This is a genomic window from Flavobacterium qiangtangense (assembly GCF_042658345.1).
Taxonomy (GTDB): domain Bacteria; phylum Bacteroidota; class Bacteroidia; order Flavobacteriales; family Flavobacteriaceae; genus Flavobacterium; species Flavobacterium qiangtangense.
On record NZ_JBHSQB010000003.1, the window covers coordinates 114946 to 172616 of the forward strand.

Genomic DNA, 57671 nt, shown 5'->3' on the forward strand with positions numbered 1-57671 from the left:
TTCTCGCGCCAAAATTTCTTTGAACCAAATTAAAGATCAAGTCAAGGAACAAAACAATAAATTAGTCGCCTTGATGGGAGCTGAAATCAAGGATTTTGCGTTGGACAGTTCTTTTGTTAAGCAGGTTCCAAGAGCAATTTTCAATTTAGAGCAACAAGCAGACAGCTTAAATCCGGTACTTCAGTTTTATAAAAGCCGAATCGATTTCAGCAAACAGCAAGTGAAAGCGTTCCGAAAAGAGCAATATCCAAGTTTCAGTTTATTCGGAATTTACCAAACTCGTGCTTCCGGATTTAACTCAGATTATGCTTCAGACCAGACTTCTTTTTCCCAAAATTATTTAGACGGAATCAATCCTGATCGCCAGAATTATTTATTCGGAGTGGGAGTGACTTGGAATTTGACTTCGATCGCCAGAGTCAGCAAAAAAGTCAGTGCGCAAAAGCTGATTTCAGAAGGTTTGGAAGAAGAATATAACGTCATCGACCAGCAATTGAAAACGCAATCTGACGCGGCTGATGCCAAGATTAAATTTGCAATGGAAAACTACGCAGAAGCGCCAAAACAAGTCGCTGCCGCAAAACAAGCGTATCTTCAAAAAACAACTTTGTATAAAAATGGATTGACCAATTTGATTGACGTGACGCAAGCTTTTTACACGCTAAATCGTGCCGAAATCGACCGCGATATTATTTACACCAATGTTTGGCAATCGCTGTTGATGAAAGCAGCTGCGACTGGAGATTTCGACTTATTTATTAATGAATTTTAATTTTCGCCCCCAATGAATTTAATACGTTTCGCACTTCGCAAACCCATATCGATTTTGGTACTTGTCGCCGGACTTTTTTTCTTCGGAATTGGTTCTGTTCAGACAATCAAAGTAGATATTTTGCCAAAGATGAATCTTCCGGTAATTTATCTCGCGCATCCTTTTGGAGGTTACACGCCAAACCAGATGGAGTCGTATTTCGCAAAGAATTATGTCAATATTTTACTTTTTGCCAATGGCGTAAAATCCATTGAAACTAAGAATATTCAAGGCTTGACGCTGATGAAAGTGACTTATTATGAAGACACTAATATGGCGCAGGCAGCCGCTGAATTAAGTGCGCTTTCCAACAGGATTCAGGCTGGTTTTCCACCCGGATCGCAACCTCCGTTTATCATTCGTTTTGATGCTTCGTCTTTGCCAGTTGGTCAATTGGTTTTGAGTAGTAAAACCAAGACTAACAATGAATTGCAAGATTTGGCAAACGTTTATGTTAGAGCTTCTTTTACATCAATTCCGGGGTTGTTATCGCCACCACCTTTTGGCGGAAGCCCAAGAACTATTGAGGTTAACGTTGATCCAGATGCGCTTCGAGCACACAATTTGACACCAGACCAAATCGTGGAAGCTATCAAAATCAACAATCAAACAGCTCCTTCCGGAAATGTGAGAATTGGCGATAAAAATTACATCACGCCAACAAACAATACGATTAAAGAAGTCAAAGATTTTGAGAAAATTCCTTTGTTTAAAGGTGGCGTTCAAAATTTATATTTGGGCGATGTTGCCAAAGTAAAAGATGGCGCAGATATCACGGCGGGCTATGCTTTGGTCAACGGAAAACGCTCTGTCTATGTGAGTATTGCCAAAGCCGGAGATGCTTCGACGTGGGATGTAGTTCAGAAATTAAAGTCGGAATTGCCTAAGATTCAAAGCACTTTGCCAGAAGATGTGAAGCTTTCCTATGAATTTGACCAATCGGTTTATGTAATTAATTCGGTAAAAAGTTTGGTTACCGAAGGTGTCATCGGAGCGATTTTAACGGGTTTAATGGTTTTATTATTCTTAGGAGATAAAAGAGCAGCGTTTATCGTAATCTTGACCATCCCAATTTCGATTATTTCAGGGGTTTTGTTCTTAAAATTATTTGGACAAACCATTAATTTAATGTCATTGAGCGGTTTGGCTTTGGCCATCGGAATTTTGGTCGATGAAAGTACCGTGACTATCGAAAATATCCACCAGCATCTCGATATGGGAAAACCAAAAGCACTCGCTATTTGGGATGCTTGTAAGGAAATTGCCTTGCCAAAATTATTGATTCTGCTTTGTATTCTGGCCGTTTTTGCACCCGCTTTCACAATGACTGGAATTCCTGGAGCACTGTTTTTGCCATTGGCTTTGGCAATCGGATTTTCGATGATTATTTCGTTTTTATTGTCTCAGACATTCGTTCCGATTATGGCGAATTGGCTGATGAAAGACCACGTAAAAGTGCATCACGAAGAAACAATTACAGATGATGAGGCAGAATTTAATGCTTCGGGATTGAACGCAGATTCTGAAAAAGATACTTATTCTCAACGAAAAGTTTTAAACCGAGAAGATTTAGATAATAACGGAAAAATCGGGAAATTTGAGAAATTCAGAATGCGTTTCATGAAATTTATCGACCGACTTTTCGCTTTCAGAAAACCGGTTACGTTGTTTTATTTGATCGGAATTACAGGTTTGGCGGTATTATTTTTAAACGTAATTGGCCAGGATGTTTTTCCGAAAGTGAATTCAAGCCAATTCCAAATGCGACTTCGGGCGCCAGACGGAACCCGAATTGAAAGAACGGAAGACAAGGCAATTATCGCTTTGAAAGAATTGGAAAAAATGGTTGGAAAAGAACATATTTCGATTTCTTCGGTTTATGTGGGACAGCATCCGGCATTGTTTTCAGTTTCTCCGATTTATCTTTTTACGGCTGGACCGCACGAAGCTGTTTTTCAAATTGCTTTAAAAGATTACCACGCAGATATGGAAGTTTTTAAAGACGATTTCAGAAAACAATTGAAGAAAGTCTTACCCGATGTAAAGATTTCGTTCGAGCCAATTGAGCTGACTGACAAAGTGTTAAGTCAAGGTTCGCCAACGCCAATCGAAATCAGATTTGCTGGAAAAAATAAAAAAGCCAACGAGCAATATGCCAATAAGTTAATCGAAAAATTAAACAAAATCGATTATTTTAGAGATGTTCAGATTGCACAGCCTTTAAAATATCCTTCGTTAGATATTAATATTGACAGGACGCGCGCGGCACAGTTGGGCGTTGACATGAATGATATTTCTCGTTCTTTAATCGCATCAACTTCGTCATCAAGATATACGGAGAAAAATACTTGGATCGATGAAAAAGCCGGACTTTCTTACAACGTTCAAGTGCAAGTTCCGTTGGATAAAATGATGACGCAAAATGATATGGGCGAAATTCCGCTGTTGAAAAATACGTCAAGACCGGTTTTGAGTGATGTGGCGACGATTACGCCGTCATTTACTTACGGAGAAAACGATAATTTAGGTGCGATGCCATACATTTCGGTAACTGCAAATACTGACCACACCGACTTGGGAACGGCGTCAAAAGCTGTACAAAAAGCGATCGAAGAATTAGGAGAACTGCCAAGAGGAATGTTCGTGGAACCAATCGGTTTGACAAAAGTTTTGGTTGAAACCATGGGAAGTTTGCAGTCGGGATTATTGATCGCAGTTGTCGTTATCTTCTTGATGCTTTCGGCTAATTTTCAATCGTTTAAAATTTCATTGGTGATATTGACAACGGTTCCTGCAGTAGTTTTAGGTTCACTTTTGATGTTGTTAATTACCGGTTCTACGTTAAATTTACAATCGTATATGGGAATTATCATGTCAGTTGGAGTTTCGATTGCCAATGCTGTTCTTCTGGTCACGAATGCCGAACAATTACGACGCGTTAACGGAAACGCGATTGAATCTGCCAGAGAAGCGGCTTCGTTAAGATTGCGACCAATTATCATGACGAGTATCGCGATGATTGCGGGAATGTTGCCAATGGCAATTGGCCACGGCGAAGGTGGCGACCAAGTTTCTCCATTGGGAAGAGCGGTTATCGGTGGCTTATTATTTTCTACATTTACCGTCTTAATTATCTTGCCGATGATTTTTGCTTGGGCAATGGGAAAAGCCACCACACAATCAGTTTCATTAGATCCAGAAGACGAAGAAAGCAAACATTATATCTCATCATTACACCACAAAAATGAAAAATAATAGTATCAAAATAACAGCAGTAATGGCAGTTTTGTTTTTGGCAAGCTGTTCAGAAAAGAAAGAAGAAGTAAAGCCAGTTGAGGAAACTCCGGCGCTTGAAACTTTTACGGCAAAAAAAGAAAAATTGTCAACAGAGTTAAGAATGCCAGCGGAATTAGTCGGTTTTCAGCAAGTTGATATTTATGCCAAAGTCAGCAGTTTCGTTAAAGAATTAAAAGTTGACATTGGTTCAGAAGTTAAAAAAGGACAATTGTTATTGGTTCTAGAAGCGCCAGAAACCAGTTCACAATTGGCAGCAGCCGAATCAAGACTGCGTTCTCAGGAAGCGGTTTATATGTCAAGCAATAACACGTATAAAAGATTACTAGAAACCAGTAAAGTCGAAGGAACAATCTCAAAAAATGATTTGGAATTAGCCCAAGGAAGAAAAGACTCCGATTACGCACAATTGCAAGCGGCGAAAGCATCTTACAAAGAAGTGCAAAGTATGATTGGATATTTGCAAATTCGAGCGCCTTTTGACGGTGTTGTTGCGGCGAGAAATGTAAATTTAGGCGCTTATGTTGGGCCAGCAGGAAAAGGTTCTGACTTGCCTTTGTTTACAATTCAACAGCAAGATAAATTGCGTCTTTCCGTTTTTGTTCCAGAACTTTATACCGGATATTTAAGCAATGGCGATGAATTGGCTTTTACCGTAAAATCTTTATTGGGAGAAACTTTTAAAGCAAAAATCGCTAGGAAATCGGGAGCTTTAGATGCAAGATTACGTTCTGAACGAGTGGAAATGGACGTGACTAATTCTACCAAGAAATTATTACCAGGAATGGTTGCTGAAGTTCTACTTCCGTTAAATTCAAAAGACAGCACTTTTGTAGTTCCAAAATCTGCGGTGGTTTCTTCAAGCGAAGGAATTTATGTATTGAAAGTGGAAGATCACAAAACGCTTAGAACGAAAGTTCAAAAAGGAAGAGAATTTGAAGATAGAGTGGAGGTTTTTGGAGATATTGCTCCAAATACAACTTTGGTAAAAACGGCTTCCGAAGAAATAAAAGACGGAACTGAAGTCAAATAATATTCAATTTTTAAGCATAAAAAAACCGCAAATAAATCATTTGCGGTTTTTTTATTTTGATGTAAATCTTAGTGGAAAAACTTTCCGGCCATTGAACTTAAATAAATCAAAGTTCCTATGATTCCTAAGGTAAATACGAATTTGTCTTTATCGATTTCGGCATTTGCAAGGTCATCTCGCATCAAAACAACCTGCTTCAACATTTTTTTCAATTGGCTGAAATCAGAAGGTTTGCTTATGTAAATATTTGCACCACTTTCAAAAGTACTATTTTTATCATTTTCAGAAGATGAAGTCGAATAAATAGCCACTGGCATTTTATCTAAAGCGGTATTTGCACGAATAATTTTTAACGATTCAAGTCCCGAAAGTAAAGGCATATTTAAATCTAGGAACAAAAGATTCGGAATTTCTTCAGGATCGTTTAAATAATCTACAAGCTGTTTCCCGTTTTCAAATGTTTTTAAGTTGTAATCCAAACCAGATTCTTCAAGCGCTTCTGCAAAGAGTTCACGATCTTCATTATCGTCGTCTGCCAATAATATATTAATTTTATTTGTGCTAAAATTCATGTAAAAATATTTAAGTAACGGGGGAATTTGAAGCAAATATACTAAATGAACATTTGTTAAATGTTATAAAATTCCCACATCGACTTTATAAAATTCCCACACGGACGTTTTGCGATTCTTAAAATTTCCATAAATAACATACACTTTAACAAATGTTTTAAGTTAATATCACGTTCATACGCATATATTTACGTAACAAGTTTACCAAATTATGGCTCCTCCAAAAATAAATATAGCACTTATTGACGACGATCAAGACGAGAAATACATCTTCCAAATCGCTTTAGATGAGCTTGAAATCGATTATTCTTTCGAATATTTTTCAAGCGCAAATGATTTTCTTGATCACATAAATAATAGTTCGGTCTCGCTACCAAATATCGCTTTTTTAGATATGCACATGCCATTAACAAGCGGTCTTGAATTGTTGGAAATTATTCGAAAACAATCGCAATTTGACAGTATGCGAAGCGTAATTTATTCCAATAGTATGAGCGAAGTGACGATTTCTGCATTCAAATCTCTTGGAACCGTGGATTTTATCGTAAAACCGCCAGAACTTTCAGAAATGAAAAACGTTTTAAGACGACTAATTATCATGGATAGTTTAGTGTAATCTATTTTTTCTCTGAATCTTTTTCGTCTAAGAACTTTTCTAATTTTTTCTTCTCACGCCAATTTTTTCTGATTGTAAAAATCACAATTAATAGTGCGACCAGAATTACTATTCCCACAATAAACCAATTTGCTTCCATTTTTTGATGCATTTGCAAAATACTATTGCATTAGATCGCTCTAATTTAATAAAATAGTTCCAAAATTTTTATCGATTTATGATATTTATCAGTTTTTAACTTTGCGATGTTTTCAATATTTGCGGGATATAAAATTACCATGAAAAATATCCACAATTTCCACATTCCCGTGATGGGATTGGCCTTTACCATTGACAGCCCAATTCGCGTGGCACAATTTGGAATCGACTCTGTAATTTCAATTGTTGACGACGAATTAATGGAGAAAATGAACGCTTTTTACAGCGAGAAATTTAATTTTCCGTATAAAGAAATTACCACAAAACATTTTGATTTTCGTGCCGAAAGAACCAGATCATATTTAAATTTGGTCAGTAAAATCGTGGAAGAAAAGTTCACTTCATTTTGCAGTGAACTCGCTGAAAACAAGCAATCTTTGGTTCAGTTTTTACAAATGCTTCCCCAAAAATCGGATATTAAAAAAAGCTTTTCAGAATTTATTTCGAATCATTCAGAGTCAATCGATTCTTTGAAAAATTTTATTTTAAAGCAATTGCATCCAGGTTCAATCGACGTTAATATTATGACGAAAGTTGATAAAGCCAATTTCCATAAAAAGGAAGCACTTCCCGCAATTTTCAACGATGCGCACGCTTCTTTGCGAGGTTTTGCAGAAAGTAATTTGTCGTCTTCCTTGGTACTTTCTGCCGGAATGAATCCGTCGCTTTACAATTATATTTCAGAATTTAAAGACTTTTTTCCCGATGAAAACGGAAATCTAAAAAAGAAAATCATCTTAAAAGTAAGCGATTTTCGCTCGGCTATGATTCAAGGAAATTATCTGGCAAAAAAAGGAATTTGGGTTTCAGAATACAGAATTGAATCGGGATTAAATTGTGGAGGTCACGCCTTTGCCACCGACGGACTTTTGCTCGGACCAATCATGCAGGAATTTAAAGAAAAGAAGCAAGAATTGATTGAATCTGCACATAAATTGATGATTTCCGCCTTAAATCAGAAAGAATATTGCATTCCTGAAAAATCGTTGCCATTGAAAATTACCGTTCAAGGTGGCGTTGGAACTTCTGAAGAACACAATTTTTTAATCGAAAATTATGATGCAGATTCCATCGGATGGGGTTCGCCATTTTTGTTAGTTCCAGAAGCGACTTCCACAGATTTAGAAACCAGAAATCTATTAATAAACGCTAAAGAAAATGATTTCTACCGAAGTGGCATTTCACCATTGGGAGTTCCGTTTAACACGTTGAAAGGAACTACGAATGAAGAAATCCGCGAACACAGAATTGCCACTTTAAAAGCAGGAAGTTCTTGCCCAAAAAAACTTTTGGCCTTGAGCCGAGAATTTGGTGAAGAAGGAATTTGCACCGCTTCCAGAAAATTTCAGCAAATTAAATTGAATGATTTGGAAATAATAAAAGACAGTCTTTCCACAGAAAAATACAATTTTGAGAAGCAGAAAATTACAGAGAAATCGTGTCTTTGCGTAGGTTTGGCAAACACTGCTTATCTTGAAAATCATTTTGAAATAAAAGGCGAGAAGCAAGGTGTTGTGATTTGTCCCGGACCAAATTTAGCTTATTTTGACAAGGAAGTTTCACTTTACCAAATGCTTCGACATATTTATGGTTATGAATCGATTTTGAACAAAAATTACCGTCCGAATTTGTTTATAAAAGAATTGCAATTGTATGTCAATTACTTGAAAGAAGAAATTCTTACGACAGAAGAAATTTCAAAAAAAATTCTGAAAAAATGGAATCTTTTCAAGAAAAATCTTTTGGACGGAATTAAGTATTACGAGGAATTATTTGCTTCTACCGAATTTTTTAAATCGTCTAAAGGAATCATTTTCAGTGAGTTGGAAAAATATAAAGTACAGGTTTCAGAAATCGAAATTCCGTCTGAAATGATTCTGAATTAATTTGTTTGGTATGACAAATGTCATATTATAAGTTGCTGATTGCTATTACTTTTGAAATAAAAATTTACGATTATGTCAAAGTCATTGATTCAAAAATATAACGTTCCGGGACCGCGATACACGAGTTATCCAACGGTTCCTTACTGGGAAAATGAGGATTTTCATTACGATTTGTGGATTGAAAGTTTTAAGAAATCGTTTCGAGAAAGCAATGCTTCCGAAGGAATTTCAATTTACATTCACTTGCCTTTCTGCGAAAGTCTTTGCACGTTTTGTGGTTGTTCCAAAAGAATTACAAAAAATCACAGTGTCGAACAGCCTTATTTGCAGGCAATTTTAAAAGAATGGAATTTGTATTGCAATGAAATGGACGAAAAACCAATTATCAAAGAAATTCATCTTGGTGGCGGAACTCCCACGTTTTTCTCAGTTAATCATCTAGAAGATTTAATCAACGGAATTCTAAAAACCGGAAAAAAAGCCGATAATTTTGAGTTCAGTTTTGAAGGCCATCCAAATAATACGACTAAAGAACATCTACAGAAATTATATGATTTGGGTTTTCGAAGAGTGAGTTTTGGCGTTCAAGATTATTCAGAAACCGTGCAAAAAGCGATTCACAGAATCCAGCCTTTTCAGAATGTGGCGAAAGTGACATATTGGGCAAAAGAAATTGGCTATACTTCTGTTGGGCACGATTTAATTTTTGGCTTGCCGTTTCAAACTATCGAAAATATTGTCGACACCATTGAAAAAACAAAATCCTTAAAACCCGACCGACTGGCGTTTTACAGTTATGCGCACACGCCGTGGATAAAGGGAAATGGACAGCGTGGCTATAAAGAAGAAGACATTCCGAAAGATGATGAAAAGCGAAAATTATACGAAGTAGGGAAGGCGCTTTTGAGCTCAAACGGCTATCACGAAATTGGGATGGACCATTTTGCCATTGAAACCGATTCGCTTTTTAAAGCTTTAAAAGAGGAAAAACTCCACAGAAATTTCATGGGTTACAGTCATTCAAAAACGCAGATGATGATTGGCCTTGGCGTTTCTTCCATCAGCGATACTTGGTATGGTTTTGCCCAAAACGTAAAAGATTTAGACGATTATTACCAATTATTAGAATGGGAAAAAATTCCGGTTTTCAAGGGACATATTTTAAGCTCAGAAGACTTAAAAATCAGAAAACACATCTTGAATTTAATGTGCCAATTTGAAACCGCTTGGAACAATTCTGAAAAATACATCCCAGAAATTCTGGAGCAATTGCAGGAAATGGAGAACGATGGCCTGATAAAAATTCAAAAAAACACCTTAAAAGTAACTCAATCCGGGAAACCTTTTCTCAGAAATATCTGTATGGCTTTCGACTTGAGATTAAAAAGAAAAGCGCCGAAAACGCAGTTGTTTTCGATGACAGTTTAAATAGGTTCAGGGTTTTAGGGTTTTGGGTTCAGGGCAGAAAAAAATAAAAACGCCAAGTCATAAAGTTTAAAACCTTTGTGACTTGGCGTCTTTGCGAGAACAATAAAAAAGAAATTCAATGAAAATCTGTGTTCAAATAACCGCCCAAACTCACAAATCTAAAATCAGAAATCTAAAATCAGAAATTTCAAATGCAGTCTGGCATCGATTTCACGAACAAACTCACGCTTCCAGGAGAAATAAAATTGCTCAATCCTAATCCTCTCAAAATAAATAAAGTACCAATCAAAACACCGACAAACGGAATAATTTTCTGAAGCTTATTCCTGAAACTCAAGCTTAAAAATCCGCCGAAATATACCGCCAAACTCATCATGGGAATGGTGCCGAAGCCATACAAAACCATATACAATACCCCTAAAGAAATCCCTTGCATCGCCAAGGCACCAAATAAAGCCACATAAACCAACCCGCACGGCAAGAAGCCATTCAGCAATCCAATCGTGAATAAAGCCGAGTTTGTTTTCTTCTTAAATTGACTTCCCAACGCCGATTTTACCTTGGAAATTAATCTAAAAACCGGCTTCGAAAAATTATATTTCATAAAAATATTTTCTGGAATAATTACGATTAAAATCATAAAAACTCCCACAAAAATCGACAACTGCTGTTGCAATCCGGCCAAGTAAAAACTTTTCCCTAAAATCCCAAAAACCAGTCCCAGACTCGCATAAGCCGTGATTCTTCCCAAATGATACAGCAAAATCTGAAGCACTTTTTTCGCCTCATTTCTTCTGTCCACAGGCAACATCATCGCAATCGGGCCACACATTCCCACGCAGTGCAAGCTTGAAATCAGACCGAAAAAAAGCGCTGAAAATAACATATTATTCCGTATCAACCGTCAGCTTTTCCTTGTTCAAATAGCCAACATTGTTAAAATTCCATTCCACAATAATGTCCCAGCGACCGCCCGCCAACTGACTTTTAGGTATGAGCAAATCTTGAGAAGACAGTGAAATCGGAATCTCAAAGTCTAATTTCTGGTCAGACGGTCTGTAAAGGGACACTTTTCCCGTAATATTTTTATAGTCAAATTCTGCCGGAAACGAAATCTTAATTCCTTCAAAATCAGTCCAAATCGCTACTTTTTTATTTAATTTTTCGGCCAAATTTTCCTTGTCCAACTGCTTTTGCAATCCCGTTTCATACTTATAATAATTTTCAATAACCAGCTCATTATCATATTTTTGGTCGCTTTGCACCAAGAAAACAAAGAACAAAATAAACGCCATAAACGTCCCAAAAGCAATCACGATTCCCGTTCCCCAATTCATCTTTTTCATCCTGTTTTTATTTAGAAGCCAAACTTCAGGCTTATTTTTAAATCATTTTCCCGCTCCAGAAACTCGCTTTAAACCTGCTTCGCCGGCAGGTTTAAGAGCTCAAACAATTCCAGTATCGGGGCTAGAACTCAAACTCTTGGCATTTTTTAACTTTCAGTCCGCCAATCTTTGTCGCTATCCTAAAAGGTTTCAAAAACCTGTTAGGTATTTTTTCAACAAAAACCTTATTAGGAAATCCCACTCAATTAAAACTCCTTGGACCTAAAAAGTTCGTTCGTTCGGTTTCAATTAATTTTTCTCCGTTATAGACACCAATTTCAATTTCAGTTTTATCGCCGTCTAAAAGCAACGAATTAATCTCCACAAATAAAGTTCCTTGCGACATTCCGCCTTTTGTAATTGTAAAACTCTCTTTTCCCACCGTTTTAATTTCGCCCTTTGGGTTCAATAATTTGAAGTGGATATCGCTAAAATCTTCATTCGTTTTGTTCATAATTTTATAAGTAAAAACGTTGCTGATATTTTCGCCCTTATGTTCAAAAAGCTGACCCGGAAGCCTGAAAATAGTCGCTTGCACATCATTTCTCAAAAATAACAAACCAATAAAAATTCCGGTTAAAATGAACAAAACCGCCGTGTAACCTTTCATTCTCGGAGAAAATTCAAACTTCGCCTTTTCGGTAATTTCATCTTCAGAAGCATATCGAATCAAGCCTTTAGGAAGATTTACTTTTTCCATAATTGCATCACATTCATCGATGCAAGCTGTGCAATTGATACATTCCAGTTGCGTTCCGTTTCTGATGTCGATTCCCGTTGGGCAAACGCTCACGCACTGTTTGCAATCAATGCAATCGCCTTTTCCGGTCAGCGTGCGATTTTCTTTTTTGTCAAATTTGGCTCTGCCAATTTCCTTCTCACCCCGAACGTGGTCATACGCCACGATAATCGATTTGTTGTCAAGCAGAACGCCTTGCAATCGACCATACGGACACGCGATGATGCACACTTGCTCGCGAAACCACGCGTATATGAAGTAAAAAACTCCGGTAAAAATCAGCAACGCAATGAACGTGCTCCAGTTTTGGTGCAGCGGTTGCTCGATAAGTTGAACTAATTCATCACTTCCAATCAAATAAGCTAGAAAAACATTCGCAATCAAAAAGGAAACTATAAAGAAAACAATCCATTTTATAAGGCGTTTCCGTATTTTTTCGGCATCCCATTTTTGTTTTGCCAAACGAATTTGTGCACCTCGGTCGCCTTCAATCCAAAATTCAATTCTTCTGAAAACCATTTCCATAAAAATCGTCTGGGGACAAACCCATCCGCAAAAAATCCTTCCGAAAGCGACCGTAAAAAGTGCCACAAACACAACTCCAACCAACATAGAAATTACAAACAGATAAAAATCTTGAGGCCAAAAAGGGAATCCGAAAATGTTGAACTTTCGTTCCGTCACATTAAAAAGCAAGAACTGGTTGCCATTGATTTTAAAAAATGGCGCGCCAAACAAAAACAGCAATAAAAAATAACTGACTAATTTTCTGTTTTTATAAAATTTTCCTTTCGGAATTTTTGGAAAAACCCAGAGGCGTTTTCCTTTTTCATCCACAGTTCCAATCGCGTCACGAAAGGATTCATCTGGCAATTTTGACATACTTTTTATTTTGCGTCACGGCTTAATTTTGAGCCACAACTTTTGCTTCTTCCGTTTTTAGAGTTTCTGTTTTTGTTGCAGATTCATCAATCCACACTTCACCTTCAGCAGGTTTTGCATCCTTTGGATTTGTGCCTTGAAGTGATAAAACATAACTCGCAACTTGCTGAATTTCTGAAGGTTTTAAAGTTCCTTTCCAGGCAACCATTCCTTTGCCGTCGCGTCCGCCTTCGGTAATTGTATGGAAAACGTTTTTAATTCCTCCGCCCAAAATCCAGTGGTCATCCGTTAAATTTGGACCAATTGCGCCACCGGCATCAGGTCTGTGGCAAGCGATACAATTAGTTTCAAAAACTTTTTTTCCAGAAGAAATATCTCCAGCTTCAGTTAATAAAGTCACGGTTTCAAAGTCAATTAAATCTTTGGCCGTTTTTTTATATTCTTCGACAGCCAATTTGGCTTCAGCCATTTCAGTTTCAAATTCTTGCACTTGATTGGCATCACCAAAAAGGTGGTATTTTGCCAAATAAATGAATCCGAAAATAATGCAGGCGTAAAAAAGTTTCGTCCACCAAGGCGGTAAATCGTTGTCTAATTCCTTGATTCCGTCATAATCGTGTTCCAATAAAAGCTGTCCTTCTTCCTCAATTGGCCTTGATTTTACAAACCATTTCTTGATTTTCAAGAACGTTTCATTTTCAGTTATCGGAATGCTTTTTGCTTCTTCCAATTGTTTTCGTTGTTCGTCCGTAAGTAGATGATAGGTCACATTATCCACGGCGCTGACCACAATTTCAATGGCAATCAGCAGGAATAGAAACACGGCAAGAAAAACAGAAATCATTGGATATTTCAAAAAAGCAGGTCGGTCGCCAGAGTCGATGAAATATTCCATTGCTATGAAAACACTGAAGAATATCACGGGAACTCGCAGGTAAACAGGAAATATTTTGTTCATAATCTTACTTTTTTAAGTTGTCAATTTCGTTTTCATCTTCAAAAGGAAGGTGGCTCATTTCGGTAATTTTTTCTTTTTTGTACGTGTATGTCCAAGTGTAAAGTGCCACAAAAAACAAGAAGAAAATCAGCAATGATATAATTGGATAAATTTCAATTCCTGAGATGGTATCCATATTTTGTTTGATAAATTTTAGCATCGCAATTATTTTTTAGTTTGTGAATCTTTGACCTTGATATCTGCTCCCAATCGTTGCAAATAAGCAATCATCGGAATGATTTCGCGTTGATACATCGGCACAAATGTTTCGCCTTTTGCAACCGCAGATTTTTTGCTGTCTTCATAACTTTTCTTGAAATCAGGGTCGGTATAAAGATTTTTTTCGATGGAAAGCGCTTGGTTTCTAATAGATTCCTTCGCATTTGCAATTTCCTCTTTTGAATAAGGAACGCCCAATTTTGCCATCACTTCCATCTTCGTTTCAATTTCAGAATAATCCATCGGTTTGTTATTAAAAAGCCATTTGTAAGCCGGCATAATTGAGCCTGCCGAAGTACTTCTTGGGTCCCACATATGATTGAAATGCCAGTTATCAGAATATTTTTCACCAACTCTCATCAAATCGGGACCAGTTCTTTTGGAACCCCATAAAAATGGGTGGTCATAAACATATTCTCCTGATTTTGAATATTCTCCATAACGTTCCACTTCAGAACGGAAAGGGCGAATCATTTGGGTATGACAACCCACGCAACCTTCTCTAATATATAAATCGCGACCTTCAAGTTCAAGCGGAGTGTAAGGTTTTACAACTGCCAAAGTTGGAATGTTTGACTTTACGACAAGCGTTGGAATAATTTGAACCACGCCTCCGATAAGCACTGCGACAGTCGCCAAAATCGTGAGCTGAATTGGTCTTCTTTCCAACCAAGGATGAAATTTTTCCCCTTTAACTCTTTTGTTTGTAATTTTTTGCAAAGCCGGAGCTTCCGCTAATTCATCTTCCACCGCTTTTCCTTGTTTCACTGTTTTGAAAATGTTGTAAACCAAGACAATCAACCCGATTAGGTATAAAGTTCCGCCAATCGCTCGCATCCAATACATTGGCATAATGGAAGTTACGGTTTCTAAAAAGTTTCCGTAAACTAAAGTTCCATCCGGATTAAATTGTTTCCACATTGATGCCTGTAAAAACCCGGCCACATACATTGGAACGGTATATAATATGATTCCCAAGGTTCCAATCCAGAAGTGGAAATTAGCCAACTTTGTAGAATATAAAGTCGTTTTTGTCATTCGAGGAATCAGCCAATAAATCATCCCGAAAGTCAAAAATCCGTTCCAAGCCAACGCGCCAACGTGCACGTGCGCCACAATCCAGTCTGTAAAGTGCGCAATTGCATTTACGTTTTTTAACGAAAGCATTGGCCCTTCAAAAGTCGCCATTCCGTAACCTGTGATGGCTACGACAAAGAACTTTAAAACGGGTTCTGTTCTCACTTTGTCCCACACACCGCGCAAGGTTAGAAGCCCGTTAATCATACCTCCCCAAGATGGCGCAATCAGCATAATTGAAAATACAACCCCTAAATTTTGTGCCCATTCTGGCAAAGAAGAATATAATAAATGGTGTGGGCCTGCCCAGATGTAAATAAAAATCAACGACCAAAAGTGAATAATCGAAAGGCGATAAGAATACACCGGACGGTTCGCTGCTTTTGGTACAAAATAATACATCAAGCCTAAAAACGGCGTGGTCAGGAAAAAAGCAACCGCATTGTGGCCATACCACCATTGAACCAGCGCATCTTGAACGCCGGCATAAACAGAATAGCTTTTAAAAGCATTTACTGGCAAAGCCAAACTATTGAAAATGTGAAGAATGGCAACGGTAATAAATGTGGCGAGATAAAACCAAATGGCCACGTATAAATGACGCTCTCTTCTACGCAAAATGGTTCCAATCATATTGATACCAAAAACAACCCAAACCACTGCAATTGCAATATCAATTGGCCATTCAAGTTCGGCATATTCTTTTGAAGAAGTGAAACCCAATGGTAATGAAACCGCAGCGGCAACAATGATAAATTGCCAAGCCCAAAAGTTGATTTTGCTTAACAAGTCACTGAACATTCTGGCTTTTAAAAGTCGTTGTAATGAATAATAAATACCTGCAAAAATGGCGTTTCCGACAAAGGCAAAAATGACTGCGTTTGTGTGTAATGGGCGCAAACGGCCATAACTTAACCAAGAAATTCCGTCGGTTAAAGTTGGGAATAGATACATTGAAGCAACCACCAGCCCAACGAGCATTCCGATGGCTCCCCAAAAGATGGATGCGTAAAGAAAATTCTTTACAATCTTGTTATCATAATAAAATTGCTGTTTTTCCATAATTAAAAAATTGGATACTAATAAGAGATTGGATTATTGTTTTTGAGTTTCTGGTTCTTGCTCTTCTTCGGCTTTGACGCTGATTAATTCATCGTCAAAAAGCATCCTGACCGAAGGTGTGTAATCATCGTCATATTGTCCGCTTTTTACCGCTTTGACAAAGGCGAAAAAAAAACAAATTGCCACGATGATACTGATGGTTATTAATATGTAAATGACGCTCATACCCTTAATTTTATGTTAACAAAGTTACTTTGGTGCAAACTGAAATAATATGATATTTATCATACTTCGTGCTTTTTCGGAAGTATTTTTTTAGCAAAATAATTGCTTGCCAACGTCACAAAACTGATGATGGTTACAGTACTCAAAGGCATAATAATCGCAGCAACCAACGGCGATAACTTTCCGCTTACTGCAAAACTCAAACCCACGATGTTGTACAAAAGCGAGAGCGTAAAACTCATCTTGACAGTCGAAATTGCTTTTTCGGAAAGTTTCATAAAAGAATGAATTTTTGTAAATTGACTTGCGTCTAAAATTCCGTCGCAGGCGGGAGAAAAAACATTCACGTTTTCTGAGACAGAAATCCCCACATTGCTTTGTGCCAAAGCGCCGGCATCGTTTAAACCGTCTCCAACCATCATCACGTTTTGACCTTTTTCTTGCAGGTTTTTAATGAATTCTAATTTTCCTTCGGGTTTTTGATTGAAAATTAATTCGGTGTTTTTCGGAAGCAATTTTTCCAGGAATTCGCGTTCGCCTTCATTGTCTCCCGAAAGAATTTTTAGCTGATAATTAGAACTCAGGCTCTTAAATAATTTTTCAAGGCCGTCACGATATTGGTTGTCAAAAATGTATTTTCCAGCGTAATTTCCGTTGATAGAAATATGAACCGAAGTCAAGTTATGCGAATCTTTTTCAGAAGCATTTACAAAAGAAGAAGAACCAATTTTCAAGTATAAATTATTGCAACTTCCTTGAATTCCTTTTCCGGTAATTTCCTCAAAACTTTCGACTTTTATATTTTCTAAATTTGGTAAAAACTCATATAATCTTCGACTTAACGGATGATTTGAACCTCTAAGAATATTTTTCAAAGCACACAATTCTTCGGTCGAAAAACCATTTCCTTTAAAAGCAATATCTGATTTTTTATTGGTGGTAATGGTTCCGGTTTTATCAAAAACGATTGTATTTACTTTTTCCAATTGTTCAATAACCACTGCATTTTTGAGATATAATTTTTGATTTCCCATAATCCGCAAAATATTTCCCATCGTAAATGGTGCTGTCAATGCCAATGCGCAAGGACAAGCAACAATCAAAACCGCCGTGAACGAATTAAAGGCAATTGTGGTGTCAATAAAAATCCAATATCCAAAGGATGCGAAAGCAATTAAAAGAAGCGCTGGCGTGAAATATCGACTGATTGCATCAGTGATTGTTTTGTGTTTTTGATCTACTTTTTTCTGAAAAACCGCGTTGCTCCATAATTGCGTGAGATAACTTTTGGAAACCGAATTCAGGACTTCCATTTCAATGACTTTTCCTAATTGTTTTCCTCCGGCAAAAATTTTATCGCCAGACTTTTTATGAATCGGAATGGCTTCTCCAGTTACAAAACTGTAATCGATTTGGCAATTTTCGCTGATTAAAATTCCGTCAACTGGAATCAATTCTTGGTTTCTGATCAACAATCGATCGCCTTTTTTTACATCATAAACCGGAATCGAAATTTCTTCCTTCTCAACATTTATTTGTGTTACCGCAATCGGGAAATAGGATTTAAAATCTCTTTCGAAAGACAGAAAATTGTATGTTTTCTGCTGAAATATTTTGCCCAAAAGCATAAAGAAAACCAGCGCTGTCAGGCTGTCGAAGAAACCTTGGCCATAGCCAAAAATAATATCGACGGCACTTCTAACAAACATCACGATGATTCCCAACGCAATTGGTATATCGATATTGAACATTTTTGCACGGATGCTTTTGTACGCCGAAACGTAATAACCGCTGGCAGAATATAAAAAGGAAGGAAGCGAAAGTGCGAAAATCAGCCAGCGAAAAAAGTCCTTGTACTGGTCAAGCCAAAATTCTTCCACTTCAAAATATTCGGGGAAAGACAATAGCATAATATTTCCGAAGCAGAAAAAGGCAACCCCAATTTTATACGTCAAGCTTCGGTCGATTTTGGCTTTTACATTTTCATAATTGTCTAAAGAAATGTAAGGTTCGTAACCAATGGAGCATAACATCAGGACGATTTCCTTCAAAGAAATTACTTGGGAATTAAAAATAATGCGCACTTTTTTCTCCGGAAAATTAACCTGAGAAATGCTTATTTCCTTTTTAAGCTTGTGTAGATTTTCCAGAATCCAAATGCACGAACTGCAGTGAATATGAGGAATGTGAAGTGAAATAATAGTTGTGTTTTCTTCTTCAAAATCCAATAATTTTGCAACGATTTTCTCATTGTTTAAAAAGTCATATTTTCCATTGACAGCCTGTGGCGTTGCGCCAGGCATTTTCTCGAAATCATAATAAGAAGTGAGTCCGTTTTCGCTGAAAATCTCGTACACGGTTTTGCATCCGTTACAGCAGAAAGGCTTGCTGTCAAAGATAATTTCTTCTTTTTTTATAATATTCAATCCACAATGGAAACAGTTTTGTGTATCCATAATTTGCTCATTTTACCTGATACAAAGGTTGTGATTGGAAGAATTTTAAAATATGATATTTGTCATACTTTTTATATAACTTTGCCCAATAAATATCCTCCATTATGAGCAAGTGTGAACAATGTATCGTTCGGGAATTCAGCTCTTTAAAAGCATTGAATAAAGAAGAACTTCTTAAAATCGCCAATTGTAAATCTTCATATACGATAAAAAAAGGCGAGCCCATTTTTGAGGAAGGTGAAAATGTCAACGGAATTTTCTGCGTAAAAGACGGCGTTTGCAAGCTTTCGAAATTAAGCGCAAATGGCAAGGACCAAATCGTAAAACTGGTTTCAAAAGGAGAATTGCTGGGTCAACGCTCGATGATAAGCGACGAACCGGTGAATCTGACGGCAGTAGCTTTGGAAGATATGGAAGTGTGTTTTATTCCAAAAAGTGAAATTATGGGATTATTTAACCAAAACAATAATTTCTCGATGAACGTGATGAAAAGCATCTGTGGCGACTTAAAAGAAGCTGATGATCACATGGTGAATATGGCTCAAAAAACGGTAAAAGAACGACTTGCAGAAACATTGCTGTATTTAAAAGATACCTTTGGAACAAATGATGATGGAAGTTTAAAAACGCAATTATCAAGAGAAGAAATCGGCAGTATGATTGGCACGGCTACAGAAAGTTGCATAAGATTATTGTCAGAATTTAATAAAAATGGCTTGATTGAATTAAAAGGGAAAAAGATTTTCTTGAAAGATTTAAAAGGGTTGAAAAGGGAAATGAATTAGTTTTTTTAATATGTAAAAAGCTGGTTTTTAAATGCATTGATGATTTTTAATAATTTCCTTCTGGCACTTCTTCGAGCCAATAAGACATTCTTAAATGTTGGAATTGCTTTTGTATTATTAATCTTTAAAATCATTAAAATAGCGTATATTAGTAGTAATCTAAGAATAAATTTCCCCAATTTAAACCAATAAAATGTACTTAAAACATATCCTTTTTTTTTGTGTTCTATTTTCTTTGAATGCAAATTCTCAACTTTTAGAACATGATAAAGATTTCCGCGCCGCAGATTCGTTACTTAAAGAATCTAGTTTTTCTGCACATCGAGATAATTATTTTTTGACAGGAGTTCCATTAAATTCCGACATAAATAGAAATTCAGCCGATGTAAAATATCAAGTGAGTTTTAAACAGAGGTTAACTTCAAAACCAATATTAGGAGGTTTTTTTCCTTATTTGATGTACACTCAAAAAGCATTTTGGGATATTTATGCAAGCTCAAAACCTTTTGCAGAAATCAATTTTAATCCTGGTTTTGCAATGGTTCGACCGTTTTATTTAAAAGGAGGAAGGCTGACTTATGGCTCTATTTCTGTTGAACACGAATCAAACGGACGAGATTCCATCTATTCCCGAACTTGGAATATGCTTGCATTTTCATTAAAGTCACAAGTTTCGCCACGCTGGACTGTTGGGTTGAGAGGTTGGATTCCGATGGTTGATAAAGAAGACAATCCTGAGCTGACAAAATATGTGGGTTATGGTGAAGCAAGTGCAACTTATCAATTGAAACCCGGTCGTTGGAGTGCGGATATTCTTTTTAGAAAAGGAAGCGGACTTATTAATTATGGCTCATTTCAAACGCAAGTCAATTGGAAACCTTATAAAACTGAAAATTATTATTTGACGCTGCAATGGTTTGTGGGTTATACCGAAAGTTTAATCGATTATCAAGAACACAAAAGCATGTTGCGATTGGGATTTGTATTAAAACCAGAAAACATGGGAATTTTTTAAATTTTTAAGTTTTGATTTAATATCCAGATTGAAAATGGAGAATCGCCCTTTTCTACTAAATTTCCTTCCGTTTTCAAAGTATCTAATAGTTCAAAAAAAACATTTTCACTAGTTATTATGTTTTTATAATTATCGAAAAGGTGAGTAGTAACAAAAAATTATAGAGATAAAAATAGTCAATTGCTCCATAGTTTTTTCCTGAAATTATGCTAACGTGTAGGTATTGCTTCGTTTTTGTATTTTCAAAATTGCAGTGAGAACCGTGAAACCAATACATCCAATCATCATTGAGTTTTCCTTTTTTTAAATTATTTTTAATGTTCAAAAATTTGTCAAAAGGAGAATTGGAATTTAAATCAAGATTGAAATTTGTAGCAAGCAGGCTTTTATTTCAAACACAGAAATTATTTCAATGAGAGCTTTTTTTTCGGTTTCCAAATTTAAGTTTTAGTCGTTCCAAATATAAGAATTATGTCATGCAAATTTTTTAGCGCTGACAAAATAACTGAATTACGCCTTTGGCATACTTTTTATACTAATTGAAGTAAGTTTCAAAATAATTAAAATAGAAAGGAAAATTGAAATGTTAAAGTGGATAGACATTATTAAGTTTGCCAGCACAGGAAATCCAACGCCTGACCAAAAAGTGGAAAAATCAGAAGCAGAATGGAAATCACTGTTGAGCCCAGAAGTTTTTTGGGTCACAAGAGAAAAAGGTACTGAACGCGCACACAGTTCAGAAATGTGCTCGCTCTTTGAATCAGGAAAATATGCATGCAGTTGTTGTGGTACGTTACTTTTTGAAGGCGATGAAAAATTTGAAAGTGGCACAGGATGGCCTTCTTTTACACAACCTTCGAAAGAAAATGCCGTCGCTTATCACAAAGATAGTAGTTTTGGCATGGTTCGAATTGAGGCGCTTTGCAATACTTGTGACGCACATTTGGGCCACGTTTTCCCCGACGGACCAAAACCAAGCGGGCTTCGTTATTGCATGAATGCCTTGTCACTAAAAAAAGTTAAGAATAATGAAAAGAAAGCCATTTTTGGAGGCGGTTGTTTTTGGTGTACTGAAGCAGTTTTTAGTGAATTAAAGGGAGTTCAAAAAGTCGAAAGCGGTTATACTGATGGTCAAATTGACAACCCAACTTATCGCGAAATTTGCAGTGGATTAACCGGCCACGCTGAAGTAATTCAAGTCACTTATAATCCGGAAGAAATTTCGTATGAAGATTTGCTACGCATACATTTAAGCACGCACAATCCCACGACTTTAAATAGGCAAGGAGCTGATGTTGGAACGCAATATCGAAGTATAATTCTTTATAGAAATGATACAGAAAAAGAAAGTGCAACAAAAATTATCGCTGAAGCAAAAGCTGTTTTTCAAGAACCAGTTGTAACACAATTGAAACCATTTGTTCATTTTTATAAAGCAGAAGATTACCACCAAGATTATTATAAAAGCAATAGCGAAGCCACATATTGCCAAGCGGTGATTGACCCAAAGCTTGCTAAATTCAGACAACTTTTTAACAGCAAATTGAAAAAGTAAAAGCCTTTTCCAATTTATAATTACGATGAAATTTTCATCACCATACTTATGAAAAATAATAAAAATATAGAATATTCGATATTAGAGCTCGCTTTTGTTTCAAGCGGATCAACTGTAGCACAAACGTTTAAAAACAGCGCTGATTTGGCCCAAAAAGCCGAAGAATTGGGATACACCAGATTTTGGTTCGCAGAACATCACAATATGATAAGTATTGCAAGTTCAGCCACAGCACTGCTAATTGGTAATGTTGCCGAAGGAACAAAAAAGATAAAAGTGGGTTCGGGAGGTATTATGTTACCAAATCATTCGCCGTTGATAGTTGCCGAACAGTTTGGAACTTTGGGCACATTATATCCTGATCGAATTGATTTGGGTTTAGGTCGTGCACCCGGAACTGACCAAGTTACTGCACACGCCATTCGATCTGACAGAATGAACGCTGTTCATAATTTTCAAGGAGAAATTGAAGCTATTCAGAATTATTTTTCAGAGGATAATGCTTATTCGCAAGTTCGAGCAAACGTTGCAGAAGGTGTAAATGTACCGTTGTATATTTTAGGTTCAAGCACTGACAGCGCACATTTGGCAGCGAAATTAGGTTTGCCTTACGCTTTTGCAAGTCACTTTGCGACCTCACAATTGTTCGACGCTTTAGAAATTTATCGAAGAGAATTTCAGCCATCAGAATTTCTTGATAAACCTTACACAATCGCAGGTGTAAATATAATTGCAGCAGATACAGATGAAGAAGCCGAACGAAATTTCACATCATTGATCCGAATGTTTTTAGGCGTTTTGACCGGAAAAAGAGAATTTTTGCAGCCGCCATCTGAAATGACTGACGATTTCCTGATGTTGCAACACAATCCTGCTGTTCGCGATATGTTGCGCTATTGCTTCGTTGGCCGAAAAGAAGCCGTCAAAAAACAACTGGAACGCTTTTTAGAACAAACCGGAGTTGACGAGATTATAGCAGTTTCAAATATGCACGGACATGATGACAGAGTAAAATCATATGAGATCTTGGCAGAAATAATGAAAGAAATCAATGCCGAATAATTTTTAAAACGTAATCTTTTCAATAAAATTTTTGCGCATTTTATCGTCGATTTTCAATTCGTTAGTAATAAAAGAATCCATTCCGCCATATTTATTGTCAATTATTTCAAACATAGTATTGATGTAAATTTCATCGACAGACATAAAGTTTAAGATGACATTTGTGTTGATTTTTGGGCGGATGATTTTTAAAAATTTTGCTTTTCGAATGGTACTTTTTATTTTAGATTTCCGGTAGTAATTTGACAAAAGATACTCGTTAACAATTGTTGCTCTGTCAACATTTGCGAGTGAAAGAAGTAAGGCCGTTACAATTCCTGTGCGGTCTTTTCCTGCAGAACAATGGTATAAAATTGCGTTTTCTGATCCAATAATCTTCTGAATTGACGCTCTCAATAACGGAATATTTTCAGTAATTGCTTTTGAATAAAATTCTCTCATAAGTTCTTTAGATTCTTCTTCAGAAACTTCACCTCGAAGCACTTTCTCTTTCATTTGCCCCATTAAATCGCCCTGATCACTCACGATGGGAATCGAAATATAAGCAGTCTCCGTCGGAAGATTATCCTCTTTTTCTGAAGTTTCTGCTTCCGTTCGAAGATCAATAACTGTTTCGATTTTTAAGCTTTTAAACTTGGTAAATTCTTTCTCCTTTAATTTTGATAAATTATCAGATCTATAAATTTTTCCCCATTTGATAGTTTTTCCTTCAATGGTAGAAATACCTCCAACATCTCTGAAATTGGTGGTTTTCTTCAATTTTACAAATCGTTTTTCTGAATTTACCGCGTTTTCAACAAGAGATTTTTTGTCAAAAGAACTAGGGAAATTTGTAGCACAAGAAGTGAACAAAAACAAAATTATTACAAAGGAAACGATTTTAATTTTCATGACATAAGGGTATGAAATAAACAAAAAAACAGCATGATGATAAGCTTCATTATGCTGTTGTTAAAAATTATAAATTGGAAAAAAAACTATCTTTTCATTGAAAAATGTGCCTTGAATTCTTTTTGATTTCCGTTTCTTCCTCGGTAAATTACTTTAAACCAATAATCCGTTGAAGGCAATTGCCTTCCGTTATAAGTTCCGTCCCAACCTTTAGAAACTGGGCTAAGATTTTTTAAAAGTTTTCCATATCTGTCAAAAATATAAATCTGGGCATCTGGCTGATCAGCAAGTGATTTTATGTTCCAATAATCGTGATAACTGTCACCATTTGGAGTGAAATATTTTGGGTAATTCAATGCAAAAACGTCCAAGAAAATTTCAGTACATCCGTTAAGATCTTTGACTCTAATTTGATATTCTCCCAAAAATGGACCTGTAAATTGATTATTTGTTTGAATTGGACCATTGTCAAGCTGGTACTCAAAATTTCCAGAACCTCCAGTCACATTAACCGTAATTGTTTGAATATCTCCAAAATCTTGTTCGATCGAAGCAGTGGCTGTAGCGTTAGAATTAGCGGAAACTAAAGATATTGCCGAAGCAGTGCATCCGGTTGCAAGATTTGTAACCACGACTTTATAAAGCCCAATTTCCGTCGCTTCGTGCTGGTTAGTTGAATTCGGAAGTACGTTATTATTTAAAGTCCAAACGAAGCTAAAGTTGCCATTATCTGGAATTTGTGAATTAAGAATTGCATTTGAAATTGTGGCACCATTTTGATCAACACAGATCGTCTTATTCGATAATCTCGGATTTGGAAGCGGGTTCACTGTAATCACTTTTTCGTCATAAACGGTGCAACTGCCATTAGAAACGGTATATTTTATTGTAATTGTTCCAGGTGCAATTCCCGTCACATTACCATTATTGTCAACTGTTGCAATTACATTATTTGAACTTGACCAAGTACCGCTAGAAGTAGAATTTGTAAGTTGGATACTATTATTTTGACAAACTTCATCAGCACCAGAAATTGGAGTAATTGTTAAGGTTCCAACGTTAACATTCAAGGAAACCGAAGTCGCGCACTGACCAGAATTTGGCGTAAAAGTGTAAGTTCCCGAATTTGTATTGCTGATTGAAGAAGGACTCCAGGTTCCTGTAATTCCGTTTGGCGAAGTTGTGCTTAAAGTGGGAACAGAACTTCCTGCGCAGATATTTATCGGAGTCACGTTGAAATTCGGAACAGTTGAATTTCCAACAGTAACATTCAAGGAAACCGAAGTCGCGCATTGTCCCGCATTTGGCGTAAAAGTATAAGTTCCCGAATTTGTATTGCTGATTGCAGACGGACTCCAAATTCCTGTGATTCCGTTTGGAGAAGTCGTGTTCAATGTCGGAACAGAACTTCCTGAACAGATATTTAGCGGAGTTACCTCAAAATTAGGAATAGTTGAATTTCCAACCGTCACGCTTAAAGAAACCGAAGTCGCGCATTGGCCAGAATTCGGCGTAAAAGTATAAATTCCCGAAGCTGTGTTGCTGATTGCCGAAGGACTCCAGGTTCCCGTAATTCCGTTTGGCGAAGTCGCGCTTAAAGTCGGGACAGAACTTCCTGTGCAGATATTTATGGGAGTTACATCAAAATTAGGCGTAACCCCGTCACTTACAATTACATTTACCGTATCAAAAATCTGAGCACCACAACTGTTTGTCGCAGTTAATGTAACAATTACTGTAGTTCCCGCACTTGCAATTGCCGGCGTGAAGGTTGTCGAAAGAGCGTTTGGATTTGAAAAAGTGCCACTTGAAGCTGACCAAATTACAGATTGCTGACCTTGAGCCGTTCCTGTTAAAGAAACTGGATTTCCGGCACAAGTTGTTACAGAAGCAGGATTAGCATTCACCGTAAAAATCGATATCGGAGCAACACATCCGTTGTTTATGTAAGTAGCGGCGCCCGATGGTGTGAAAAGAACTGTTGCACCATCTCCGGCAGCATTTTGTCCGGATTGATCAATTAAAAGAGAGCGATTATAAGTTACGGTGTCACTGCAGGTTCCAAAATTTATTTTAAGTGTTCGGGTTGCAGAAGTTCCAAAATTTCCAAAATGGCCAGCTGTTACATTTTTGTTTTGAAAAAGTATATAAATCGTGTCAGTCAACGCTCCAAAAGAGTTTGCATTTGTATCGAAATTATAGCTGGTAACCAATACTACCGTCGCATTTGCTGGCAATACTCCTGCAGTTGGTTCTAAAACTTGTCCGCATCCGCCAGCGACCAAAATAGCTGTATTAAGCGCGGCAACTTTTGAAGCAGTAATGGTGTTTTGAATTACACCTCCCCAAGAATTACTGGGCCAATTTACCGTCATATTGCTGGTGTTAATCGCAGTTGCTCCAACTTTAAAACGAACCATTTCATTTAATCCTTCGGTATTTGGAGCGCCTTCGCAAGCATCGACCAAAATACTTTCAATTTCAAAACATTGTGAAAACGAATTTTGACTGAAAAAAAGAGAGAAAATAAATAGAAAGATAGTCTTTGCTACAGTATTTTTTAATTTCATTGTGGTATTTTTAAAACGGCGAAAGGTAACTTTTTTAAAATTTCTAGGGGATTTTAAACGTTTACGAAATCATTAAGTTCATCGCTATTATAATTGGAATCATTTTGCTTTTTGTTCGAGTTTTTTAACAACAAAAACACTCATATCAAATTAAATTCGGATAAGGTTTTCTTCGAAATTTACTAGTTGCGCTGTCTGTTGATTTGAACCCAGCCCGTTGTAGCCTCAATTCCGTCTCGATGAATTACATAAAAATAAGTTCCATCTGGCAATTCGTTTCCATTATCTGCTTGACCTCGCCATTCTTTTGTATAATTTTTATGGCTAAATACTTTGGTTCCATATCGATTGAAAATGGTTATTTCGTTAACATTTAGACCAGTTAAATCAAACTCATCATTTTTTCCATCGCCGTTCGGAGAGATACCTTTTGGAATATTGCATGAAATTCCGTTGATGGTATATTCAGCCGTAGTTTCGCAATCGCCAAGAACTGTAACTGTGAAAGTCATTGGGAATGTCGGATTTGAGATTCCAGAAACATATTCTGTAGCATTAAAATTCTCGCTGTTTCCAACTTCAGTTCCGTTTGCATTTTTCCAAATATAATCGACGTCATTTGGATTGTAAGAATTTGAAAGCGGAGAAACATTTAATAGCAATGCTTTATTTGTACATTCTTCAGAAATAAGTGCTGAAATAGATCCAACAGTAACATTCAAGGAAACCGAAGTCGCGCACTGACCCGCATTTGGCGTAAAAGTGTAAGTTCCAGAATTTGTATTGCTGATTGAAGAAGGACTCCAAATTCCTGTAATTCCGTTTGGGGAAGTCGTGCTTAAAGTCGGAACAGAACTTCCTGAACAGATATTTATCGGAGTTACATCAAAATTAGGAACAATAGAATTTCCAACAGCAACATTCAACGAAACCGAAGTCGCGCATTGTCCCGCATTCGGCGTAAAAGTATAAGTTCCCGAATTTGTATTGCTGATTGCAGACGGACTCCAGATTCCTGTAATTCCGTTTGGCGAAGTCGTGCTTAAAGTTGGAACAGAACTTCCTGTGCAGATATTTAAAGGAGTTACATCAAAATTCGGAACAGTTGAATTTCCAATCGTGACGTTCAACGAAACCGAAGTCGCGCATTGTCCCGCATTTGGCGTAAAAGTATAAGTTCCCGAATTTGTATTGCTGATTGCAGAAGGGCTCCAAATTCCTGTGATTCCGTTTGGCGAAGTCGTGCTTAAAGTAGGAACAGAACTTCCTGAACAGATATTTAGCGGAGTTACATCAAAATTAGGAACAATAGAATTTCCAACAGTAACATTCAAGGAAACTGAAGTCGCGCATTGACCAGAATTTGGCGTAAACGTATAAGTTCCCGAAGCTGTATTGCTGATTGCAGAAGGACTCCAGGTTCCTGTAATTCCGTTCGGCGAAGTCGTGCTTAAAGTAGGAACTGAGCTTCCTGTGCAAATATTTAAAGGAGTTATATTGAAATTCGGAGTGATAGCATTTGTTACGGTGATGTTTACCGTGTCAGAAATCTGAGAACCACAACTGTTTGTGGCTGTTAACGTGATTGTAATTGTTGTTCCAGCGCTCGCAGATGATGGGGTGAATGTTGTTGAAAGCGAATTTGGGCTTGAAAAGGTGCCACTTGTAGCAGACCATGTTACAGACTGCTGACCAACTGCGGTTCCGCTTAAATTTATTGAATTTCCGGCACAAATACTTCCGGTTACTGTTCCGGCATCAACAGTAAAAGTTTGGACAGGTGCAACGCAACCATTATTTATATAGGTCGCAACTCCAGCAGGCGTAAAAACAACTGTTGCGCCGTCTGAGGCCACATTCTGTCCTGATTGATCCGTTAAAAGCGAACGATTGTAAGTTACAGTATCACTGCAACTTCCGAAATTTATTTTAAGGGTTCGAGTAGCAGAAGTTCCAAAATTTCCAAAATGACCCGTAATAGTATTTGAGTTTTGGAACAAAATATAGATGTTGCTGGTAAGCGCCCCAAAGGAATTCGCTGCTGTGTCAAAATTGTAACTTGTGACCAATACCACTGTAGCATTCGCAGGAAGAACACCGCCTGTTGGTTGCAAAACTTGTCCGCATCCGCCAGCTGCGACAATTGCGGCATTTAACGAAGCAACTTTTGAAGCAGTTCCAGCATTTTGAATCAGTCCGCCCCAATTGTTACTTGGCCAATCGACAGACATATTGCTTGTATTTATTGCAACTGGACCAACTTTAAAACGAACCATTTCGTTTAAACCTTCCGTATTTGTATCGCCATCGCAAGCGTCAACTAAAATGCTTTCAATTTCAAAACATTGGGAATAAGAATTTTGGGTAAGTAAAAGGCATAAAATAATTAGAAAGAAAGCCTTTCTTAAAGTATTTTTTGAAATCATTGTGGTATTTTTAAAATCGGCGCAAGGTAAGTTTTTTAATTTGTTTGAGTAATAGTGAAGTATTACCAAATTATTAACAAAGAGCGGAAAGTTGTTAGTTAAAATGAATTATTGGTAGAAAAATTTGAATTTTTAGAAAAATCTGTTTATATATTCGATTTTATAATTTTCTGCAATTTTTACAATTTGAAATCGATTCAGTTATCTAAATAATCGGCAACGAATTACTTAAAAGTATGTTATGAATGTTTCGTTCAATTTGTGAATATCTATTTTTAAAATTGTGTCTTTTTTTCTTTTTACAAATCTATCTTTGGCATCCTTAAAAAAATAGTTATGAGCGCAATTTGGTATGAATGCAAAGTAAAATATAGAAAATTACAAGAAACGGGAGAGCAAAAGATCGTTACAGAACCTTATTTGGTCGATGCTTTATCTTATACGGAAGCTGAAAAAAGAATCAATGAAGAAATGGGAGCTTATGTTAGTGAAGAATTTAAAATCACCAACATAAAAGTGGCTAACTATGCTGAAATTCATCCTTTTGAAAATGCTGACCGTTGGTTTAGATCAAAAGTTTCATTAGTATCATTTGACGAGGAAAGCGGTAAAGAGCGAAAAGCAAATATTTATTTGTTGATTCAAGGCAACGATTTGAGAGAAGCATTTGATAATACTGTTCAAGTTATGAAAAACACAATGGGCGATTATACAATTCCTTCAATTTCAGAATCGCCAATTATGGATGTTTTTCCATATTTTAGCGGTGAAGAAGGAGAATCTGAGCAATTGGAAAGGTTTAATGCGTTGAAGGCTTCAAAACCTGCAATCGTTGAGGAAATGGTAGATTCTTTTGAAGCATTAGAAGCCGAAATGAACGCAGAATAAAGATTTTGAATTATAATAAAAAGAGGGTTTTGAAGCCCTCTTTTTTTATGGCATAAAGGCAAAGTACGTGCTCGATTAGCTGATCTACTTCTTTCATTGCATTGATTTTATAGAAAATTATTTATGCCAAAAATTAAAATATTTAAAGTTTTCTATTTGGAGATTTTCAATATAAATACGTAACTTTAAGTAAAAACATACTAAAAAACAATACTATGAAAGCACTTGTAGAAATTAAAACAGATAAAAAAATTGAGGATATTGCCATTGTAAATGCGGGCACAGAAAAATATGATTTCATTGTAAATGAGATTTTAAAAGCCAAAAACTTTAAAATTGTTAGCGTTGAGGTTTTTGAAGGTCATCCAGATTCAGAAAAAGAATATGCAAGCATGGAGGTTAATGAAGAAACTTACATTACCACTGTAGTCAATCTAGAGCCAAGCGAAATTGAAAATTTTTTAAATCACAAAAACAGCATAATTGATAGAGTGATGGAATCTATCAGCAGTAGAACGCTCGATATTTTGGCCGCTTCTGAACACGGAAATGAAGCATTTGTTTATTTCAACCAGCCTTAATTGATTAAATATTTGATATACTTTTCCTTCGCGTTACTTATAAACTTTAGGGTTTAATCAAATTTAATTTCTATTTTTACACCTCAAAAAATAAATAATGGCATCAGGTTTTTTTGCAATATTAGATGATATTGCAGCATTAATGGACGACGTAGCTGTCGCAAGTAAAGTCGCTACAAGTAAAACAGCAGGAATTTTAGGTGATGATTTAGCCGTAAATGCTGAAAAAGCTACAGGATTTTTGTCTTCAAGAGAATTGCCAGTTTTATGGTCAATTACCAAGGGTTCTTTTTTGAACAAAATAATAATTGTCCCGATTGCCTTATTGTTAAACGCTTTCTTTCCAATCGCCATAAAATTTATCTTGATTTTAGGAGGTTTTTATTTGGCATTTGAAGGCGTGGAGAAAATTGTAGAATATTTATTTCACAGAAACCATACTGCTCCAGAAGTAATAAGCGAAAACACCGAAGATGATCGAGAAGCAGAAAAAACAAAAGTAAAATCTGCGGTAACGACGGATTTTATCCTTTCTGTGGAGATTGTAATTATCGCACTTGGGACGGTTTTAGATCAAAGTTTGACAATACAAATATTAACTGTTTCTGTTGTTGCAATTTTGGCAACTGTCGGCGTTTATGGAATTGTAGCTCTTATCGTAAGAATGGACGATGCTGGTTACAAACTAATCAAACACTCAAACGACAAAGGTTTTTTATCAAAGGTGGGACACTTGTTGGTAAAATTACTTCCAATAATTATTAAAGTATTGGCCGTCGTTGGAACAATTGCATTAATATTAGTTTCTGGAGGTATTTTTTCACATAATATCGAATACCTTCACCATATTTTTCCAAATATACCTTCTATAGTTAAAGAATTTACATTTGGCTTTGTTGCCGGATTGACCATAGTTTTACTCGTAATCGGTTTTAAAAAAGTTTTTTCCAAGCAGACAAGTCATTAATAAATAAAAAATCCGTTTAAGAATTAACTTAAACGGATTTTTTTTAGCAGCAAAATTTCGAATTTTACTTCAAATGAATATCAAAATAATCAGCAATTTTTTGGTTCAAATGAACTCTGTCTTTTCCGCTAACGTTGTGTTCGTGAGTTGGATATAAGAAATAATCCACTTGTTTTCCAGCTTTAATACACGCTTGAATAAATTCCATGCTGTTTTGTTGTACAACAACTGGATCTTGCGCTCCGTGAATCATTAAAAGTCTGCCTTTCAATTGGTTTGCTTTTTTTGTCAAATTGTTATTGTCATATCCAGCTTGATTTTCTTGTGGCATATCCATATATCTTTCGCCATACATCGCCTCATAAAAACTCCAATCAATTACTGGTCCGCCGGCAACTCCCACTTTAAAAACGTCGCTGTGATTTACCATCAAAGAAGTCGTCATAAATCCACCAAAACTCCAGCCATAAACTCCGATTTTTTCTTGGTCAACAAATGATTTTGATTTCAAAAATTCAATACCTTTCATTTGGTCAGCCATTTCGTTTACACCTAAATTTCTGTGAATTACGTGTTCAAAATCCCTTCCGCGAGCGTCGCTTCCTCTGTTATCAACTGTCAAAACTACATATTCATTTTGCGCCATGTAATAATCGAACAAAGTTGCTCCGCCAAGAAATTTATTGGTTACCAACTGCGCATGCGGACCTCCGTAAACATACACCATCACTGGGTATTTTTTGTTTGCGTCAAAATTTGCCGGATAAATCAATCTTCCGTTTAAAGGCGTTTTTCCGTCTGCAGAAGTGATGGTAACCAATTCCATTTTCGGCAAATTTGTTTTCCCTAAATATGGATTCGCGGCTTTAACCAAATTCGTTGATTTATTCGATTTCAAGTTTACAATGTTTATATCATTTGGAGTTGCAACGCTTGAAAATTGGTCAAACAAAAGCGTTCCGTCACTGCTGATGCTTCCCGAATGAGTTCCAGAAGTGGAAGTCAATTGTGTGGTTTTTCCAGATTTTAAATCTACTTTAAAGAATTGTCTGTCCAAGCCATTGTTTGTTGTCCCGATGTAAAAAAGATTTTTCCCGTCTTTGTCAAAATCCAACATTGAAGTTACGACAACGTCTTTGAATCCTAATTTTCTAACCAATTTTCCGTCAGTATTGTAAAGGTAAAATTGCTCAAAACCGTCTTTTTCGCTTCTGTATAAAAACTCCGAAGAAGAATTTGGTAAGAAAGTCAGATCGTGCAAAGGTTCTACATAAGTCGAAGCTTTTTCTTCAAATAAAGTTTTAACCAAAGCTCCTGTTGAAGCATCGTATTTGTTCAGTTTTAAGTGATTTTGTTCTCTGTTTAAAAGCCCAACATACACGAATTTTCCGTTTGGTTCCCAAGTGATGCACGTCAAATATTGCTCTTTTGGTTCTCCAGTTTGCAAAGTCAATGATTTTTTAGCATTTACGTCATAAATTACCAAAGTCACTTCTTCGCTTTTTTCCCCAGCCATCGGATATTTGATGTCTTTTGATTTGGCAATTCTAGCTCCAAAGTCAATCAACGGATAACCCGCAACCATCGATTCGTCTTTTCTATAAAACGCCAATTTATCATTTTTTGGACTCCACCACATACCTCGGTCGATACCAAATTCTTGACGGTGCGTGTAATCGCTTCCGTTTACAATTCCTTTATTTTCATCAGAAGTTACTGAAATTGTTCCGGAACCATTCGTGATTTTGATATTGTTATCGTCTAACCAAGCTGTATTTTTTCCATCCGAAGAAATGATTTGGTTTCTGCCTTCCGAAGAAAATGCAAAGCCGTTTTTTACCGCTTTTTGGGCAACATCAAACTGAATTAAATATTTAGAATTTTTTCCATCCACTTCAAATTCCAACGTATTTTTATCAATCCAAGAATAGGAATACGGAAACATTCTCAATTGAAATTCATCCGAAGAAAATTTACTTTTTAAGGCATTTTGCAATTCATCTTTGGTCAAAAGTGTTGTTTCTGCCCAATTTCCTTCTTCGCTTTTTGCAAGTAATTTTGAATAAGAATTGTCAAGATAAGTAACTGTTTTGGTGTCTTTTCGCCATTGCGGAGAAACAATATTTTCAACAGCAAAGTTGCGGTATTGTCCATAAGTTGCTTCTTCGATGGTCAGGTTTTTTTGGGCAAAAGCCGTAATCCCAACCAACAGAAACACCGATAAAAATGTGATTTTTTTCATATTTAAAAATTAAAGTCGCTAATTTACTCAAAATAGTAGACGCAGGAATTTTAGATTGTTACAAATTTGATAAAGTTTTTAAAACACAAGATATCAAAGATTCTAACACATTTTTTTAGACATAAATTTAAAAACTAATGCGAAAAGGGGAATTATTAAAATTTTTAAAATTTCTCAAATCCGTGTTTCTTTTAAGTTAGAGGAAACAAAAAAGCCTTTCCAATTAAAAATCAGAAAGGCAAATTCATATAAATTCAAAAACTAAGCAAAAGCAACGTCTTTTAAAATCCCAAGTTCAACCATACAACCCTTCATCATCTCAAAAGTGCGATTAATATCGTTATCTAAACCAATTGAAAAACGAATCAAACCATCTGTCAGTCCCATCTCTTTTTGCTCATCCAACGGAATTTCGCTTGAAGTTGAAGTTCCAGGAGCGCTAAATAATGTCTTGTAAAAACCTAAACTCACGGCCAAATAACCCAAATTTCGCTCTTGCATTAATTCCATCAATTCATTGGCTTTGTCCAAAGTTCCAACGTCAACGGTCATCATTCCTCCAAAACCATATTCGGGATTAATCATACCTTTATATAACTCGTGACTAGGATGGCTTTTCAAACCTGGATAAACAGTTTTCAAACCAGCTTCTTCAAATTTTTCGGCTAAAAACTGTGCATTATGGCTGTGTTGCTTCATTCTGATGTGCAACGTTCTCAAGTTTTTCATCACACTCGCCGAACGCAAACTGTCCATCGTAGGTCCCAAAAGCATGCTCGCTCCGTTGTTCACATTTTTCAAGTCGTTGATAAATTCTTGCGAAGCGCAAACCACTCCACCAACGGTATCACTGCTTCCGTTGATGTATTTTGTCAAACTGTGAATCACAATATCAGCGCCCATTTTTGCTGGAGCAACCGATAAAGGCGAAAATGTATTGTCGACAACCAATTTGATATTATGTTTTTTCGCAATTTTTGCCAAACCAGCAATATCCGCCACTTCAAGTAACGGATTCGAAACTGTTTCGCAGTATAAAACTTTAGTGTTTTTGGTAATTGCCGCTTCCACAACATCTAGTTTTGTAATGTCAACAAAAGTCGTTTTGATTCCGAATTTTGGTGTAAAATTCTTCAAGAAAGCGTACGTTCCGCCATAAATCGTTCGGCTTGAAACGATGTGATCTCCGCTACCACACAATTGCAAAAGCGTTGGCGTAATCGCTCCCATTCCAGAAGCGGCAACATTTGCAGACTCCGTTCCTTCCATTGCTGCCAAAGCTTTATCTAAATATAAATTGCTCGGCGAAGAGTGGCGAGAATACAGATAACAGCCTTCAGCGTTTCCTTCAAAAGTGTCAAACATCGTTTTTGCAGACAAGAAAGTGTAAGTTGATGAATCAGAAATTGAGGGATTTACGCCTCCAAATTCTCCAAAATATTGCAAATCTTGAATATTATCAGCGGGATTGAAATTTTTCATAGTTAAGTCATTGCGAGGAACGAAGCAATCTCGTCCTCAAGTTATATTTTTAAAGCTAAAATTGTAATTGATTTTATAAAGTTTTATCTTCTTTATAAATCTCTGTGGTTTCCTTTGTAAACCTGTGAAATAACATTCCAAAACAACACTTTAACCAATAATTAATCAATCATATACCAAATATTTAGATTATTAAACTATAAATAGTATTTTTGATAAATTATAAAACTATTATTTTCTATAAAATTAATTTTCAACCGAAAATTCATCCAAAATGACTTTAGACAACATCGATAAAAAGCTTCTGAAATTGTTGCAAGAAGATTCAAAAAGAACCACAAAAGAGCTTTCATTGAAATTAAATCTTTCGGTTACAGCAGTTTATGAAAGAATTAAAAAACTGGAAAGGGAAGGAGTGATTTCCAACTACGTAGTTCTATTGAACAGAAATAAAATCCAGAAAGGTTTTGTTGTTTTTTGCCACTTAAAATTAATGCAGCACACCAAAGAATTCATTTCGCAATTTGAAAAAGAAGTCGTGAAATTGACCGAAGTTTTAGAGTGTTTCCATGTCAGCGGCGATTACGATTACATCTTGAAAATCTGCGTAGAAAATATGGAAGAATACCGAGAATTTATGGTTACAAAACTGACAAGCTTGCAACATATCGGAAGCACGCATAGCACTTTTATGATTGGTGAAGTAAAAAATTCTACTGCTTTTGTGTTGTAAAATCTTTCCCAAAAAAAAGCTAAAGCCTTAGAATTCATTGGTTTTTAAGTGTTAAAAAGTTATTTTTGAGAAAACCACCAAAAAAACTTCTATGCAAGACCAATTAAAACAAGCGCCCGTTGACAAATATGTAATCAATCCGTTAAAATCGTTTATCAGCAATTCTGTGATGGGTGGCGTGGTGCTTTTGGTGGCAACAATAATTGCAGTGGCATTGGCGAATTCTCCTTGGTCAGATTGGTTTTTAGGATTATGGAAAAACAGAATTTCGCTGCATTTCAATGACACTGTTTTCCTAGATTATGACTTGCATCACTGGATTAACGACGGATTAATTTCGATATTTTTCTTCGTATTAGGATTGGAGTTAAAACGTGAAATGGTTGACGGACAATTATCAGGCTTCAAAAACGCAATTCTTCCGATAATCGTGGGGATTTCCGGAATGATTTTCCCTGCCTTAATTTTCTATTTATTTAACGGTGGCGATTCAGAAGCACTTTCTGGTTGGGGAATTCCAATGGCTTGTGACATCGCATTTGTTCTCGGAATTTTATATTTATTGGGAGATAAAATTCCGGTTTCTGTCAAAATATTTTTTACCGCTTTTGGGATTGTCGATGACATTGGAGCCGTTTTGATAATCGCTTTGGTTTACACCAATGAAATTTCATACATCAGTTTAATTGTCGGTTTAATCTTCTTCGTATTGCTGATAATTGCGAACAAATTCGGAGTCAGAAGTACGCATTTTTATGGCGTAGTTGGAATTCTTGGAGTTTGGCTTCCGTTTTTGCTTTCGGGCGTTCATGCAACAATTGCAGCGGTTTTGGTAGCCTTTACAATTCCGGCGACTACAAAAATCAGCGAAACAGGTTTCTTGAAAAAAATTAAAAAATATTCAACCAATTTAGACGAAATCGAATCGCTTGACGGCCCGACTTTGACAAACGATCAACTGCATATTATTGGAAAAATGAAATCGATGACAAAACATGCAATGCCTCCGTTACAGCGATTGGAGCATGGTTTGCATCCGGTAGTTTCGTTTGTAGTAATGCCAATTTTTGCTTTGGCGAATGCTGGCGTTGTCTTCAATGTCAATTTCGAAGATTTGTTTTCAAACAATATATTTTCCGGAATTGTAACCGGTTTAGTCGTTGGAAAATTTCTCGGTATTTTTGGAGTTACTTTTATCCTTTTAAAATTAAAATTAGTAAAACTTCCAAAGAAAATGACCGTCAATCATCTTTTCGGAATCAGTATTTTATCCGGAATAGGTTTCACGATGTGTCTTTTCATCACAACTTTAGCTTACTCAAATGACGAACAAGTTACGCAAGCAAAAATCGGGATCTTTGTAGCTTCGATAATTGCAGGAATTTTGGGCTACGTTTTATTGAGCAGAAATGCTTCCAGAGAAAAGCAAACCGCAAAAGAATAATTAAATTAAGTATCACTTTATAAAACCATACAGATATGAAAACTACAGTTTTAAAGAAAAAATTAAAAAACGATTTTGAAAAAATTCTTGAAGACGAAACAAAATTAGAAACCTTAGAAACTGTTTTCGGGGAAATCATCGAAGAAATCGAAAATACTGAAACAACTGCCAAAGATTTGAAGCCAAGCAGAAGTAATTCAGGCAAATCAGAAGTCAGATCTTGGGAAGATTTTAAAAACAAAATGAAGGCAAAGTATGGCTATTAGTTCTTAAAATAGTGTCTTGGCAACTTTGCGTGAACTGACAAATGTTTTTGACTTGTAGAAATTAGAAATCTTTCAAGCCTAAACAAAAAAACTTCCGTAATTTTGCTACACAAATTTTAAAAAACACAAAAAATATATATCATGAGTTCATTTGACGTAGTCGTTATTGGTTCAGGACCTGGTGGATATGTGGCTGCAATCCGTGCGGCGCAATTAGGTTTCAACACCGCAATCATTGAAAAATACAGCACTTTAGGAGGAACCTGTTTAAATGTAGGATGTATTCCCTCAAAAGCTTTGCTAGATTCTTCGCACCATTATCACGATGCCATTTCGCATTTCAAAGAACACGGAATCGAAATCACAGGCGAAATCAAATTTTCTATCGAGCAAATGATTGCAAGAAAAGGTTCGGTTGTTGACCAGAACGTTTCTGGTATCAAATATTTGATGGACAAAAATAAAATCACTGTTTTTGAAGGCGTTGGTTCATTCGAAGACGCTACTCATATTAATGTTGCAAAAGCTGACGGTTCTTCTGAAACTTTAGAAGCAAAATATACGATTATCGCTACTGGTTCAAAACCATCGTCTTTGCCATTCATCAAAATTGACAAAGAAAAAATCATCACTTCTACGGAAGCTTTAAACTTGAAAGAAGTTCCGAAACACCTTATCGTTATTGGCGGTGGCGTTATCGGATTAGAGTTGGGACAAGTATATCTTCGTCTTGGCGCGCAGGTTTCTGTAGTCGAATATTTGGACAGAATCATCCCGGGAATGGACGCTGGTTTGTCTAAAGAATTGACAAAAGTCTTGAAAAAACAAGGCATGAAATTCTATACATCTCACAAAGTGAAATCTGTAGAAAGAAACGGAGACGGTGTTCAAGTTCAGGCTGAAAACGCAAAAGGAGAAACGATTACGCTTGACGGAGATTATTCTTTAGTTTCTGTTGGTCGTCGTCCTTACACAGACGGTTTGAACGCTGACAAAGCGGGCGTAAAAATCACTGAAAGAGGCCAAGTGGAAGTAAACGATCATTTGCAGACTTCGGTTTCAAATATTTATGCAATTGGTGACGTAATCAAAGGTGCAATGTTGGCTCACAAAGCCGAAGAAGAAGGTGTTTTTGTAGCAGAAACAATCGCCGGACAAAAACCTCACATCGATTACAACTTGATTCCGGGCGTAGTTTATACTTGGCCAGAAGTTGCGGCTGTTGGTAAAACAGAAGAACAGTTGAAAGAAGCGGGAGTGGAGTACAAAGCCGGAAGTTTCCCTTTTAAAGCGTTGGGACGTTCTCGCGCAAGCGGTGACACTGACGGTTTTGTGAAAATTCTTGCAGACAAGAAAACGGACGAAGTTTTAGGAATCCACATGATTGGCGCAAGAACAGCAGATTTGATCGCTGAAGCTGTTGTGGCAATGGAGTTCAAGGCATCGGCCGAAGATATTTCAAGAATGAGCCACGCGCATCCAACATACGCGGAAGCTGTAAAAGAAGCGGCATTGGCTGCAACTGAAAACAGACCGATTCATATGTAATATTTAGATTGTTAGATTTTTAGAAGATTAAACTTTGAGAAATTTTAGATAAAGAAAACCCGTTTCCACAAGAAGCGGGTTTTTTATTTTCTCACCGTCATTGCGGTGAGCGTCATTGCGAGGAACGAAGCAATCACATAATCTGAATCGACAAAGAAAATCGACAAACTAATGTGATTGCTTCGTTCCCCGCAATGACAAATTTCCCTAATTTTACACTTTAAATTAAATCCATTGAGAACGTCAATAAACCTTCAAATTAAAAACCCAACAGCATTCAAAAAACAGCTTCTGAATTGGTCAAAACAATTCCGGGAAGCTATTTTTTTAGACAGCAATAATTACGAACAGAAATACACTTCCTTCGATACAATCCTTGCTGTTGACGCTTTTACATCCATAAAAACCGATGAAATTAATGCGTTTGAAGATTTAAAACAATACCAGCAAACCACAAAAGATTGGCTTTTCGGATATCTTTCTTATGATTTAAAAAACGATACCGAAGAATTAAAATCCAAGAATTTCGACGGATTACATTTCCCAGAATTATTCTTTTTTCAGCCCAAAAAACTTTTTCTTATAAAAGGTGACCAACTCGAAATCAAATATTTAAATATGTGCGATGACGAAGTGGAAGAAGATTTGGAAGAAATTGAGCAGATTGCAGATTTCAGTTCACAGAATTCAGACAGCAGTTTGCAGATTCATCAAAGAATTTCTCAAGAAAAATATGTAGAGAAAGTTTCAAATATGCTCGAACACATTCATCGTGGAGATATTTATGAAGCTAACTTTTGCATGGAATTTTACGCCGAAAACGCCAAGATAAGTCCGGTTGAAATTTACCAAAAGCTGAATGAAATTTCAGAACCGCCGTTTGCCGTATTTTTCAAAAATCACAAGCAGTTTTTATTGTCAGCTTCGCCAGAAAGATATTTACGAAAGGAAAACGACAAAATAATTTCCCAACCAATTAAAGGAACGGCAAAACGACACGAAGATGTAGCCGAAGATGAAAAGATAAGACAAGAACTGATTTCAAACGAAAAAGAACGTTCGGAAAATATAATGATTGTCGATTTGGTTAGAAATGACTTATCTCGAACCGCTTCAAAAGGTTCCGTTGAAGTGGAAGTATTATGTGGTGCTTATTCTTTTAAGCAAGTGCATCATTTGATTTCTACGGTAATTTCCAAAGTGAATTCAAATAAATCTCCTGTGGAAATTATTAAAACTACGTTCCCGATGGGAAGTATGACCGGCGCTCCAAAGATTTCTGCGATGCAAATCATTGAAGATTTAGAAGAAACAAAACGCGGACTTTACAGCGGTGCCATCGGTTATTTTACGCCAGAAAACGACTTTGATTTCAACGTGGTTATCCGAAGCATTTTATACAACGAAGAAAATAATTATGTTTCCTTTTCTGTCGGAAGCGCAATAACTTCATTGTCAATTCCTGAAAAAGAATATGAAGAATGTCTGCTGAAAGCAAAAGCGATGCGCCAAGTTTTGTCTTAAAATAATTAAAAATTCACGAATTATTAAAAAGAAATTCGTGAATTCGTGGCAAAAAATCTTTGAATTCATATCTTTGAAAATGCTTTCTAAATTTCAAAAACAGCTCTCAGAAAATCTTCCTTTTTTAAAAGAAAAAAAACTGCTTTTGGCAATCAGCGGAGGCATTGACAGCGTGGTTTTGGCTTATTTATTAAAGCAATTAAATTACAATATTTCACTAGCGCATTGCAATTTTAAATTACGCGGAAACGAAAGCGATGGCGACGAGCAATTTGTCAGCCATTTTGCTTCTAAAAATGATTTGGAATTATTCGTAACTTCTTTTGATACAGAAAGTTTTGCAAAAGATAATAAACTATCTATTCAAGTGGCAGCGCGTCAACTTCGATACATTTGGTTTCACCAATTGCTTCAAGAAAATAACTTAGATTACATTTTAACGGCGCATCATTTAGACGATAATCTCGAAACTTTTTTAATCAATTTTACGCGCGGAACTGGCTTGGAAGGCTTGACCGGAATTCCGGTTCAGAATGATAAAATTGTTCGTCCGTTATTGAATTTTTCTCGAGAGGAAATTGAAGAATTTGCTTCTGAGAACAAAATTGAGTGGCGAGAAGACAGCAGTAATGCTTCTGATAAATACCTTCGGAATAAATTACGCCACGACATTGTTCCAATTTTAAAAAGTTTAAATCCGAGTTTTTTAAATTCGTTTCAAGATACTTTAAAACATTTGGAACAGGCAAAATCTTTGGCCGATGATGCTTCTGTTTTGGTTTACAAACAAGTCGTTACGGAGAAAGAAGGACAAAAGCTATTTCGACTTTTTGACTTAAAACGACTTCCAAATTATGAAGCTTATTTGTTTGAATGGTTGCAACCTTTTGGATTTACAGCTTGGAAAGACATTTCGAATTTAACCGAAGCGCAATCTGGGAAGTTCATACTTTCTGAGAAATACCGACTTTCAAAAGATAGAGATTTTTTGATTTTGGAAGAAATTCCGAAAGAAGATTGTACCGTTTATGAAATAGAAGCAGATGCCGAAATTTCAATTCCAATAAAATTAAAAACCGAAACGGTTTCTGAAGCTGGAAAAAGTACCAATCCTACTGAAATTTACGTAGATAAAGAAACGTTAAAGTTCCCTTTGCATATTAGAAAATGGCGAGAAGGTGACTACTTTTGCCCTGCCGGAATCGACGGAAAAAAGAAAGTCAGCAAGTATTTTAAAGACGAAAAAATGTCTTTGAGTGACAAAGAAAATACGTGGCTTTTGCTTTCTGAAGATCAAATCGTTTGGGTTATTGGAAAACGCCAAGACAAACGATTTAAAATTAAAAATACAACAAACCAACTCTTAAAAATAGCTCTCTTATAATGAAAAAAATAGCCCTTTTATTTTTCTTATTCTTCGCATTTACTGCCACAAACGCACAGATTTTAAATCCGGTAAAATGGACTTCAAAAATTGAGAAAAAGTCAGAAACTGAATATTTGGTAACCCTTGATGGTACTATTGAAATGGGATGGCATGTGTATTCTCAGTTCACGCCAGACGGTGGTGCATTGCCTTTAGAAGTTTTGTTTAATAACAATAAAGACAATTTTGAGCCAGTTGGAAAAGCGAAAGAAAGCGAAACAATCACTGAATTTAACGACGTTTTTAAAGTTGACGAGACATTCTTTAAAGAGAAAATGCAGTTGCAACAATTAATTAAAATTACTAACCCAAAGAACGAATATGTTCAGTTAGAATTATCATATCAAGTTTGTAAAGACGTTTGCATTCAGCAAAATAAATTCTTTGAGTTTAACTTGAAAACGGTTTCATCAGAAGAAGTTCAGACATTTCAAGATCGCAGTGTTGTGGCCAAAACAGAGGTGAAAATCGCAACGAAAAAGATCGAAAAAGACAGTGATAAAAAGGGATTGTTGTCTATTTTCTTAATCGCTTTTCTATCTGGATTCGCAGCGTTATTAACGCCATGCGTGTTCCCGATGATCCCGATGACGGTAAGTTTTTTTACAAAACAAAGCAAAAACAAAGCACAAGGTATCAGAAACGCGATACTTTATGGAATATCAATCATACTAATTTATGTAATATTAGGATCGCTGGTAACAGCAATTTTTGGGGCAGATGCTTTAAATGCACTGTCAACGAATGTTTGGTTTAACGTAATTTTCTTTATTTTATTGGTCTTTTTTGCCTCTTCATTCTTGGGCGCTTTTGAAATTGTACTGCCAAATTCTTGGGCAAACAAAGTCGATAGACAAGCAGACAGAGGCGGATTTGTTGGAATATTTTTCATGGCTTTGGCATTGGCAATAGTTTCATTTTCATGCACCGGACCCATTGTTGGATCACTTTTAGTAGAAGCAGCTTCAAAAGGAGGAATCGCTCCGATTGTTGGAATGGTTGGTTTTTCATTAGCATTAGCTTTGCCATTTATGCTTTTTGCTTTGTTTCCAGGATGGTTAAATTCATTGCCAAAATCAGGTGGATGGTTGAATACGGTAAAAGTTTCTTTAGGATTTTTAGAATTGGCATTTGCCTTCAAGTTCTTGTCAAAAGCAGACTTGGTAATGCAAACGCACTTGCTTGAAAGAGAAGTTTTCTTGGCGATATGGATTGCCGTTTTTGGAGCTTGGGCATTGTATCTATTAGGGAAAATTACGCTACCGCATGACAGCCCAACCCAAAGTATTTCTGTGGGAAGACTAATGCTTTCGTTATTGGTTTTATCGTTCACGGTATATTTGATTCCGGGATTATGGGGTGCGCCTTTAAAAATAATAAGTGGCTTTCCGCCATCAATAACATACAGCGAATCGCCAAACGGAGTCGGAGGTTCTGCAACTGTTGCGACGTCCTCGGAGAAACTTCCTGACGGCGCAAAAGTGAGTGTTCACGGCATCATCGCTTTTACAGATTATGACAAAGGTGTGGCTTATGCCAAAGAAGTTAAAAAACCAATTCTCTTAGACTTTACCGGATTTGGCTGTGAAAATTGCCGTAAGATGGAAGACTTTGTTTGGTCTCAAAATGAAATTCAAAGCATCATAAAAAATGAAGTCGTGTTGATTTCTTTATATGTGGACGAGAAACAAGAATTGCCTGAAAACGAAAAATTCACTTCTAAAGAAACAGGCAGAAAAATCAAGACCAAAGGAAACAAATGGAGCGATTTTCAGATCACGCGATACAAGGCAAACGCACAGCCTTATTATATTATTCTTGATTCTGAGGGCAAAGATTTAAATGAACCGGTGGGATACACGCCTGACAAGGCAGAATATGAAGCTTGGTTGCAATCAGGAATCTCGAAGTTTAAGAAGTAAATCTAAAACAGACTTACCAGAAAATTTGTAGGAGGTTTAATATTGAAACTTTCGAGCATTTACAATACTTCCACGCATGAACAATAGTTTCCCACGCGTGCAAAATAGTTTCCTATGAATATAAATTAGTTTCCTATGCGTGCGAACAAGTTTCCTATGGATGCAAACAGGTTTCCTATGGACATAAAGTAGTTTCCTATGTGTGAAAACTAATTTCCTATGAATGAAAAATAGTTTCCTATGCATGCAAATCGATTTCCTATGAAGGAAAACTAATTCCCCAAGAACTCACACGAATTCCCTATTTATAAAAATACATTTCAGAAGGCATAAAAAATCCCGCACTTGCGGGATTTGTTTTATCGGGAAGGGACGATTAAACTACCGGAGTAGGGTTAGCTTTTTTCGGAGAGGCATTAATGGTTTTTGAAATCTTGCTGAAACTGAACAGTTTTTGGTGTGTTTCGTCTCCTTTATAAAAACGATTTGCCAGTCGGGTTACAGCCATTACCTTATTGTAAATGATGTTGTACGCATCCACTTCGGCTTTTGTATTTATCGGGCGGTTGGCTTTATTCGTTTCCTGCGTTGTATTTGAAACGTGAAGTTCGTCAGCCTTGGCCAGCAGGGCATCAATATCTGCCTCAATGGTTCCGTTGGCTACCATTGTTGCTTTTAAAGCCGGCGTCATGTTGGTTTTGAAACGATAGAGCAAATTGACGAGCGCTTCTTGATCTTTTTTAACCGCGCGGGGCCAAAAAGCCGTAAAGCCTAAATTGTTCAGCATTTCTGTTTTTGAAGCTTCGAAATCCAACTCAATCTGTAATTTCATTTCACTAGCCAATGTTAATGCGATCGCTTGAGAAGCATATAACAGCGCCGTAGAATCCCGAAGCAGTTTTGCATTGTCAGCACCCAGGAATTGCTGAATCACAGCATCAATTTTAGTCTGAAGTTGGTTGAAATATTCCATCGTAAACGTGGAACGTTTGGTCTGCAGAAAAGGCTGGTTCAGCTTAGCGTTTTCTACAATAGTTGAAAGGGCAAGCACCATATCAACATCTTTTACTTTGTACTTTCTAGTTACCATTGGCATAGAATTAATTGTTAAACATAATTTGTTTTACAATTGTAGGGGAGTCGATTGTATTGTGATAAAAATATAAAAATATTTGATTGAATTGTTAAATGATTGAATTTTTTTAAGTGTTTACGGAAAACCGTAAAGAAGGTGGTTTTTTGAGAAGTATGTTTGCGGAGGTTTTCTTACAGTTGGTCGAGTATTCGCAAAATGTGATTGTTTGATGTGGGAAAAGTTGTAAGATTGAAAATTATTAAATTAAAATATCTATCGCTTGATTTCTAACTACTTTAAAATTGTGTTTAATCAACTTCGATTTCTTATACAGATATTGAAAAGATTTTTTATTATGCTTTTTCGAAAAAGAAAAAGCATACAATTTATGCATCTCCATTATTCTGATAAGTATTTATTTGATAATAGTATCATAATTTTTAATTACAGATTTAGAAATGCTATTTATTACAAATTCGGGAATCACTTCACTGTAGAAAACCAAATAAAGCTTTTTAATGTAGACAAAATTAAACCAGAAATTATCTTAACTGTATACGGTTTTTTTAGAAAGCAACAATATGTGTTAAAGGTAGAGCCTGATAACATTCTAATCAATAGGACATTCAAAACAGAATTTAATAATCTTAATCCTGAACTGAAAAATAAAATAATACCCCAGAGCTTTTCAAAAGACTTTTCTTCTGACATTAAAAAGATTAATGTTAAGCTTTCGAATGTAGAGTTCAATATAAAAACAATAAAACCAAAACATAGTTCATTTAACCAAATTGATTTTTTATGACACGAGACTATTACCATTTACCTAAAGCAGGTACCATTATGAAATTCCTTTGGAAATGTGCAGGTGGCGATCGATATTTACTAGAAAGAGCTACATATTCTGACCAAATCAAATATATGTGTTTGGGAGGAATTGTATTTGCTACGGGTGCATTAGCAGGAATTGCTGGTGGATATGCTTTTTATACAATTTTTGAAGAAAGAGGCTCAGCCATTGAAAACTCAGTAGACATGCAAACGGTTGGATTGGCTGTATTTTTTGGAATAATTTGGGGCTTGATGATTTTCAATATAGACAGGTTTATTGTTACAAGTACAGGAAAAGGAGATGGTACTGAAGCAATAACTTGGGGAGAACTTAAAAGTGCTATGCCTAGAATTTTGATGGGGATGATAATTGCAATGACTATCTCAAAGCCTGTAGAAATTAGGATGTTTAAGACTGAAATTGATATTAAACTACGTGAAAAACAACTAGAGCAACAGGCAGAATATCAAACTAAAGTTGATAAAACTTTTGCAGATAGGGAAAAGTTATTAGTTGCTGATTTTGGAAAGATAGAGTCTCAAAGAACAGATATACTTAATAGGATTAAAGACTATGAAAATCAATATAGAAAAGAAACGTCTGAGGGAATGGGTGGAAGAGGCCAAGGAGAAGGCCCAGTTGCTAAGGCACTTAAAAGGGAACAAGCAAAATTAGAAGTTGAATTAGAAAGATTTGATGGAGCAAATAGAGATGAATTAAATGAATTAAATAGCAAAAAAAAGGAGCTAAGGTTATCTAAAGAAAAAGAAAGAGGGAATAATGAAAAGATTGCAAACGGCCTAGATGGACTTCTTGAAAGAATAAAAATTGCTCATGAAGTTGCTGGTTTTTGGATTTCACTCTTTATTACATTACTCTTTATGGCGATAGAGCTCACGCCTATATTCTTTAAATTGATGCTTACCAAAACAACATATGATTATTTAGCAGAGAATCGTGATGATTTGATTAGAGCAGAGAACGGTATAGAAATAAAGTATGATTTTTATAAAGACAAACTTGGTGTTGAAAGGCATTTAATAGTAAACCACGAAGCAGACAAACTAATGTTCGAAAAGATGAAAGTGTCGGAAATACAAAAAGAACTTACCGATTACGCTGTTCAAAAATACAAGGAAAGGGAGCAGAAAAAAATTGATGAAAACCTTGATGAGTATATAAAAAACATAAATAAGGATGAACAAGGCGGTTAATAGTTTTAGGCTATTCCTTTCAATATTTTCTGGCGAAGATGATTATATTATCAGGCGTTGTTCTATCGGCATTCAAATTTCTTTTGCATTGATAGGATTGTTTGTAATCCTCATTTTTATTGGATGCTTTGTCAGTGCCTATGAATTTTCTTCCTCACTTTTTGAAAACCGATTATATGTTAGTATTCCAATTGGAATAGTTTGGGCGATGATGGTCACTAATATGTATCTTTTGCTATTATACACAGTTTGCCCACAAATATTGCCCACAAAAGAGAATCCAATTAAGCAGACAAACTCTTTTTTTTCGGCATCAATGTTTTTTCGAATAAGTTTCATAACCTTATTAGCAATTATAATTGCTCAACCTCTAAATGTTAAGTTATTATCTTCAACTGTCAAGTCAAGTCTAAACAAACATATTGTTGAGGAAAAAGTAAAAATGATAATTGTTTCGGATAGTATTTTAATAAAAAAGGAGGTAGAAATATTTAATGATTTTAATAAATATTTAATTAGTAAAGGAAGTAATGATGAGATAGAAAAAGCAAAGCAAAATATATTGCGTATAGATCAAAAAGTGAAAGAAGATATTGCTTTTATGAAGCATTCAAAATCATTGTTGGATACTTTGCAGAAGATGGATAGTAAGGTGTGGCTGAATAAAAAGGAGAAAACAAAGAAAGATAGTGTTGTTCATGTTTTACATTCACTAGTGGATAATGAAATTGCAAGTGATAATCATTTTGTAAATCAAATTGATAATATTCAAATTAAAAATAGTTTACTTCAACAAGAATTCGCAAAATGCCAGATAGGTTTAAAAAAGGCAATACACGATAAAATTGATAATTATAATAATTTAGATTATTTACTATCTAAAACGAATTTTTTTATTAAGCGTATCCAATTATTACTTTCTGAAAATCCATATTCGTGGGTTATTAACTCTATGATTGTTCTGCTATTTTTATTGCCAATCTATTTTAAATATAAAATCAGAGATAAAACAATGTTCTATGAGAAAAAGAAAAAAATTGAGCATCAGATCATTGTCGATGAGTATATAACATTCAAAAGAGCCTATTCTAACTTGCTTCAAAAGAATATTGCTATGTATAATTTTAAATCTTTACAAGAATTGAATTTGTTACTCGATAAGATAAAAAAAATAAATATTGAAAGATATAGAACTTTAAAGAATGAAATTCAAGAAGAATATAAAGAGGAAATAATTTCTAAGTATGAATATTGGGCAGATAGTCCATATCGTACAAAGCGTAAAGTAATTAAGAGTATTCAGAATACTGAATTTAACTTATTAGAACTAATCTATCAGGCTCAAAATGAAAGTGAGGACAAATGAATATAATTGAAACCATATTGAGTGAAGAGCCTTTTCAAGGAGAAGATGGTAAGCTATATAAAAAAGTTATCAAAGAGCTTAGGATTCCTAGAAAGACATTTATGCGTGGTACTATTGAAGGTAAGTATCGTGGTGATTTGTTACATTCAGAAGAGAAGTTATACAATTCATCGTTTTATGATTTTGAAATCTATGAAGCTCAGGTTTCTTCTTCTCATCCAAAAGATTTTCAAAAAAATAAAGAGTTTACTGTTAATGGAAAGGCTTTTCCAAAAGAGAAATTGCCTCTTATTTTATTAGTAGAATTAAACGCAAATAGTAGTTCATTTGGTATAAATATTCTTGAGCCTAAATTATATGAATTCAAACCAATAGCAAAATTTCATCAGACTGAAGGTGATGAGGTTTTTGGATGTTTTAAAGGAAAAATCACGGGATATGTTTTAGATTACGAGAAAGAAATTGTTGAGGAAGTTCTCGGGCCATATGCAGGAGATAGCTTAGAGAAAATTCAGCCAGAATCAATAAAAAAAGTAGGTTGTGAATCAAGTGGCATCAAAACTGGAAAAACAGTGCATATTGGCAATTACATTCAATATGAATATAAATGTAAAAATCACAATGATACCGTTTGGGGGGAAAAAATATTTGGCGGAAATCCCAAAATAAATGGTTTTACGAATATATCTTCAAAATCAACTTTTGGAACAGAACAAAGAGGATGTTTCAGTGAATTTTTCGGATTGCTAGCAATCATTTTAGGATTTGTTTTTGTTTTGTCAATTTTGCCAGGTGCTTTATATGTAATTGGATTAGGGTTAGTGATTTTGCTTCTTAATTATTTTGCACCATTTTTGAAATGGGTGTTTCGGATTTTAAGTTGTTTCTTGTTAATCGGTTTTGTTATAGGATTGTTTAATATCTTTTTTGGGAATTCAACTAATTACAATCCTGTGCCGAAAATTGTAGATTCTCCGAGAGAAACAGAAAAAGTAGTTGAACCAATAGTTGATCATAGTGATTTAGATATTTCTCCAAATGAGCAGGAAAATTTAATAGGAGATTCTATTATAACTCGTTTTAGATCTTGGCAAGATTATGAAGGAAATAAATATGAAGGAGAGTATAAGTTAAAATTGAGTAGTTACAAAAAATCAAACTTCTATAAACAGAATTTACAATCTTTTGGAAATGATTTAAGAAGTTATGACAAAATTCTATACAGTCTTAAAGAAAATGATAAAGATAAGTTGGATGGACTTTATGCTCTCTTTGATAGTATTGGTCGGTCAAATAAACTGAATAAGATGAAATTTGCTGAAATGGTGGTAGCTTTTGTGCAAGACATACCTTATGCGTTAGTATTAGAGACAGATTGCAATCCTAGCTTATATAACGATCCATTTATCAAAAAATATCTTTCATCAAAGAATGCGGATTGTTATAGTTTTCAAAAATTTGGAATCAATGCTCCAGTAGAGTTTTTGGTTAATTTGAAAGGGGATTGCGATACAAGAACGTTATTGCTATACACTGTCTTATCGCATTATGGATATGATGTTGCACTAATGAGTAGTGAACAATACAGTCATTCAATATTAGGAATAAATTTGCCATTCGATGGATTGTCTTTTAAAGCACAAAATCAAAATTATACATTATGGGAGACAACATCACCCAATAACATCCCTGGTATTATAGCGAGCGAAATATCTAACTTAAACAATTGGAGAATATCCTTAAAATCTAAATAAATCATGAACAAGCAAAGTCTCTTTTTTACAGTAATAGTTGCAATTGTAGCTTTTATAATAATGCTTTTGGCAATTCAATATTTGACTAAAAAAATGAATATCAAAAATGATTCTAGCCAAAAGGTTAATACGTCATTTTCAATATGGGTTTCTTCATTACTTGTTTCATTTTTTATCTTTCTTAAGATTGCTCTTGAGCAAGTTGAGAATTCAATTGAAATTATAATTAAAAGTGAGAGTATCGATAATACATTTTTCTCGGTAATGCAGAAGATCACAATCTTTATGGGATTTACCTTTTTGTATACCTTTTTGTGTTATTATTTAATTGATAAATCGCTACAGTTTGTCTTAGGCAAAAGAATTAATAATATAGAAATAGAAAAGGAAAATGTGGGTTACTTTTTAATAAAAGGAATTTCATTATTGCTGTTTGTATATTCAGTGTCATTTATTTTTGAGCATTTTTTAAAATGGTTTATGCCAGTCGTCGAAATGCCTTTTTATCATTAATTTATATATTATTTGAAAATTCTTATAAAAAAAGCAAATATCATTGAAGGGGATTGTGTTATGACTAAATTTAGCAAAGGCAATTTATTTAAATTTGATATGTTATACTTTTAAGATTATGATTTGATTGATGAGTCCTGTCAGAAGAGATTGTTTCCTTCTTCAAAACCCCTATCTTTGTAACACAATCAAACCCGCCAAAAATGTATTTTGTAGAAGTCATTCTTCCTTTGTCGCTGTCCAAAACTTTTACGTATCGCGTTTCAGAAGCAGAGTACAGTTACATCAAAAAGGGAATGCGCATTGCGGTGCCTTTTGGGAAAAGCAAGATTTATACGGCGCTGGCGATTGAACTGCACCAAAACGAGCCTACTTTATACGAAGCCAAGGAAATCCACCAGATTTTAGACGAAACACCCGTTGTTACCGCCATTCAGATTGCGCATTGGCAATGGATCGCGTCCTATTATATGTGTGCCATCGGTGATGTGTATCGTGGCGCGATGCCTTCGGCTTTCTTGCTGGAAACCGAAACCGTGATTTCGCAGGCTAAAGATATTTTTATTGACGAAGCCATGCTTTCTGACGAGGAGTTTCTGATTTTTGACGCGTTACAACACCAGAGTTCGCTGAAAGTGCAGGACATCATTTCGATCTTGGGCAAGAAGACGGTTTTTCCGGTTTTGCAAAAGATGATTGACAAAAATATCTTGACGCTGGAGGAAGAAGTGGTGGAATTATATACGCCGAAGCTGATCAGATATGTGCGACTGAGTGCGAAATATGATTCTAATGAAGGACTTTCGGATTTGCTCGAAAAGCTGAAATCGGCCAAGAAACAGAAAGACATCGTGCTTTCGTTTTTTCAGTTGAAAGCGGTTGACAAAAAGCCGATTTCAGTAAAGCAATTGGTCGAAAAGTCGGGAACTTCGTCTTCAATCATAAAAGCGTTGGTGGAAAAAGGCATCTTTGAAGAATACCACATTCAGGAAGACCGCGTTTCTTTTGACCAAAACCTGAAGGAAAAAAACCTGCAGTTGAGTCCCGCACAGCAAAATGCCTTTGACGGAATCACTAAATCATTTACCGAAAAAGAAGTCTGCCTTTTGCACGGCGTAACGTCAAGTGGCAAGACGGAAATCTACATTAAATTAATTGAAGAATATATAAAGGAAGGCAAGCAGGTTTTGTTTCTCTTGCCCGAAATTGCCCTCACGACACAATTGGTCGGGCGGTTGACTTCGTTTTTTGGAAACCAAGTTGCGGTTTTCCATTCAAAATATACCAATAACGAACGTGTTGAGGTTTGGAAACAGGTGCTTGACAATTCCCCGAAAGCAAAGATTGTGATAGGAGCAAGGTCGGCGTTGTTTTTGCCTTTCCAAAATCTGGGCTTGGTCATTATTGACGAAGAACACGAACAAACTTTTAAACAGCACGATCCCGCACCGCGATACCACGCAAGGGATTCCGCGATTGTTTTGGCGAATTCCTTTAAAGCAAAAGTGCTTTTGGGTTCGGCTACGCCAAGTTTGGAAACGTATTTTAATGCGACTAATGATAAATTTGGTCTGGTGGAAATCAGCGAGCGTTATGGAAATGTGATGATGCCCGAGATTGAATTGGTGGATTTGAAGGACAAATACTTCCGAAAAAGGATGAAAGGACATTGCAGCGATACGCTTTTGGAACAGATGGCGGAAGCTTTGGCGCTTGGCGAACAAATTATCTTGTTTCAGAATCGAAGAGGTTATTCGCCAGTTTTGGAATGTATTACCTGCGGTCACGTTCCGGAATGTCCGCAGTGTGACGTGAGCTTGACGTATCACAAGAATAAGAATCAGTTACGTTGCCATTATTGTGGGTATTCTATGGCAAAGCCTACCAATTGCCACAATTGCTCCAGCGTGGATTTAACGACAAAAGGTTTTGGTACCGAACAGATTGAAATGGAAATCAAGGAATTATTTCCAGAGAAAAAAGTAGGGAGAATGGACCAAGATACAACTCGAGGAAAATACGGCTACGAAAAAATAATAGACAGTTTTAAGAATCGGGAAATCGATATTTTGGTGGGAACACAGATGCTTGCCAAAGGTTTGGACTTTGATAATGTGTCTTTGGTCGGAATTATGAATGCCGATAATATGCTGTACCATCCTGATTTTAGGGCTTTTGAAAGAAGTTTTCAGATGATGACGCAGGTTTCGGGAAGGGCAGGACGTTCGGAGAAAAGAGGAAAAGTAATTATCCAGACGTATAATCCGAACCACAACACGATTCAGCAGGTGACGAACAACGATTACTTCGGAATGTACAAGGAGCAATTGTATGACCGACATATTTTTAAATATCCTCCTTATTATAGGTTGGTTAAAATTACGCTGAAACATCGTGATTTTGATAAATTGAAAGAAGGTTCTATGTGGCTGTACCAAGTGATGAGCCAGAATTTAGATTTGCCAGTTTTAGGTCCGGAAGAACCTGCAATCAGCAGAATCAGAAACGAATACATTAGAACGATTTTGATAAAAATTCCAACCAATAAGCCACTTGGAAGCACAAAAAAAACTATCCAGAAAATACTGAATAGTTTTGAAGCTGTCCCGCAATATCGACCGATTAAAGTGGTCGCGAACGTTGATTTTTATTAGGCTGTAGCCAAAGCTTTCACCAAGTCTTCTTTTTTGTTTCTGCTCAAAGGAATTTTTGTTGCGCCAATTTCAGCAAACTTACTGTTGAATTTATCTACTTTGTCGATATTGATAATGAACGATTTGTGCACGCGGATGAAACGTTCTTTTGATAAATCGCTTTCAAATGATTTCATAGTCGATAAAACCAAGTGGTTTTCGTCTTCGGTTACTACCTTTACATAGTCGCCATAAGCTTCTATCCATTTGATTTTTGCCGTGAATATTTTTAATTTCTTTAGATTGCTCTTGATGAAAATATGTTCGCTATCTTCGTCAATATTTTCCTTGCGAAGCGTGTATAAATCCATTGCTCGCTTCACGGCAGCGTTGAAACGCTGTGGCGAAATTGGCTTTTGAAGATAATCAGTCGCATCATAATCAAATGCTTTTACGGCATATTCTGCTTTTGATGTAATAAAAATAATTTGTGGTTTTACCTTCAAGCCGTCAAGCAAATCAAAGCCGTTGATAATAGGCATTTCAATGTCTAAAAAGATAAGGTCAACATCTTTATTAGTCAAGCAGTTTTTGGTCTCGATGGCGTTAGAAAAATCGCCTACCAAGTTGAGGTTTGGGTGGTTAGCAACAAGCTTGGTCACTGTCATCCTTTGTATGGCACTGTCATCCACAACAACACAATTCAATTTCATAAAATATAGGATTTATAGATTGGGCTGGATAAATGTAAAATATTTTTTTGATACAAAAACAATTTTTATACCGTTTTTTTGTACTTCATCGAATATAGTTGGATTTCGCTTGCGTATTAAAAATAAATGATTACTTTTGCACCCAATTTTATAACAAATAAAATATACTATTATGAATCATTATGAGACTGTTTTCATCTTGAATCCCGTTTTATCTGAAGTACAGGTAAAGGAAACAGTAAGCAAATTCGAAGATTTTCTTACTTCTAGAGGAGCCGAGATGGTATCAAAAGAGGATTGGGGCCTAAAAAAAATGGCTTACGAAATCCAACACAAAAAAAGTGGTTTTTACCATTTGTTTGAGTACAAAGTATCTGGAGAAATCCTAATTGCTTTTGAAACTGAATTTAGACGTGACGAAAGAATCATGCGTTTCTTGACTGTAAGTCTTGATAAACATGCAATTTCTTGGGCAGAAAGAAGAAGAGCAAAATTAAAAGCAGCTAAAGTATAATTATTATGGCAACCCTACAACAATCAGCTTCAGGAAAAAAAGACGGAGATATCAGATATCTAACGCCTTTGAACATAGAAACAAACAAAACTAAAAAGTATTGTCGTTTCAAAAAATCTGGTATCAAATATATCGATTATAAAGATGCAGATTTCTTATTGAAATTCGTTAACGAACAAGGAAAAATTCTTCCTCGTCGTTTAACAGGAACTTCTTTAAAATACCAAAGAAAAGTGTCTGTTGCTGTAAAAAGAGCAAGACATTTAGCTTTAATGCCATACGTGGCCGATTTATTAAAATAATAAAAACACAGTTGTTGGTTTCTCGTCAAACGGAACCTAACTTCTATTAAAAGGACAACAACATGGAATTGATCTTAAAAAAAGACGTTCAAAATTTAGGTTTTAAAGACGATGTAGTAACTGTGAAAAACGGATACGGTCGTAATTTTTTAATCCCACAAGGGTTTGCTCACATGGCAACTCCTTCTGCTAAGAAAATCTTGGCTGAAAACTTGAAGCAAAAAGCACACAAAGAAGCAAAAGTAGTTGATGACGCTAAAAAAGTAGCAGAATCATTGAAAGCTCTTGAAATCAAACTTACAGCTAAAGCTGGTGGTGAGAAACTTTTTGGTTCAATCACAAATATTGATATCGCTGATGCTTTAGAAAAAGCTGGTCAACCAATCGATAGAAAATTCATCACTTCAGGTGTTGTTAAACGTACAGGAAAATATACTGCTAGCGTAAGATTACACAGAGATGTTATCGTTGAATTACCTTACGAAATCGTTGCTGAGAAATAATATTTTTCAACATCAATATAGAATCCCGATGAAAGTCGGGATTTTTTTTTGATGTCATTGCGAGGAACGAAGCAATCTCATCACGAAATTAAGTACTAATAATAAATAAATGAGGAGCGGATTGCTTCGTTCCTCGCAATGACTATGAAATACAGAAGACTAACAAAAGAACAGTTCGAAGCGCTTCATCAAGAATTTGCTAATTTTTTAGCAACACAATCCATTGACAAAGGTGAGTGGGATAATATTAAAGCGCAACAGCCAGAAGTTGCGGAGCAAGAATTAGATGTTTTTTCAGATTTAATTTGGGAAGGTGTTTTAACTGGAGCGAATTATTTAGAACATTTTTCTAAAAACTTTATTTTCCTTTTTCACTGTCAGGAAACTTTGGTAAAAACTATCGTTTTGAAATCTTTAGTTCCTGAAACTGATTTTATGACCAAAGAAGGTTTGCAATGGTTAAGTGATAATATGTTTACCGAAACTGTGGAAATTAAATTAGGACAGAAAAATTATGACAAAGATAGAAATGAAGCTATTTTTGAATTGATTCAACAAGGAGCAATCTTGAGCGACGGCCAATTATATCTTCAAATTAATGGTATAATTCAAGCTTCTTAAATTACAATATTTAATGGAAATTGGTTATTTTAGTGCTCTGTTTACAGAACTAAAATAGCCAATTTTTTATGGACATTTATCAAACCATCCAATCTTTACGCGAAGAGCTCAATCTTCACAATCATAATTATTACGTCTTAGATAATCCCACGATTTCAGATTATGATTTTGATTTGAAATTGAAAGAACTTCAGGATTTGGAAGAAAAACACCCAGAATTCTTTGACGAGAATTCGCCAACGCAAAGAGTGGGCGGGATGATTACCAAAAACTTTAATACGATTACTCATAAAAACAGAATGTATTCGTTGGATAATTCATATTCAAAGAAAGATGTTTTGGATTGGGAAAAGCGAATCCAGAAGATTTTAGGCGATGTTCCTTTGGAATATACTTGCGAATTAAAATACGATGGCGCTTCGATTTCAATGACTTACGAAAACGGAAAATTAAAGCGCGCGGTAACTCGCGGTGACGGATTTCAAGGCGATGAAGTGACAAATAATATCAAGACAATTCGTTCGGTGCCGTTGCAATTGAAAGGCGATTATCCAGATAATTTTGAAATTCGCGGTGAGATTATTTTGCCGTTGGAAGGTTTTGCAAAGATGAACCAGGAATTGATTGAAAGCGGAGAAACGCCTTATTCAAATCCTAGAAATACAGCTTCCGGAAGCCTGAAATTGCAAGACAGTGCGGAGGTTGCTAAGCGTCCATTAGATTGTCTTTTATACACTTTTATCGGAAATGATGTGAAGTTTGCGACCCATTTTGAAAGTTTGGAAAAAGCCAGAAATTTTGGTTTCAAAGTTCCAAAGGAAGCAAAATTGGTCAAAAGCATCGACGAAGTTTTCGAATTTATTGAACATTGGAACATTCATCGCCACGATTTGCCTTATGAAACAGACGGTGTTGTGATAAAAGTGAACAATTTGCATTTGCAAGATGAATTGGGTTACACGGCAAAAGCGCCACGTTGGGCGATTGCCTACAAATTTAAAGCGGAGCAAGTTTCGACCAAACTAAATTCGATTTCGTACCAAGTGGGAAGAACTGGGGCGATTACGCCTGTAGCTAATTTAGAACCGGTTCAATTGGCGGGAACTATTGTAAAACGTGCATCTTTGCACAATGCCGACCAAATAGAAAAACTGGATATTCGTGTGGACGATGAAGTTTTTGTAGAAAAAGGCGGAGAAATTATCCCTAAGATTATTGGTGTCGATTTCACAAAGCGCTCGTTAGATTTGCTTCCGACGGTTTACATCACAAATTGCCCAGAATGCCAAACGGAATTGATTCGAAAAGAAGGCGAGGCACAGCATTACTGCCCGAATTTTTACGGTTGTCCGCCACAGATTATTGGAAGAATCCAACATTATATTTCAAGAAAAGCAATGGATATTGAAGGTTTGGGCGGTGAA

Annotated in this window: 47 protein-coding genes and 2 pseudogenes (2 of these 49 only partly in view); 31 read left to right on the forward strand and 18 right to left on the reverse strand. The window is 35.9% G+C overall.

From position 1 onward, the window contains the following. The 3 genes in view from ACFPVY_RS00565 to ACFPVY_RS00575 are tightly spaced (at most 12 nt apart) and all read left to right on the forward strand, a layout consistent with a single transcriptional unit that may run on beyond the window. Nucleotides 1-772, forward strand: partial view of a TolC family protein gene (locus ACFPVY_RS00565; RefSeq protein ID WP_379789729.1) — the 3' portion only. It extends 614 nt beyond the left edge of the window; the window shows 772 of its 1386 coding nt (coding positions 615-1386); its start codon lies beyond the left edge, outside the window; it ends in the stop codon at nt 770-772. Between the two features lie 12 nt (nt 773-784). Continuing rightward, nucleotides 785-4066 (forward strand): efflux RND transporter permease subunit, encoded by a 3282-nt coding sequence (locus ACFPVY_RS00570; RefSeq protein WP_379789730.1) that lies wholly within the window; start codon nt 785-787, stop codon nt 4064-4066. Beyond that, on the forward strand, nt 4056-5138 hold the full coding sequence (locus ACFPVY_RS00575; protein WP_379789731.1) for an efflux RND transporter periplasmic adaptor subunit: 1083 nt from the start codon (nt 4056-4058) through the stop codon (nt 5136-5138). The genes ACFPVY_RS00570 and ACFPVY_RS00575 overlap by 11 nt, the downstream gene beginning before the upstream one ends. 68 nt (nt 5139-5206) lie before the next feature. Here the strand turns inward: ACFPVY_RS00575 and ACFPVY_RS00580 are convergent, their stop codons facing one another. After that, nucleotides 5207-5710: a response regulator gene (locus ACFPVY_RS00580; protein WP_379789732.1), complete on the reverse strand. Its 504-nt coding sequence runs from the start codon at nt 5708-5710 to the stop codon at nt 5207-5209. 211 nt (nt 5711-5921) lie between these two features. On the opposite strand from ACFPVY_RS00580, the gene ACFPVY_RS00585 reads away from it, so the two are divergent. Then, nucleotides 5922-6326: a response regulator gene (locus ACFPVY_RS00585; protein ID WP_379789733.1), complete on the forward strand. Its 405-nt coding sequence runs from the start codon at nt 5922-5924 to the stop codon at nt 6324-6326. 1 nt (nt 6327) lies between these two features. On the opposite strand, the gene ACFPVY_RS00590 is transcribed toward ACFPVY_RS00585, so the two are convergent. Further along, nucleotides 6328-6465: a FeoB-associated Cys-rich membrane protein gene (locus ACFPVY_RS00590; RefSeq protein ID WP_379789734.1), complete on the reverse strand. Its 138-nt coding sequence runs from the start codon at nt 6463-6465 to the stop codon at nt 6328-6330. A 133-nt stretch (nt 6466-6598) separates the two neighbouring features. Between ACFPVY_RS00590 and ACFPVY_RS00595 the strand changes: the two genes are divergently transcribed. Next, on the forward strand, nt 6599-8410 hold the full coding sequence (locus ACFPVY_RS00595; RefSeq protein ID WP_379790253.1) for a hypothetical protein: 1812 nt from the start codon (nt 6599-6601) through the stop codon (nt 8408-8410). A 72-nt stretch (nt 8411-8482) separates the two neighbouring features. Then, on the forward strand, nt 8483-9838 hold the full coding sequence (hemN, locus tag ACFPVY_RS00600) for an oxygen-independent coproporphyrinogen III oxidase (RefSeq protein WP_379789735.1): 1356 nt from the start codon (nt 8483-8485) through the stop codon (nt 9836-9838). 187 nt (nt 9839-10025) lie between these two features. On the opposite strand, the gene ACFPVY_RS00605 is transcribed toward hemN, so the two are convergent. The 8 genes from ACFPVY_RS00605 to ACFPVY_RS00640 all read right to left on the reverse strand — a co-directional run bounded on the left by ACFPVY_RS00605 (nt 10026) and on the right by ACFPVY_RS00640 (nt 18880). Then, nucleotides 10026-10724 carry a sulfite exporter TauE/SafE family protein gene (locus ACFPVY_RS00605; RefSeq protein ID WP_379789736.1) on the reverse strand — a complete coding sequence of 233 codons (699 nt, stop codon included), beginning with the start codon at nt 10722-10724 and terminating at the stop codon, nt 10026-10028. A 1-nt stretch (nt 10725) separates the two neighbouring features. Then, entirely contained in the window at nt 10726-11184 is a 459-nt protein-coding gene (locus tag ACFPVY_RS00610) for a FixH family protein (protein ID WP_379789737.1), read from the reverse strand. Nucleotides 11185-11425: 241 nt separating this feature from the next. Then, the gene (gene ccoG, locus ACFPVY_RS00615; protein WP_379789738.1) at nt 11426-12844 is read right to left on the reverse strand and encodes a cytochrome c oxidase accessory protein CcoG; all 1419 of its coding nucleotides are present in this window, start codon (nt 12842-12844) and stop codon (nt 11426-11428) included. Between the two features lie 22 nt (nt 12845-12866). Then, nucleotides 12867-13802, reverse strand: a complete 936-nt coding sequence (locus ACFPVY_RS00620; RefSeq protein WP_379789739.1) for a cbb3-type cytochrome c oxidase N-terminal domain-containing protein — start codon at nt 13800-13802, stop codon at nt 12867-12869. A 4-nt stretch (nt 13803-13806) separates the two neighbouring features. After that, entirely contained in the window at nt 13807-14001 is a 195-nt protein-coding gene (locus ACFPVY_RS00625; RefSeq protein ID WP_379789740.1) for a CcoQ/FixQ family Cbb3-type cytochrome c oxidase assembly chaperone, read from the reverse strand. A gap of 5 nt (nt 14002-14006) precedes the next feature. Further along, entirely contained in the window at nt 14007-16199 is a 2193-nt protein-coding gene (gene ccoN / locus ACFPVY_RS00630; protein ID WP_379789741.1) for a cytochrome-c oxidase, cbb3-type subunit I, read from the reverse strand. Nucleotides 16200-16232: 33 nt separating this feature from the next. Next, nucleotides 16233-16424: a cbb3-type cytochrome oxidase assembly protein CcoS gene (gene ccoS, locus ACFPVY_RS00635; RefSeq protein WP_379789742.1), complete on the reverse strand. Its 192-nt coding sequence runs from the start codon at nt 16422-16424 to the stop codon at nt 16233-16235. A gap of 59 nt (nt 16425-16483) precedes the next feature. Further along, on the reverse strand, nt 16484-18880 hold the full coding sequence (locus tag ACFPVY_RS00640; protein WP_379789743.1) for a heavy metal translocating P-type ATPase metal-binding domain-containing protein: 2397 nt from the start codon (nt 18878-18880) through the stop codon (nt 16484-16486). Nucleotides 18881-18984: 104 nt separating this feature from the next. On the opposite strand from ACFPVY_RS00640, the gene ACFPVY_RS00645 reads away from it, so the two are divergent. Together ACFPVY_RS00645 and ACFPVY_RS00650 are read left to right on the forward strand one after the other, a co-directional pair. Next, nucleotides 18985-19665: a Crp/Fnr family transcriptional regulator gene (locus ACFPVY_RS00645; RefSeq protein WP_379789744.1), complete on the forward strand. Its 681-nt coding sequence runs from the start codon at nt 18985-18987 to the stop codon at nt 19663-19665. A 193-nt stretch (nt 19666-19858) separates the two neighbouring features. After that, on the forward strand, nt 19859-20680 hold the full coding sequence (locus ACFPVY_RS00650; protein ID WP_379789745.1) for a phospholipase A: 822 nt from the start codon (nt 19859-19861) through the stop codon (nt 20678-20680). Between the two features lie 115 nt (nt 20681-20795). Here ACFPVY_RS00650 and ACFPVY_RS00655 read toward each other — a convergent pair whose 3' ends face one another. Then, a complete protein-coding gene (locus tag ACFPVY_RS00655) occupies nt 20796-21062 on the reverse strand; it encodes a DUF6896 domain-containing protein (protein ID WP_379790254.1) in 267 nt (88 codons plus the stop codon). Nucleotides 21063-21263: 201 nt separating this feature from the next. On the opposite strand from ACFPVY_RS00655, the pseudogene msrB reads away from it, so the two are divergent. The 3 genes and pseudogenes from msrB to ACFPVY_RS00670 form a co-directional block, all read left to right on the forward strand. Continuing rightward, nucleotides 21264-21713: pseudogene (msrB, locus tag ACFPVY_RS00660) on the forward strand (peptide-methionine (R)-S-oxide reductase MsrB); the annotation flags it as partial. A gap of 12 nt (nt 21714-21725) precedes the next feature. Further along, nucleotides 21726-22235 (forward strand): annotated as a pseudogene (gene msrA, locus ACFPVY_RS00665) (peptide-methionine (S)-S-oxide reductase MsrA); the annotation flags it as partial. Between the two features lie 48 nt (nt 22236-22283). Further along, nucleotides 22284-23297: an LLM class flavin-dependent oxidoreductase gene (locus ACFPVY_RS00670; protein WP_379789746.1), complete on the forward strand. Its 1014-nt coding sequence runs from the start codon at nt 22284-22286 to the stop codon at nt 23295-23297. A gap of 3 nt (nt 23298-23300) precedes the next feature. Here ACFPVY_RS00670 and ACFPVY_RS00675 read toward each other — a convergent pair whose 3' ends face one another. From ACFPVY_RS00675 to ACFPVY_RS00685, 3 genes are all read right to left on the reverse strand, one after another. Next, the gene (locus ACFPVY_RS00675) at nt 23301-24188 is read right to left on the reverse strand and encodes a tyrosine-protein phosphatase (RefSeq protein WP_379789747.1); all 888 of its coding nucleotides are present in this window, start codon (nt 24186-24188) and stop codon (nt 23301-23303) included. 86 nt (nt 24189-24274) lie between these two features. After that, complete coding sequence (locus ACFPVY_RS00680; protein WP_379789748.1) at nt 24275-26758, reverse strand: T9SS type B sorting domain-containing protein; 2484 nt, start codon at nt 26756-26758, stop codon at nt 24275-24277. 182 nt (nt 26759-26940) lie between these two features. Continuing rightward, entirely contained in the window at nt 26941-29184 is a 2244-nt protein-coding gene (locus tag ACFPVY_RS00685) for a T9SS type B sorting domain-containing protein (protein ID WP_379789749.1), read from the reverse strand. 336 nt (nt 29185-29520) lie between these two features. Between ACFPVY_RS00685 and ACFPVY_RS00690 the strand changes: the two genes are divergently transcribed. The 3 genes from ACFPVY_RS00690 to ACFPVY_RS00700 all read left to right on the forward strand — a co-directional run bounded on the left by ACFPVY_RS00690 (nt 29521) and on the right by ACFPVY_RS00700 (nt 31620). Continuing rightward, complete coding sequence (locus ACFPVY_RS00690; RefSeq protein WP_379789751.1) at nt 29521-30072, forward strand: DUF4494 domain-containing protein; 552 nt, start codon at nt 29521-29523, stop codon at nt 30070-30072. A gap of 215 nt (nt 30073-30287) precedes the next feature. Further along, nucleotides 30288-30653: a hypothetical protein gene (locus ACFPVY_RS00695; RefSeq protein ID WP_379789752.1), complete on the forward strand. Its 366-nt coding sequence runs from the start codon at nt 30288-30290 to the stop codon at nt 30651-30653. Between the two features lie 97 nt (nt 30654-30750). Continuing rightward, nucleotides 30751-31620, forward strand: a complete 870-nt coding sequence (locus ACFPVY_RS00700; RefSeq protein ID WP_379789753.1) for a DUF808 domain-containing protein — start codon at nt 30751-30753, stop codon at nt 31618-31620. A 64-nt stretch (nt 31621-31684) separates the two neighbouring features. Here ACFPVY_RS00700 and ACFPVY_RS00705 read toward each other — a convergent pair whose 3' ends face one another. Then, nucleotides 31685-33862, reverse strand: a complete 2178-nt coding sequence (locus ACFPVY_RS00705; protein WP_379789754.1) for a S9 family peptidase — start codon at nt 33860-33862, stop codon at nt 31685-31687. Between the two features lie 261 nt (nt 33863-34123). After that, on the reverse strand, nt 34124-35344 hold the full coding sequence (locus ACFPVY_RS00710) for an aminotransferase class I/II-fold pyridoxal phosphate-dependent enzyme (protein WP_379789755.1): 1221 nt from the start codon (nt 35342-35344) through the stop codon (nt 34124-34126). A gap of 274 nt (nt 35345-35618) precedes the next feature. On the opposite strand from ACFPVY_RS00710, the gene ACFPVY_RS00715 reads away from it, so the two are divergent. From ACFPVY_RS00715 to ACFPVY_RS00745, 7 genes are all read left to right on the forward strand, one after another. Further along, nucleotides 35619-36077, forward strand: coding sequence for an Lrp/AsnC family transcriptional regulator (locus ACFPVY_RS00715; RefSeq protein ID WP_379789756.1), 459 nt, complete (start codon nt 35619-35621; stop codon nt 36075-36077). A 91-nt stretch (nt 36078-36168) separates the two neighbouring features. Continuing rightward, nucleotides 36169-37521, forward strand: a complete 1353-nt coding sequence (nhaA, locus tag ACFPVY_RS00720) for a Na+/H+ antiporter NhaA (protein ID WP_379789757.1) — start codon at nt 36169-36171, stop codon at nt 37519-37521. Between the two features lie 35 nt (nt 37522-37556). Further along, nucleotides 37557-37787 (forward strand): hypothetical protein, encoded by a 231-nt coding sequence (locus ACFPVY_RS00725; protein ID WP_296148091.1) that lies wholly within the window; start codon nt 37557-37559, stop codon nt 37785-37787. A 141-nt stretch (nt 37788-37928) separates the two neighbouring features. Next, a complete protein-coding gene (lpdA, locus tag ACFPVY_RS00730; RefSeq protein WP_379789758.1) occupies nt 37929-39335 on the forward strand; it encodes a dihydrolipoyl dehydrogenase in 1407 nt (468 codons plus the stop codon). A gap of 234 nt (nt 39336-39569) precedes the next feature. Beyond that, nucleotides 39570-40859, forward strand: coding sequence for an anthranilate synthase component I family protein (locus ACFPVY_RS00735; protein ID WP_379789759.1), 1290 nt, complete (start codon nt 39570-39572; stop codon nt 40857-40859). 79 nt (nt 40860-40938) lie between these two features. After that, nucleotides 40939-42243: a tRNA lysidine(34) synthetase TilS gene (gene tilS, locus ACFPVY_RS00740; RefSeq protein WP_379789760.1), complete on the forward strand. Its 1305-nt coding sequence runs from the start codon at nt 40939-40941 to the stop codon at nt 42241-42243. Then, a complete protein-coding gene (locus tag ACFPVY_RS00745) occupies nt 42243-44207 on the forward strand; it encodes a protein-disulfide reductase DsbD family protein (RefSeq protein WP_379789762.1) in 1965 nt (654 codons plus the stop codon). The genes tilS and ACFPVY_RS00745 overlap by 1 nt, the downstream gene beginning before the upstream one ends. Before the next feature lie 376 nt (nt 44208-44583). Here ACFPVY_RS00745 and ACFPVY_RS00750 read toward each other — a convergent pair whose 3' ends face one another. Further along, nucleotides 44584-45297, reverse strand: a complete 714-nt coding sequence (locus tag ACFPVY_RS00750) for a hypothetical protein (protein WP_379789763.1) — start codon at nt 45295-45297, stop codon at nt 44584-44586. A gap of 786 nt (nt 45298-46083) precedes the next feature. Here ACFPVY_RS00750 and ACFPVY_RS00755 point away from each other — a divergent pair. The 5 genes from ACFPVY_RS00755 (at nt 46084) to priA (ending at nt 53615) form a co-directional block, all read left to right on the forward strand. Continuing rightward, nucleotides 46084-47328, forward strand: coding sequence for a DUF4407 domain-containing protein (locus ACFPVY_RS00755; protein ID WP_379789764.1), 1245 nt, complete (start codon nt 46084-46086; stop codon nt 47326-47328). Continuing rightward, nucleotides 47312-48694 carry a DUF4407 domain-containing protein gene (locus ACFPVY_RS00760; RefSeq protein ID WP_379789766.1) on the forward strand — a complete coding sequence of 461 codons (1383 nt, stop codon included), beginning with the start codon at nt 47312-47314 and terminating at the stop codon, nt 48692-48694. The genes ACFPVY_RS00755 and ACFPVY_RS00760 overlap by 17 nt, the downstream gene beginning before the upstream one ends. Continuing rightward, nucleotides 48691-50448, forward strand: a complete 1758-nt coding sequence (locus ACFPVY_RS00765) for a hypothetical protein (RefSeq protein ID WP_379789767.1) — start codon at nt 48691-48693, stop codon at nt 50446-50448. Before ACFPVY_RS00760 ends, ACFPVY_RS00765 begins: the two co-directional genes overlap by 4 nt. Before the next feature lie 3 nt (nt 50449-50451). Next, the gene (locus ACFPVY_RS00770; RefSeq protein ID WP_379789768.1) at nt 50452-50961 is read left to right on the forward strand and encodes a hypothetical protein; all 510 of its coding nucleotides are present in this window, start codon (nt 50452-50454) and stop codon (nt 50959-50961) included. 203 nt (nt 50962-51164) lie between these two features. Further along, complete coding sequence (gene priA / locus ACFPVY_RS00775) at nt 51165-53615, forward strand: replication restart helicase PriA (RefSeq protein WP_379789769.1); 2451 nt, start codon at nt 51165-51167, stop codon at nt 53613-53615. Here the strand turns inward: priA and ACFPVY_RS00780 are convergent. Beyond that, the gene (locus ACFPVY_RS00780) at nt 53612-54307 is read right to left on the reverse strand and encodes a LytR/AlgR family response regulator transcription factor (RefSeq protein WP_379789770.1); all 696 of its coding nucleotides are present in this window, start codon (nt 54305-54307) and stop codon (nt 53612-53614) included. The genes priA and ACFPVY_RS00780 overlap by 4 nt on opposite strands. Nucleotides 54308-54479: 172 nt before the next feature. On the opposite strand from ACFPVY_RS00780, the gene rpsF reads away from it, so the two are divergent. The 5 genes from rpsF to ligA form a co-directional block, all read left to right on the forward strand. Beyond that, entirely contained in the window at nt 54480-54821 is a 342-nt protein-coding gene (gene rpsF, locus ACFPVY_RS00785) for a 30S ribosomal protein S6 (RefSeq protein ID WP_379789771.1), read from the forward strand. 5 nt (nt 54822-54826) lie between these two features. Beyond that, on the forward strand, nt 54827-55123 hold the full coding sequence (gene rpsR, locus ACFPVY_RS00790) for a 30S ribosomal protein S18 (RefSeq protein WP_007138295.1): 297 nt from the start codon (nt 54827-54829) through the stop codon (nt 55121-55123). Between the two features lie 62 nt (nt 55124-55185). After that, nucleotides 55186-55626, forward strand: coding sequence for a 50S ribosomal protein L9 (rplI, locus tag ACFPVY_RS00795; RefSeq protein WP_379789772.1), 441 nt, complete (start codon nt 55186-55188; stop codon nt 55624-55626). Nucleotides 55627-55770: 144 nt separating this feature from the next. After that, nucleotides 55771-56247: a DUF6495 family protein gene (locus tag ACFPVY_RS00800; RefSeq protein ID WP_379789773.1), complete on the forward strand. Its 477-nt coding sequence runs from the start codon at nt 55771-55773 to the stop codon at nt 56245-56247. Nucleotides 56248-56315: 68 nt separating this feature from the next. After that, on the forward strand, nt 56316-57671 hold the 5' portion of the coding sequence (gene ligA / locus ACFPVY_RS00805; protein WP_379789774.1) for an NAD-dependent DNA ligase LigA. The gene runs 645 nt beyond the window's last position; 1356 of the gene's 2001 nt are visible here — the first part of the coding sequence; its start codon is at nt 56316-56318; its stop codon lies off the right edge, out of view.

Bases quoted from the DNA above. Each gene is read 5' to 3' on its own strand.
- ACFPVY_RS00640 (WP_379789743.1), bottom strand. From the start codon at position 18,880: ATGGATACACAAAACTGTTTCCATTGTGGATTGAATATTATAAAAAAA.
- ACFPVY_RS00695 (WP_379789752.1), top strand. From the start codon at position 30,288: ATGAAAGCACTTGTAGAAATTAAAACAGATAAAAAAATTGAGGATATT.
- ACFPVY_RS00610 (WP_379789737.1), bottom strand. From the start codon at position 11,184: ATGAAAAAGATGAATTGGGGAACGGGAATCGTGATTGCTTTTGGGACG.
- rplI (WP_379789772.1), top strand. From the start codon at position 55,186: ATGGAATTGATCTTAAAAAAAGACGTTCAAAATTTAGGTTTTAAAGAC.
- ACFPVY_RS00580 (WP_379789732.1), bottom strand. From the start codon at position 5,710: ATGAATTTTAGCACAAATAAAATTAATATATTATTGGCAGACGACGAT.
- ACFPVY_RS00760 (WP_379789766.1), top strand. From the start codon at position 47,312: ATGAACAAGGCGGTTAATAGTTTTAGGCTATTCCTTTCAATATTTTCT.
- ACFPVY_RS00750 (WP_379789763.1), bottom strand. From the start codon at position 45,297: ATGGTAACTAGAAAGTACAAAGTAAAAGATGTTGATATGGTGCTTGCC.
- ccoG (WP_379789738.1), bottom strand. From the start codon at position 12,844: ATGTCAAAATTGCCAGATGAATCCTTTCGTGACGCGATTGGAACTGTG.
- ACFPVY_RS00605 (WP_379789736.1), bottom strand. From the start codon at position 10,724: ATGTTATTTTCAGCGCTTTTTTTCGGTCTGATTTCAAGCTTGCACTGC.
- hemN (WP_379789735.1), top strand. From the start codon at position 8,483: ATGTCAAAGTCATTGATTCAAAAATATAACGTTCCGGGACCGCGATAC.
- ACFPVY_RS00780 (WP_379789770.1), bottom strand. From the start codon at position 54,307: ATGAAATTGAATTGTGTTGTTGTGGATGACAGTGCCATACAAAGGATG.
- ACFPVY_RS00800 (WP_379789773.1), top strand. From the start codon at position 55,771: ATGAAATACAGAAGACTAACAAAAGAACAGTTCGAAGCGCTTCATCAA.
- ACFPVY_RS00680 (WP_379789748.1), bottom strand. From the start codon at position 26,758: ATGAAATTAAAAAATACTGTAGCAAAGACTATCTTTCTATTTATTTTC.
- lpdA (WP_379789758.1), top strand. From the start codon at position 37,929: ATGAGTTCATTTGACGTAGTCGTTATTGGTTCAGGACCTGGTGGATAT.
- ACFPVY_RS00700 (WP_379789753.1), top strand. From the start codon at position 30,751: ATGGCATCAGGTTTTTTTGCAATATTAGATGATATTGCAGCATTAATG.
- ACFPVY_RS00585 (WP_379789733.1), top strand. From the start codon at position 5,922: ATGGCTCCTCCAAAAATAAATATAGCACTTATTGACGACGATCAAGAC.
- ACFPVY_RS00650 (WP_379789745.1), top strand. From the start codon at position 19,859: ATGTACTTAAAACATATCCTTTTTTTTTGTGTTCTATTTTCTTTGAAT.
- rpsR (WP_007138295.1), top strand. From the start codon at position 54,827: ATGGCAACCCTACAACAATCAGCTTCAGGAAAAAAAGACGGAGATATC.
- ACFPVY_RS00690 (WP_379789751.1), top strand. From the start codon at position 29,521: ATGAGCGCAATTTGGTATGAATGCAAAGTAAAATATAGAAAATTACAA.
- ACFPVY_RS00620 (WP_379789739.1), bottom strand. From the start codon at position 13,802: ATGAACAAAATATTTCCTGTTTACCTGCGAGTTCCCGTGATATTCTTC.
- ccoN (WP_379789741.1), bottom strand. From the start codon at position 16,199: ATGGAAAAACAGCAATTTTATTATGATAACAAGATTGTAAAGAATTTT.
- nhaA (WP_379789757.1), top strand. From the start codon at position 36,169: ATGCAAGACCAATTAAAACAAGCGCCCGTTGACAAATATGTAATCAAT.
- ACFPVY_RS00755 (WP_379789764.1), top strand. From the start codon at position 46,084: ATGACACGAGACTATTACCATTTACCTAAAGCAGGTACCATTATGAAA.
- ACFPVY_RS00675 (WP_379789747.1), bottom strand. From the start codon at position 24,188: ATGAAAATTAAAATCGTTTCCTTTGTAATAATTTTGTTTTTGTTCACT.
- ACFPVY_RS00745 (WP_379789762.1), top strand. From the start codon at position 42,243: ATGAAAAAAATAGCCCTTTTATTTTTCTTATTCTTCGCATTTACTGCC.
- ACFPVY_RS00570 (WP_379789730.1), top strand. From the start codon at position 785: ATGAATTTAATACGTTTCGCACTTCGCAAACCCATATCGATTTTGGTA.
- ACFPVY_RS00625 (WP_379789740.1), bottom strand. From the start codon at position 14,001: ATGCTAAAATTTATCAAACAAAATATGGATACCATCTCAGGAATTGAA.
- ACFPVY_RS00670 (WP_379789746.1), top strand. From the start codon at position 22,284: ATGAAAAATAATAAAAATATAGAATATTCGATATTAGAGCTCGCTTTT.
- ACFPVY_RS00710 (WP_379789755.1), bottom strand. From the start codon at position 35,344: ATGAAAAATTTCAATCCCGCTGATAATATTCAAGATTTGCAATATTTT.
- ACFPVY_RS00770 (WP_379789768.1), top strand. From the start codon at position 50,452: ATGAACAAGCAAAGTCTCTTTTTTACAGTAATAGTTGCAATTGTAGCT.
- priA (WP_379789769.1), top strand. From the start codon at position 51,165: ATGTATTTTGTAGAAGTCATTCTTCCTTTGTCGCTGTCCAAAACTTTT.
- rpsF (WP_379789771.1), top strand. From the start codon at position 54,480: ATGAATCATTATGAGACTGTTTTCATCTTGAATCCCGTTTTATCTGAA.
- tilS (WP_379789760.1), top strand. From the start codon at position 40,939: ATGCTTTCTAAATTTCAAAAACAGCTCTCAGAAAATCTTCCTTTTTTA.
- ACFPVY_RS00715 (WP_379789756.1), top strand. From the start codon at position 35,619: ATGACTTTAGACAACATCGATAAAAAGCTTCTGAAATTGTTGCAAGAA.
- ACFPVY_RS00725 (WP_296148091.1), top strand. From the start codon at position 37,557: ATGAAAACTACAGTTTTAAAGAAAAAATTAAAAAACGATTTTGAAAAA.
- ACFPVY_RS00645 (WP_379789744.1), top strand. From the start codon at position 18,985: ATGAGCAAGTGTGAACAATGTATCGTTCGGGAATTCAGCTCTTTAAAA.
- ccoS (WP_379789742.1), bottom strand. From the start codon at position 16,424: ATGAGCGTCATTTACATATTAATAACCATCAGTATCATCGTGGCAATT.
- ACFPVY_RS00765 (WP_379789767.1), top strand. From the start codon at position 48,691: ATGAATATAATTGAAACCATATTGAGTGAAGAGCCTTTTCAAGGAGAA.
- ACFPVY_RS00590 (WP_379789734.1), bottom strand. From the start codon at position 6,465: ATGGAAGCAAATTGGTTTATTGTGGGAATAGTAATTCTGGTCGCACTA.
- ACFPVY_RS00705 (WP_379789754.1), bottom strand. From the start codon at position 33,862: ATGAAAAAAATCACATTTTTATCGGTGTTTCTGTTGGTTGGGATTACG.
- ACFPVY_RS00685 (WP_379789749.1), bottom strand. From the start codon at position 29,184: ATGATTTCAAAAAATACTTTAAGAAAGGCTTTCTTTCTAATTATTTTA.
- ACFPVY_RS00575 (WP_379789731.1), top strand. From the start codon at position 4,056: ATGAAAAATAATAGTATCAAAATAACAGCAGTAATGGCAGTTTTGTTT.